Below are 57671 nucleotides of genomic sequence, written 5' to 3'. Positions count from 1 at the left end.
GGGAGGACGTCTCGCTCCACGCCTTCGGCGCCTCTGCCGTACGGGCGCGGATCGTCCGGCACGGCGGGGACACGCTGTCCGTCGACGTGGCCGACCCCACGGGCGAGCCCGTCGCCTCCATCGGGACCCTGGTCCTGCGGGCGGTCTCCGCCGACCAGCTGGAGGGCGGCCCGAGCCCGGTCGGGCGCGACGCACTGTTCCGCGTGCGATGGACGCCCGTGCGCCTGCCCTCGGCAGGGGCCGCTCAGTCCGTGGCGACGCTCGGCTCCCTCACCGGCGTGCCGTCGGAGAGCTATCCGGACCTGGCGGCCCTGGCCGGAGCCGGCCGTATGCCGGGTGCGGTGCTGGTACCGGTGGAAGCCGGTTCCGGCGACGTGGTGGAGTCGACGCACGCCGTCGCCGCCCGCGCGCTGGACCTGGCCCAGACCTGGCTGGCGGACGAGCGGTTCGCCGCCTCGCGCCTGGTGTTCGTCACGCGTGGCGCGGTGGACGGTACGGATCTCACCGGTGCCGCCGTGTGGGGTCTGGTGCGCTCGGCGCAGTCGGAGAACCCGGGCCGGTTCGGCCTGGTGGATCTCGGCGCCGACGCCGATGCGGCGGTGCTGCCACGGGCCTTGGCCTCCGACGAGCCGCAGTTGGTGCTGCGCGGCTGCGAGGTGCTGGCGGCACGGCTGGAGCGGGCACCGGCGCGGACCCGGAGCGTGACTGCCTGGGACGGGCCCGGCACGGTGCTGATCACCGGCGGCACGGGTGGCCTGGGACGTGTGATGGCACGTCACCTGGTGGCCGAGCACGGGGTGCGCAGCCTGCTGCTGGTCAGCCGTCGCGGCCCGGCCGCCGAGGGCGTCGAGGAGCTGGTGGCCGAACTCCGGCAGAGCGGCGCCGAAGCGAGGGTCGAGGCGTGCGATGTCACCGACAGCGCCGCCGTGGCGGAGCTGGTCTCCGGTCACCGGATCAGCGCTGTCGTGCATACGGCGGGAGTCCTGGACGACGGTGTGGTGGGATCGCTGACGGCACAGCGGCTGTCGGCAGTCCTGCGGCCGAAGGTCGATGCGGCCTGGAACCTGCACGAGGCGACCAAGGACCTGGACCTCGGCGCGTTCGTCGTCTTCTCGTCGGCCTCGGGCGTCCTGGGCAGCGCCGGTCAGGGCAACTACGCCGCCGGCAACACCTTCTTGGACGCGCTGGCGCACCACCGCCGGGCACAAGGGCTCCCGGCCACGTCGCTGGCGTGGGGCCCCTGGACCCAGGACGGCGGCATGACCGGCACCCTGTCGGACGCCGACCTCCAACGGATCGCCCGCTCGGGAATGCCGGAACTCACCCAGGCGGAGGGCGCCGCACTCTTCGACGCCGCGCTGGCCACCGACGACGCGCTGGTCCTCCCCATCCGCCTCGACCTGGCCGTACTCCGGGAACAGGGAGACATCCCCCCGCTGCTGCGCGGCCTGATCAGGACCCGCGCCCGGCGCTCGGTGGTCGCCGGCTCGGCCGCGGTCGCCGGTCTGGTGGGGCGCCTGGCCGGACTGGGCACGGTGGAACGGCGCGAGGCGCTGCTGGACTTGGCACGCGCCCAGATCGCGCTGGTCCTGGGCCACGCGAGCCCGGAGACGGTCGACCCGGACCGGGCCTTCCAGGACCTCGGCTTCGACTCCCTGACCGCTGTCGAGCTGCGCAACCGGATCAACAAGGCGACCGGAATGCGCCTTTCCGCCACCGCCGTCTTCGACTACCCCACGGCGGGTACGCTGGTCGACTACCTGCTGGACGAGCTGTTCGGTGCGCAGGAAGCGACGGAAGCGGAGTCGCCGACGCGGATGCCGGTGGCGGCGGCCGACGACCCGGTGGTGATCGTCGGGATGAGCTGCCGCTATCCGGGCGGGGTCGCCTCGCCCGAGGACCTGTGGCGGCTGGTGTCCGAAGGGGTGGATGCCGTCTCGGACTTCCCGGCCGACCGTGGCTGGGACCTGGAGTCGCTCTACAACCCCGACCCCGAAGCGCTCGGCACCTCGTACACCCGCTCCGGTGGGTTCCTGCACGAGGCAGGGGACTTTGACCCCGAGTTCTTCGGGATGAGCCCCCGGGAAGCACTGGCTACGGACTCGCAGCAGCGGCTGCTGCTGGAGACGACCTGGGAGGCGCTGGAGCGGGCGGGCATCGACCCGGCCACGCTGCGGGGCAGCCGGACGGGCGTCTTCGCGGGCGTGATGTACACCGACTACAGCGAAATCATGGTCGGCGACCAGTACGAGGGCTACCGAGGCAACGGCAGCGCGGCCAGCATCGCCTCCGGCCGGGTCTCGTACACCTTCGGTTTCGAGGGGCCGGCGGTCACGGTGGACACCGCGTGTTCGTCGTCGCTGGTGGCCCTGCACCTGGCCGCGCAGGCGCTGCGGTCCGGTGAGTGCTCGCTGGCCATGGCCGGCGGTGTGACGGTGATGTCGACGCCGACGACGTTCGTGGACTTCTCGCGGCAGCGGGGACTGTCGGCGGACGGGCGCTGCAAGGCCTTCGCCGATGCGGCCGACGGCGTCGGCTGGGGCGAGGGCGTCGGCATGCTCGTGCTGGAGCGGCTGTCGGATGCGCGTCGCAACGGACACCGGATCCTGGCGACGGTTCGTGGTTCTGCGGTGAATCAGGATGGTGCGTCGAATGGGTTGACGGCGCCGAATGGTCCGTCGCAGCAGCGGGTGATCCGGCAGGCGCTGGCGAGTGCGGGTCTGTCGGCGGCGGATGTGGATGCGGTGGAGGCGCACGGTACGGGAACCACCTTGGGTGATCCGATCGAGGCGCAGGCGCTGCTGGCCACTTATGGTCGGGAGCGGGCGGAGGACCGGCCGTTGTTGTTGGGTTCGGTGAAGTCCAACATCGGTCACGCGCAGGCGGCTTCGGGCGTCGCGGGCGTCATCAAGATGGTCATGGCGATGCGCCACGGCGTGCTCCCGCGGACGCTGCACGTAGATGAGCCGTCCACGCACGTGGACTGGAGCGCCGGTGCCGTTGAGCTGCTGACCTCCCCGGCCCAGTGGCCGCAGGGGGACGGGCCGCGGCGCGCCGGCGTCTCCTCCTTCGGTGTCAGTGGGACGAACGCGCATGTGATCCTGGAGCAGCCCGAGCCGGTCGCGGCCGACGCCGCACCGGACTCCGTCCAGGACGAGCCCGGCGCGCTGCCGTGGGTGCTCTCCGCCAGGAACCAGGCCGCGCTGCGCGGCCAGGCGGCACGTGTGCTGTCCCTGGTGGCCGGGCACGACGAGCTGCCCGCGCGGGACGTCGGCCACGCGCTGGTGACGGGGCGGTCGCGCTTCACCCACGGCGCGGTGGTGTGGGGCGAGAACCGTGACGCACTGGTGCGGGCCCTGTCCGCCCTCGCGGTGGGTGAGGCCGACGCCGGTCTGGCGGAGGGTTCGGCCGGTGCGGGGAAGACGGCGTTCCTGTTCTCGGGTCAGGGCTCGCAACGCCTTGGTATGGGACGGGAGTTGTACCGCAGCTACCCGGTGTTCACGGAGGCTTTCGACGCCGTGTGCGCGGGGCTGGACGAGCACTTGGACCGCCCCCTGCGGGACGTTGTCTGGGGCGAGGATGCGGATTTGCTGAACCGGACCGCGTACGCCCAGGCCGCACTGTTCGCGGTCGAGGTGGCGCTGTACCGGCTGGCGGATTCGTGGGGCGTGCGCCCGGACTTCGTGGCGGGACATTCGATCGGGGAGATCGCCGCGGCGCATGTGGCGGGTGTCTTCTCCCTCGCGGACGCGTGTGCGTTGGTGGCGGCTCGGGGACGGCTGATGCAGCAACTGCCGTCCGGTGGAGCGATGGTGGCGATCGGGGCGACGGAGGAGGAGGTTCTTCCGCACTTGGTGGAAGGCGTCTCGATCGCGGCCGTCAACGGCCCGTCGTCGGTCGTGGTCTCCGGCGCCGAGGACGCCGTGCTCGCCGTTGCGGCGTACTTCGAGGGGGAGGGGCGCAAGACCAGCAGGCTGCGGGTCTCGCACGCCTTCCACTCGCCGCTGATGGAACCGATGCTGGCCGACTTCCGCGAGGTGGTGGCACGGCTGTCCTTCGGCACGCCGACGATCCCCGTCGTGTCGAACCTGACGGGCCGGCTCGCCGAGCCCGAACAGCTCGCCCACCCCGACTACTGGGTCCGGCACGTCCGCGAGGCGGTGCGTTTCGCGGACGGAATACAGGCTCTGCGGGCGGAAGGGACGACGCGGTACCTCGAACTCGGCCCGGACGGTGTGCTGTCGGCGCTGGCCCGTGAGTCGGCACCCGACGAGGCCGTATTCGCTCCCGTACTGCGCAAGGACCGGCCCGAGGCGGCGACGCTGCTGGGTGCCCTGGCGCAGCTGTACGTCCGGGGCGCGAGCGTGGACTGGGCGGTGCTGTACGCCGGTACGGGTGCGCGGTGGGTGGACCTGCCGACGTACGCGTTCCAGCACGAACGGTTCTGGCCGACGAGTGGTGTGGCGCGTTCCGGTGATGTGCGGTCCGCGGGTCTGGGCTCGGCGGGGCATCCGTTGCTGGGTGCGGCGGTGGAACTGGCGGGCTCGGGTGGCTTGTTGTTCACGGGCCGGTTGTCGGTGTCCTCGCATCCGTGGCTGGCGGATCATGTGGTGCTGGGGTCCGTGCTGGTGCCCGGCACGGCGCTGCTGGAACTGGTACTGCGGGCGGCCGACGAGGTCGGCTGTGACCTGGTGGAGGAGCTGACGCTCACCGCGCCGCTGGTGCTGCCCGCGTCGGGCAGTGGCGTGCAGGTGCAGGTGTGGCTGGGGCAGCCGGATGGTTCGGGCCGACGGCCGGTGTCGGTGCACGCGCGGGAGGGCGAGGAGCCGTGGACGCTGCACGCCGACGGTGCGGTGACCACGGGGGCCGAAACGGCCTCCTTCGACGCCGTCGTATGGCCTCCCAAGGGCGCGGAGCCCGCGGAAGTGGCGGGCTGCTATGACGAACTCGCCGATGCCGGGCTCACGTACGGCCCGGCCTTCCAGGGCCTGCGGGCGGCCTGGCGGCTCGGCGAGGACATCTACGCCGAGGTCGGGCTTCCCGAAGGCACCGACGGCGACGCCTACGGTCTGCACCCCGCGCTCTTCGATGCCGCGCTGCACGCGGCGGCATTGGGCGGCGCGGAAGCGGGCGGAGTCCCGTTCTCGTGGACCGGAGTGTCCCTGCACGCCTCCGGTGCTTCGCACCTCCGCGTCCGCATCCGCGACGCGGGCGGCGCAATGTCGGTGGCGATCGCTGACACGTCCGGTGCGCCGGTCGTCTCCGTGGAGTCGCTGGTGGCACGCCCGCTCTCGGCCGGGCAGCTGGGGACCGCCGGCCGCGACGCCCTCTTCAAGGCCGACTGGGTCCCCGTCCCGCTCACCGACGAGCGCGTCGAACTCGGCACCGGTCCGGGGAGCGAGCCGCTGCGGACCCCCGCGGATCTGGAGTCCCTGACGGGGACCGCCGTGCCCGGGACGGTCCTGGTCGCGCCGCCCGCCGGCACCGCAGGAACGGTGGAGGCCGTGCACGCCACGACTGCCTGGGCGTTGGAGATGGTGCAGTCCTGGCTGGCGGACGAGCGGTTCGCGCACTCGCGCCTGGTGTTCGTGACGCGTGGTGCGGTGGACGGTACGGATCTCGCGGGTGCGGCGGTGTGGGGTCTGGTGCGGTCGGCGCGGTCGGAGAATCCGGGCCGCTTCGGCCTGGTGGACATCGACGATGACGCCGATGTGACGGTGCTGCCGCAGGGGCTCGCGACCGACGAGCCCGAACTGCTGGTGCGCGGTGGTGAGGTGCTGGCGGCGCGGCTGGCCCGGACGCAGTCCGAGCACGCGATGACCTGGGACCCGGCCGGCACGGTTCTGGTCACCGGTGGCACCGGTGGATTGGGTCGTGCTGTCGCCCGCCACTTGGTGACCGAGCACGGCGTGCGGAGTCTGCTGCTGGTCAGCCGGAGCGGTCCGGCTGCCGAGGGCGTCGAGGAACTGGTGGCGGAACTCGGCGAGGGCGGCGCGGAAGCCACTGTCGAGGCGTGTGATGTCACCGACAGCGCCGCTGTGGCGGAGCTGGTCTCCCGGTACTCGATCAGTGCCGTGGTACATACGGCCGGTGTTCTGGACGACGGTGTGGTGGGGTCGCTGACGGCGGAGCGGTTGGCGGCGGTGCTGCGGCCGAAGGTGGATGCGGCCTGGAACCTGCACGAGGCCACCAAGGACCTGGACCTCGACGCGTTCGTGGTGTTCTCGTCCGTGGCAGGCACGATCGGCAGCCCTGGTCAGGCGAATTACGCTGCGGGTAACGCTTTCCTGGATGCGTTGGCGCGCCAACGCAGGGCTCAAGGGCTTGCGGCCACGTCGCTGGCGTGGGGGCCCTGGTCTCAGGACAGTGGCATGACCGGCGCTCTCACCGATGCGGACGTCCAGCGGATGGCCCGTTCGGGTATGCCGCCGCTGACCACCGAGGAGGGGTTGGCCCTCTTCGACGCGGCGCTCGGCAGCGCCGAGCCCATGGTGCTGCCCGTCCGCCTGGACCTCGCGGCGCTCCGTGCCCAAGGCGAGCCCCAGCCGCTGCTACGCGGCCTGATCCGTACGAGGAGCCGCCGATCCGGCGCCGTCGCGGGATCCGGCATCGTGCAGCGCCTGAACGGGTTGTCCACGGCGGAGCGTCGCGAGGCGCTGCTCGACGTCGTACGCGCTCAGATCGCTGCCGTCCTGGGCCATGCGAGCCCGGAGACGGTCGACCCGGACCGGGCCTTCCAGGACCTCGGCTTCGACTCCCTGACCGCGATCGAACTCCGCAACCTGCTGGGCAGGGCCACGGGACTGCGGCTCCCGGCGACGACCGTGTTCGACTACCCGACGGCCGGCGCCCTGGCGGGTCAGCTCCTGGACGAGCTGTTCGGCGCGGACGCGGAGACCACGTCGGTCCTCCCGGTGTCCGCCCTCCCGTCCCTGACGGACGACCCGGTCGTGATCGTCGGCATGAGCTGCCGCTTCCCCGGCGGCGTCGCGTCGCCCGAGGACCTGTGGCAACTGGTGTCCGAAGGCGTGGACGCCGTGTCGGACTTCCCGGCCGACCGCGGCTGGGAGATCGACGACACCTACGACCCCGACCGCGAGGGCGCCATCGCCACCCGCTCCGGCGGATTCCTCCATGACGCGGCGGAGTTCGACCCCGAGTTCTTCGGGATGAGCCCCCGGGAGGCCCTGACCACCGACTCGCAGCAGCGGCTGCTGCTGGAGACGACCTGGGAGGCACTGGAGCGCGCCGGTATGGACCCGGCCACCCTGCGGGGCAGCCGGACGGGCGTCTTCGCCGGCGTGATGTACCACGACTACTCGACGCTGCTCTCCGGGCGCGAGTACGAGGGCTACCAGGGCAGCGGCAGCGCGGGCAGTGTCGCCTCCGGCCGGGTGTCGTACACCTTCGGTTTCGAGGGGCCGGCGGTCACGGTGGACACCGCGTGTTCGTCGTCGCTGGTGGCCCTGCACCTGGCCGCGCAGGCGCTGCGCTCGGGTGAGTGCTCGCTGGCGCTCGCGGGCGGTGTGACGGTGATGTCGACACCGCTGACCTTCGTGGAGTTCTCCCGCCAGGGCGGGCTTTCCCAGGACGGGCGCTGCAAGGCGTTCTCCGATGCCGCGGACGGCGTCGGCTGGGCCGAAGGCGCCGGAATCCTGGTACTGGAGCGGCTGTCGGACGCGCGTCGCCTTGGGCACCGGGTGCTGGCGACGGTTCGTGGTTCTGCGGTGAATCAGGATGGTGCGTCGAATGGGTTGACGGCGCCGAATGGTCCGTCGCAGCAGCGGGTGATCCGGCAGGCGCTGGCGAGTGCGGGTCTGTCGGCGGCGGATGTGGATGCGGTGGAGGCGCACGGTACGGGAACCACCTTGGGTGACCCGATCGAGGCGCAGGCGCTGCTGGCCACTTATGGTCGGGAGCGGGCGGAGGACCGGCCGCTGCTGCTGGGGTCAGTGAAGTCCAACATCGGTCACGCGCAGGCCGCTTCGGGCGTCGCGGGCGTCATCAAGATGGTCATGGCGATGCGCCACGGCGCGCTCCCGCGGACGTTGCATGTCGATGAGCCGTCGAGGCATGTGGACTGGAGTGCCGGCGGGGTCGAGTTGCTGACCTCTGAGGTCGAATGGCCCCACGGTGACGGGCCGCGCCGCGCGGGCGTCTCCTCGTTCGGGATCAGTGGGACGAACGCGCATGTGATCCTGGAGCAGCCCGAGCCGGCCGCGGCAGACGCCGAACGGGACGCCGTCGACGACGACACAACCGGGGCCGGGGCACCGGTGCCGGTGCTGCTCTCGGGCAGGAGCGAGGCGGCGTTGCGGGCCCAGGCGGCACGGCTGCTGTCCCGTCTGGGCGGTGATCCGGGGCCGCGGGTCACGGATGTCGCCTACGCGCTGGCGACGGGCCGCTCGGCGTTCCAGCACCGCGCGGTGATACTGGCTGCGAACCGGGAGGATCTGCTGAGCTCGCTGTCCGCCCTCACCGAGGGCCGGACCGAGGCGGCCGTCGTGGCGCAAGGCCGGGCCGGCGCGGGCAAGCTGGCGTTCTTGTTCTCGGGTCAGGGCTCGCAACGCCTTGGTATGGGGCGGGAGTTGTACCGCAGCTACCCGGTGTTCACGGAGGCCTTCGACGCCGTGTGCGCGGGGCTGGACGAGCACTTGGACCGTCCGCTGCGGGACGTCGTCTGGGGCGAGGACGCGGAGCTGCTGAACCGGACCGCGTACGCCCAGGCCGGATTGTTCGCGGTCGAGGTGGCACTGTTCCGCCTGCTGGAGTCGTGGGGCGTGCGCCCGGACCAGCTGCTGGGGCACTCCGTCGGGGAAATTGCCGCGGCGCACGTCGCCGGCGTCCTTTCCCTCGCGGACGCGTGTGCGTTGGTGGCGGCCCGGGGACGGCTGATGCAGCAACTGCCGTCCGGTGGAGCGATGGTGGCGATCCGGGCGACGGAGGAGGAGGTTCTTCCGCACTTGGTGGAAGGCGTCTCGATCGCGGCCGTCAACGGCCCGTCGTCGGTCGTGGTCTCCGGTGTCGAGGATGCGGTGCTTGCCGTTGCGGCGTACTTCGAGGGGGAGGGGCGTAAGACCAGCAGGCTGCGGGTCTCGCACGCCTTCCACTCGCCGCTGATGGAACCGATGCTGGCCGACTTCCGCGCCGTCGCCGAGGGCATGACCTACGAAGCGCCGCGCATCCCCGTGGTCTCGAACGTCACCGGCGAGCCCGCCACCGCCGAGCAGCTGTGCTCCCCGGAGTACTGGGTCGGTCACGTCCGCGAGGCCGTACGGTTCGCCGACGGGGTCGGCGCGCTGAGGGCGCAGGGCGTCATGGCCTTCCTGGAACTCGGCCCCGATGGCGCCCTCTCCGCGCTCGCCACGGAGTCCGCCGCGGACGAGTCGGTACTGGCCCCCGTACTCCGCAAGGACCGGCCCGAGGCACCGGCACTGCTCACGGCCCTGGCACGACTGCACGCCCACGGCGTGCGGGTCGACTGGTCCGCCGTCTTCGCCGGTACGGGTGCGCGGTGGGTGGACCTGCCGACGTACGCGTTCCAGCGGGAGCGGTTCTGGCCGTCGGGCGGCGCGGTGCGCGCGGGCGATGTGCGATCCGCGGGTCTGGGCCTGGCGGGGCATCCGTTGCTGGGTGCGGCGGTGGAACTGGCGGGCTCGGGTGGCTTGTTGTTCACGGGCCGGTTGTCGGTGTCCTCGCATCCGTGGCTGGCGGATCATGTGGTGCTGGGGTCCGTGCTGGTGCCCGGCACGGCGCTGCTGGAACTGGTACTGCGGGCGGCCGACGAGGTGGACTGCGGTGCGGTGGAGGAACTCACGCTGGCCGCGCCGCTGGTGCTGCCGGCCTCGGGCGCCGCGATCCAGGTGCAGGTGTGGGTGGGCGAGCCCGATGACGGGGGCCGCCGGCCGGTGTCGGTGCATGCGCGTGAGGGAGAGGGCCAGTGGACGCTGCATGCCAGTGGTGCCCTGACCCAGGCCCCCGAGGCGGCGTCGTTCGATGCCGCGGTGTGGCCCCCGCAGGGCGCCGAGCCGCTCGACGCCGCGGGATGCTACGAGCGGTTTGCGGATGCCGGGTTCGAGTACGGCCCGGTGTTCCAGGGCCTGCGGGCGGCCTGGCGGCTCGGCGAGGACATCTACGCCGAGGTCGGGCTTCCCGAAGGCACCGACGGCGACGCCTACGGTCTGCACCCCGCGCTCTTCGACGCGGCGCTGCATGCGGGGCTGCTGGGTGGCGGGGGAGCGGACGAGGCGGTTGTCCCCTTCTCCTGGAACGGAGTGACACTCCACGCCACCGGCGCATCCCGGGTGAGGGTCCGCATCCGTCCCACCGAAAGCGGCACCTCGATCGCCCTCGCGGACACAGCCGGTGGGCCGGTCGCCTCGGTGCGGTCCCTGACCGCGCGTCCGATCACCGCCGGGCAGTTGGGGACCGGCGACCGCGATTCCCTCTTCACGGTCGACTGGACCGGCATCCACCTCACGGGCGAGCCCGCGGACTCCCTCGCGCTGCTCGGCAAGGACACCGCAGGCATCCTCAACGGACTCTCGCTCCCGCCCCACGCGGATCTCCACGACCTCGCGGAGGCCGGCGGCCACGACACCGTGCTCGTCCCGCCGACGACCGAGACCGCCGGCACGGTGGAGTCCGTACACGCCGCGACGGCAGGGGCGCTGGACGCGATCCAGTCGTGGCTGGCGGACGACAGGTTCGCCGCTTCGCGCCTGGTGTTCGTGACGCGAGGCGCGGTGTCCGGCGCGGATCTCGCGGGTGCGGCGGTGTGGGGTCTGGTGCGGTCGGCGCAGTCGGAGAATCCGGGACGCTTCGGCCTGGTGGACATCGACGATGACGTCGAAGCGTCGCTTCTGCGAAGGGCGTTGGCGTCGGACGAGCCGCAGCTGTTGGTGCGTGGTGGTGAGGTGCTGGCGGCGCGGCTGGCCCGGACGCAGTCCGAGCACGCGATGACCTGGGACCCGGCCGGCACGGTTCTGGTCACCGGTGGCACCGGTGGATTGGGTCGTGCTGTCGCCCGCCACTTGGTGACCGAGCACGGCGTGCGGAGTCTGCTGCTGGTCAGCCGGAGTGGCCCGGCCGCCGAGGGCATCGACGACCTCGTGGCCGAACTCCGGTGCGGCGGTGCCGAAGCTGTCGTCGAGGCGTGTGATGTGACCGATGCGACGGCCGTGACGAACCTGATGGCACGGCATGTACCCACGGCCGTGGTGCATACGGCCGGTGTTCTGGATGACGGTGTGGTGGGGTCGCTGACGGCGGAGCGGTTGGCGGCGGTGCTGCGGCCGAAGGTGGATGCGGCTTGGAATCTGCACGAGGCCACCAAGGACCTGGATCTGGACGCGTTCGTGGTGTTCTCGTCCGTGGCTGGCACGATCGGGAGCGCGGGTCAGGCGAATTACGCTGCGGGTAACGCTTTCCTGGATGCGTTGGCGCGCCAACGCAGGGCTCAAGGGCTTGCGGCCACGTCGCTGGCGTGGGGGCCCTGGTCTCAGGACAGTGGCATGACCGGCACTCTCACCGATGCGGACGTCCAGCGGATGGCCCGTTCGGGTATGCCGCCGCTGACCACCGAGGAGGGGTTGGCCCTCTTCGACGCGGCGCTCGGCAGCGCCGAGCCCATGGTGCTGCCCGTCCGCCTGGACCTCGCGGCGCTCCGTGCCCAAGGCGAGCCCCAGCCGCTGCTACGCGGCCTGATCCGTACCCCGGGCCGACGCACGGCGGCGGCCACGACGCTGGGCGACGCCGCGGCCGGCTTCGCCCAGCGCCTGACCGGCCTGTCGGCGGCAGAGGGACGGGAGGTCGTCCTGGACGCCGTGCGCGGCCAGGTCGCGGTGGTCCTCGGACACGCCGGAGCCAGGGAAATCGACCAGGACCGTGCCTTCCTGGACCTCGGTTTCGACTCCCTCACCGCGGTCGAACTCCGCAACCGTCTGAGCGCCCTCACCGGAATCCGGCTGCCGGCGACGCTGCTCTTCGACTACCCGACGCCGGCGGAACTCGTCGACCTCCTCCATGCCCGGATCGCACCCGAGCCGTCCGTCGGCCCGGAGGTACTCCTCGGCGCACTCGAAAGGCTGGAGAGGACCTTCGGCGGCCTCGACATCACGGAGGAGATGCACGAGCAGATAGCCGGCCGACTGGAAGTCCTCAGGGCGAAGTGGCACGGCCTGCGGGACACGGCCGCGGCAGCCGGGCATGACGGCTCCCCGTCCGACGAGGACTTCGACTTCGAGTCCGCCTCCGACGACGAGGTCTTCGACCTCCTCGACAACGAACTCGGCCTGTCCTGACCGGGGAGAGCGACCCGTATCGGTGACTCCCTCACCGGTCCTCGGCTGAGGGGAGCACCAGCATGGTGCGCCGTCGAACAATTCGGCGGCGCACAGTGCTGCGCGGCGACGGCTGCCGGCCCGCCACCGGAAGACCTCATACGGATCCGGTACCGGCCGCCGCGCGGCAGACACACCACGCCCCCTCCCGGCCGTGTGCCAGGAGGGGGCGTGGTTTCGTGCCGACGGGCAGGGCCTTTCGGCCGGTCCGCCGGTCCGCCGGTCGGTCGGGGGTCAGGCGGTGAGGAGCGCCCCCCGCAGCCGCTCCAGTAGCCGCTCGCTCAGGCCCAGCCCGTCCCGCAGATAGGCGTCAAAGGTGCCGAAGCGGGCTGTGACCTCGTCGAAGGCCGTGTTCAGGTACTCGGCCCTGGCGTCCAGGGCAGGCTCGATGCGGGCGGCCCTCTCGGGGGGCTGCTCGGCGAGGGTGGCGGCGTTGCGCGCTGCGAGGTGGTCGTTGGTGGCCAGGTAGTCCCGCATGACCGTGTCGCGGTCCACGCCCAGGGCCGTGAGCAGGGCGGCGCTGGCCCAGCCCGTACGGTCCTTGCCGCCCTCGCAGTGGTAGGCCAGCGGAGAGGAGCCGGGGTCGGCGGCAAGACGGAACAGCGCACGATAGGCGTCGAGCGCAGAGGGCTTGGAGACGAGCCAACGGTAGGAGGCGGCCATCGCCCGCTCGGACGCCTCGGCCGAGGCGGGCGCTTCGGACTTGCCGCGGCCGCCGTGGACGTCGGCGACGACGTAGCGCGCGCCCGCGGGCACGCGGTCCGGCTTCTCGGCGCGCTCGTTCGGCCCGCGCAGGTCGAAGTCCGTACGGATACCCAGTCGCTGGAGCCTGGCCAGGTCGGCGTAGGTGAGCGCGTGCAGGGTGCCGGTGCGGTACAGCACGCCCATCTTCACCCACCGGCCGTCGGCGGTGCGATAGCCGCCCGCGTCGCGGAAGTTGGCGGCGCCCGCCAGGTGCAGCGAGCGGTCGGCGACGGTGAGCGGGTCGCCCTGGTCGGGGACGAGGCGGAACCAGCGGCGGTCGGCGACGGGCAGTCCGCGTACGGTGACGGCGTCCTCGGCCCCGCCGTGCGCCACGGCCTTGTCGCCGGCGTAGACGGTCACCGAACCGACGCCGGGCGCCTTCCAGGACACGTCGAACGAGCCGTCCTTGTGCCGGGTCACCGTGGCGTCGGTGAACGGAATCCCGTGCGCGGCGAGCGGTGCCCGCGGCGTGTGCCGGCCCGCTCCGACGGGCGCGCCGAGGGGTTCGGCCGAGGCGAGGGGCGCGGTGACCCCCACTGCCGATACGGCGGCCATGAACGACACGGCGATGCGGCGGGCGGTCAGCACCGCCGCCGGGGAAGGGGAGTTCATGGCGGGAGCATACGGCCGGAAATGGCACGAAATTACCTAGAGTTGACGAGGGAGGCGCGCCAGGCCGGAAGGCACAGAGCCGGGTCGGGCCGCCGTGCCGTACGGGGACAGATGGTCGGATTCCGGCCGGTCAACGGCGCCGTGTCTCTGGCATTTCCCCCAGTCTTTCCCGGTCAGGCTGGTGGCGCGCGGCGGTTCGGGCCGAGGGAAGCCGAGGGAAGAGGCCCGCAATCCCCACCGGGACAGCGCCGTGGAACAGCCCTGCGGGGAAGAAATCTGTCGGCGAAGGTCGGGTACCACCAGCATGTTCGAGAATCAGCAGAACCAGCATCTGACACGTCGCCGGCTGCTCGGACTGGCCGCCCTCGGCGGTGCCGCCGTCGCCGGAATGACCACGATTTCCGCCGCCCCGCGCGCCGCGGCCGCCGACAAGCGCAGTCCGCAGGCCGGCAGTGGCTCGTTCGTACCAGCCGTGGTGATCGGTACGGGATACGGCGCCGCGGTCTCCGCGCTGCGGCTCGGCGAGGCCGGAATTCCCACGCTGATGCTCGAAATGGGCCAGCTGTGGAACAAGCCCGCCGACGACGGCAACGTCTTCTGCGGAATGCTCGAGCCGGACCGCCGCTCCAGCTGGTTCAAGTCCCGCACCGAGGCCCCGCTCGGCTCGTTCCTGTGGCTGGACGTGATCAACCGGGACATCGAGCCGTACGCGGGCGTGCTGGACAGGGTCCACTTCGACCAGATGTCGGTGTACGTGGGGCGGGGGGTGGGCGGCGGTTCGCTGGTCAACGGCGGCATGGCCGTCGTGCCGAAGCGCTCGTACTTCGAGGAGGTCCTCCCGCGGGTGGACGCCGCCGAGATGTACGACCGGTACTTCCCGCGCGCCAACTCCATGCTCAAGGTGAACCACATCGACAAGGGCTGGTTCGAGGAGGCGGAGTGGTACGGGTTCGCGCGCGTATCGCGCGAACAGGCGGGCAATGCGGGCCTGCGCACCACCTTCGTCCCCAACGTCTACGACTTCGGGCACATGCGGCGCGAGGCGGCCGGTGAGGCACCCAAGTCCGCGCTGGCGGGCGAGGTCATCTACGGCAACAACCACGGCAAACAGAGCCTGGACAAGACCTACTTGGCCACCGCGCTCGGCACCGGCAAGGTCACCATCGAGACCCTGCACCAGGTCAAGGCGATCCGGCAGCAGCCCGACGGCAGCTATGTGCTCTCCGTGGAGCAGCACGACGCGGGCGGCAAGCTCGTCGCGCACAAGGAGATCGCCTGCCGTCACCTGTTCCTCGGCGCCGGCAGCCTCGGCTCGACGGAGCTGCTGGTACGGGCCCGCGACACCGGCGCGCTGCCCGACCTCAACACCGAGGTCGGCGCGGGCTGGGGCCCCAACGGCAACATCATGACCGGCCGGGCCAACCACGTCTGGAACCCCACCGGGGCCCACCAGTCCTCGATCCCCGCCCTGGGCATCGATGACTGGGACAACCCCGCCGCCCCCGTCTTCGCCGAAATCGCCCCGATGCCTGCCGGGTTGGAGACCTGGGTCAGCCTCTATCTGGCGATCACCAAGAACCCCGAGCGCGGCACCTTCGTCTACGACAAGGCCACCGACCGCGCGGCGCTGCGCTGGACCCGGGACCAGAACACGCCCGCGGTCAACGCCGCGAAGTCGCTCTTCGACCGGATCAACAAGGCCAACGCGACGACGTACCGCTACGACCTGTTCGGTCCGCAACTGAAGAACTTCTCCGACGACTTCAGCTACCACCCGCTCGGCGGCTGCGTCCTGGGCAAGGCCACCGACCTCTACGGACGTGTGGCCGGCTACCGGAACCTCTACGTCACCGACGGCGCGCTGATCCCGGGCTCCATCGGCGTCAATCCCTTTGTCACCATCACGGCCCTGGCCGAGCGCAATATCGAGCGGATCATCGCGGAGGACGTCAAGTCCGCGAAGTAGTGCTCCAGTGACGGCTCGCTGTTTCCGCCGCTTCGTTCCTGCCTCGAATGTCATCGCACGGGTTCTAAGGATTTTCCGGTGGATGGCGTGAGATCAATGGAGGGGTGCGGCAAGTCGACCCGCACAGGGTGTGTTTGCCGAACCCCGTCCGTCCTCGCTGAAAGGGAATCCATGGACTCCGCCCGACGGCCGATCCTCTTCGTCAGTCTTCCGGAAAGCGGGCTGGCTAATCCGCTGCTCGTACTCGCCGAGGAACTCTCCCGCCAGAATGTGCCGGATCTCTGGTTCGCCACCGATGAGCCGCGGCGCGAGGATGTGAAGAGGATTTCGGTGGGGTCTCCGGTGGAGTTCGGCTCGCTGGGGGAGGTCGTTTCCGAACTGTCGGCGGTGACCTGGGGCGATGAGGTCTATCGGGAGATCACCCAGTCGTCGCGGTTCAAGGCGCATCGCGCGGTGATCAAGCAGTCGTTCGTGCCCGCTGCGCAGCAGGCGAAGTTCCAGAAGCTCGCGGCCATTGTCGACGAGGTTCGGCCGGCGTTGATGGTTATCGACTGCATCAGCGGGTTTGCGATTGAGCTGGCCATTGCGCGGAGGATTCCGTTCGTGCTGAGCGTGCCGTTCTCGCCGAGCAACGTACTGACGGCGTTCACGCCGTTCGGGAAGCGGTATGTGCCGTGGGACTTCCCGGTACCGCACACCGGACTGCCGCGTCGGATGACGCCGACGCAGCAGGTCATGAACCAGTTGTTCAAATGGCGGACCCTGGCGCTGTTCCTTTCGCCGACGATGAGAAAGGTGGTGGCGGAGGACACGCGGCGGCGTAAGGCGCTCGGGCTGGGGCTGATGAGCCCGATGGCGCGGATCGATAGGGCCGAGCTGGTGCTGTGCAACTCGATTGCCCAGTTGGATTATCCCCTTGAGATTCCGGAGAAGATGCGGCTGGTCGGTGCGATGGTGCCGCCGCTGCCGGAGGCACCGGACGACGAGGAGCTGTCGGCCTGGCTGGATGCCCAGTCGTCGGTGGTCTATGCGGGATTCGGGACGATCACCCGGCTGACGCGGGATCAGGTCGGTTCGATGGTGGAGGTGGCCCGGCGCCTCGAAGGACGGCATCAGGTGTTGTGGAAGCTGCCTTCGGAGCAGCAACAGCTACTGCCGCCGAAGGAGTCGCTGCCGGGAAATCTGCGGATCGAGAGCTGGGTTCCTTCACAGCTGGACGTGCTCGCGCACCCGAATGTGAAGGTGTTCTTCACGCACGCCGGTGGCAATGGCTACAACGAGGGTGTGTATTTCGGAAAGCCGCTGGTGGTGCGGCCGTTGTGGGTGGACTGCTACGACCAGGCCGTGCGCGGCAGGGATTTCGGGATCAGCCTGACGCTCGATCGGCCGCGGACCATCGATGTCGACGATGTGGTCGACAAGCTGAACCGGGTGCTGGAGACCTCCTCTTTCCATGAGAGGGCGGAGCGGCTCGGTGCTCTCCAGCGGGCGGCGGGCGGGCGTGAGGCCGCTGCCGAGCTGATTCTCGGACTGCCGGCTCTGGCAAAGGCGTAGTGGCGGGAGAGTTCGTGAGTACGTATGAGACAGGCGAACGTTTGAGAAGGACGAGGTAGCCGATGCCGATCAAATATCCCGTATCCCGGCCCGCGCTGGGCGGAAAAGAGCTGGAGTATCTGACCGCCACCGTCGAGGACGGCTGGATATCGTCGCAGGGCCCGATGGTCCAGCGATTTGAGCGGGCCTTCGCGGATTACAACCGGGTCGCACACGGAGTGGCCTGTTCGTCCGGGACGGCCGCGCTGACCTTGGCGCTTCGGGCTCTGGGAGTCGGACCGGGGGACGAGGTGATCGTTCCCGAGTTCACGATGGTGGCCACCGCGTGGGCGGTCACGTACACCGGTGCGACCCCGGTGTTCGTCGACTGCGGGGACGACCTCAACATTGACGTCTCCCGTATCGAAGAGAAGATCACGTCGCGGACGAAGGTCATCATGCCCGTCCATATCTACGGGCGGCGTTGCGATATGGACGCGATCATGGATATCGCGTTCCAGTACAACCTGAAGGTCGTGGAGGACAGCGCCGAGGCCCATGGCGTCCGGCCGGTGGGGGACATCGCCTGTTATTCGCTGTTCGCCAACAAGATCATTACGGCGGGCGAGGGAGGCATCTGTCTCACCGATGACCCCAAGCTGGCAGAGCAGATGGCGCACCTTCGGGCCATGGCCTTCACCAAGGATCACAGCTTCCTGCACAAGAAGGTGGCGTACAACTACCGCATGACGGCCATGCAGGCCGCCGTCGCGCTGGCGCAGACCGAGCGGATCGACGAGATTCTCGAAACGCGCCGCCGGATCGAGAAGCGCTACGACGAGGGGCTGGCCGACGTCCCCGGCATCACGCTGATGCCGCCGAGGGATGTGCTGTGGATGTACGACCTCCGGGCCGAGCGCCGGGCGGAGCTGCAGGCGTTCCTGGCCGGGCATTCCGTCGAGACCCGGCTCTTCTTCAAACCGATGAGCCGGCAGCCCATGTATTTCCACCCCGACTGGCCCTCGCTCAAGGCCAGTGAATTCGCCGAGGACGGGCTGTATCTCCCCACGCACAGCGATCTGACCGCAGCCGACCAGGACTTCATCATCGGCAGAATCCGCGCATTCTGCGGTGCCGGCTGAGCGGCGCCGTCCGAGAGAGGAAATCCCCGCATGACGCAATCGGACCCGATGGTGGTCGACTTCCCCGTACGCAAACCCGGCGTGCCCTTCCCGCCGCCCGAATACGCCGACTACCGCGACCACGAGGGACCGGTCCTTTCCCGGCTGCCCAACGGCGCCCGTGCATGGCTGGTCACCCGGTACGAGGACGTACGCGCCGTGCTGACCGACCGGAGGATCAGCTCCAATCCCGCGCACAAGGGATTCCCCAACGTCGGGACGGTGGGCGTACCCACGCAGGAGCAGATCCCGGGCTGGTTCGTGGGACTGGACTCGCCCGAGCACGACCGGTTCCGCAAGGCCCTCATCCCCGAATTCACCGTCCGGCGCATCCGGGGGCTGCGCCCGGCGATCGAGCGCACGGTCGAGGAGCGCCTCGACGCCATGCTGACCGCGGGAAACTCCGCCGACCTCGTCGCGGACTACGCGCTGCCCGTTCCCTCCCTGGTGATCTCGTCGCTGCTCGGTGTGCCGCCCTCCGACCGCGACTTCTTCGAGTCCAGGACCCGTACCCTGGTCTCCCTCCGGGCCTCGACCGACGAGCAGCGCGAGGCCGCCGTCAAGGAGCTGCTGCGCTACATCAAGCGCCTCGTGGACATCAAGGTGAAATGGCCCGGCGACGACCTCATCAGCCGGCTACTGGCCGCCGGGTCGATCGCTCCGCACGAGCTGTCGGGCGTGCTGATGCTCCTGCTCATCGCCGGCCACGAGACCACGGCCAACAACATCGCGCTCGGCGTGGTCACGCTCCTGATGAACCCTCAGTGGATCGGTGACGACCGGGCCGTGGAGGAGACGCTGCGCTTCCACTCGGTCGCCGACATCGTGTCCCTGCGGGTGGCCGTCGAGGACGTGGAAATAGCCGGGCAGCTCATCAAGGCGGGGGAGGGCATCGTGCCCCTCGTCGCCGCGGCCAACCACGACACGAGCGCCTTCGAGTGCCCCCACATGTTCGACCCCTCCAGGAGCGCCCGCCACCACGTCGCCTTCGGCTACGGAATCCATCAGTGCCTGGGCCAGAACCTGGTGCGCGCCGAGATGGAGATCGCCTACCGGAAGCTCTTCGAGCGCATCCCCGACATCCGGCTCGACGTCCCCGCCGACGGTTTGAGCATCAAGTACGACGGCGTGCTCTACGGCCTGGAGCGGCTCCCCGTTCGCTGGTAGGCCCAGCTTCCCGCCCCGGAAAGCCCCGCTCCGCCCGGCGTGCCACCGCCGCCCGGCGGGCCACCATTCCCCGCAGGAGAGAACATCGGCATGCGTATCACCATCGACGTGGAGCGCTGCGTGGGCGCCGGCCAGTGCGCGCTGACCGCACCACAGCTCTTCGACCAGGACGACGACGGAATCGTCACCCAGCTCGCCGAGCCAGGCGCCGACGAAGAGGCCACGGCCCGGATCGCGGGTGCCCTGTGCCCGTCCGGGGCGATCACCGTGCACGAGGGCTGACGCCCGACCCGGACGCTCCACCCACCGGGTTCCCCGCAACCGACGAAACCGCTCGACATCCGGGAGTGATGGTGCCCGTCCACACAGATGACTATCTGCTCGACCTGCCCGCCGGCGCGGCCGAAGCACTGGGAGGCTTCACGCTCCCCGACGTGTTCGCATCCGCTGCGACATCCGCCCCCGACGCGGTGGCCCTCGTCGACGGGGACCGCTCGTGGACGTGGGCGCGGTGGCGGGCGGACGTCGATGCGCTGGCCCGGGGCCTGCAGGAGTCGGGGGTCGCGCCCGGCGACGTCGTCGCGGCGCGGCTGCCGAACTGCTGGGAGTTCGCGACCCTGCACCTGGCCGTCGCGGCCGTCGGAGCGGTCCTGCTGCCCGTCCACCAGGGCACCGCGAGCGGCGACGTCCGCGCGCTGCTGGCCCGCGCCGAACCCGTCCTCCTCGTCCTGCCGGAATCCCCGGGCGGGGACCAGGCGATGGCCCGCTCGCTTCTGGAGAACGTGCCGTCGCTGCGCCGTGTGCTGCTGGCGGGAGCGTCGGACACGCAGCGCGAGGAGCCGGGGGTCGGGTCACTGGACGGGCTGCTGGCAGCCTGGGCGGGCAGCGGACCCCGGCCGGTGGACGTCACCCCCGACATGCCGCTCGTCCTGATCCCCTCGTCCGGGACGACCTCGGCGCGGCCCAAGCTGTGTGTGCACAGCCACGACGGCCTGCTGTCGAACACCGAGGCCGTCACCGCCGAGGCCGCCGGCACCTTTGACGGTACGGTCCTCACCGCCTGCCCGATGAGCCATCTGTTCGGCCTGCAGGGCATGCACGCGGCGTTGTTCGCCGCCTGCGGGCAGGTCCTGCTCACCGGCTGGGACACGGACCGCTTCCTGGAGCTGGCACGGGAGCACGACCCCCGCGTCGTCTTCGCCGTGCCCACCCAACTGCGGGACGTCGTCGAGCGGCTGGCCAGGACGGACGAGCCGGCGGGCTTCGCGCCGCACCAGGTGCGTACGGCGGGGGCGGCCATCGCGCCCGCCCTCACCGCACAGGTACGCGCCGCCCTCGACTGCGACCTGATCGTGGTGTGGGGCATGTCCGAGATCGGCACCGGCACCCGCACCCGGGCCGGCGACCCCGGAGACAGCGTGGGGGAGCCGGTCAGCGGAGTGGAGCTACGGGTCGTCGACGAGCACGGGGTGTGCGCGGCGGGCCGGACGGGCGAACTCCAGTACCGGGGTCCGGGGCTGTTCCGCGGGTATTTCCGCGAGCCGGAGCTGACGCGCTCGGCCCTCACCGAGGACGGCTGGCTGCGGACCGGCGATCTCGCGGCCGTCGGCCCGGACGGCGTGGTGGTGCTGCACGGCCGGGCGGCCGAGCTGATCAATACGGGAGGACGGAAGTTCGCCGCGACCGAGGTCGAGGGGCTGCTCGCCGACCTCACGGGCCTCGGACCGCTGGCCGTGGCAGGCGCGCCGGACGACCGGCTCGGGGAGTACCCGTGCCTGGTCGTCACCGACCACGCGGACCGCACGATCGGCCTGAGCGAGGTGACCGCGTTCCTGCACCGGCGGGGGCTCGCCGACCACAAGATCCCCCTCGAACTGGTCACCGTGCGCGAGCTTCCGCGCTCTCCCGCCGGGAAGCTCGACCGCCGGGCACTCAAGCAGCGGCTCGCCGGCCTCGAGGCGGTGCCCGTCACGGCCCGTCTCGGCTCGGTCCCGCCGTACACGGTCGAGGAGGCGCTGGAACTCGTACGCGACTGCGTCGGCCGGGTGCTCCGCAACGGCGGCACCACCGCCCCTTCGTCGCCCTCCTCCCCTTCCTCCTCTTCCTCATCTTTCTCCTCCGACACGGACTTCCGCGGGCTCGGGCTCGACTCCATCCGCGCGGTGCGGCTGCGGAACCTGCTGCGTGAGGAGACCGGGCTGCCGCTCCCGGTCACGCTGACCTTCGACTTCCCCACCCCGCGGGCCGTCGCGCACGTACTGGCCGAGCAGGACGAGCCGGCCTCGGAGGAGCCGCGGGAGACCCCGGCGGACGGTGCCGACCCGGTGGCGATCATCGGCATGGCCTGCCGGCTGCCGGGCGGCGCCGACTCCCCGGACGCCCTGTGGGACCTGCTCGCCAACGGGACCGACGCGATGTCCGGCTTCCCGGAGGACCGCGGCTGGGACCTCGACCGGCTCTTCGACGAGAACCCTGACCGTCCGGGCACCTCCTACGCGCGCGAAGGCGGCTTCCTGCACGACGCGGGCGACTTCGACGCGGGCTTCTTCGGCCTGTCCGACCAGGAGGCGACGGCGACCGATCCCCAGCAGCGACTGCTCCTGGAAGCGGCCTGGGAGACCTTCGAGCGGGCAGGCCTCGACCCGATGTCCCTGAAGGGAACCCGTACGGGCGTGTTCACGGGCGCGATGGACCGGGGCTACGCCGCCAACGCGTCCGCCGCGCCCCAGGCATGGGAGAGCATGCTCATCACCGGGGCCGCAGGCAGCGCGGTCTCGGGGCGCATCGCGTACACCTACGGGCTCGAAGGCCCCGCCCTGACGGTCGACACCGCCTCCTCGTCCTCCCTCGTCGCGCTGCATCTGGCCTGCCGGTCCCTGCGGTCGGGCGAGAGCGACCTGGCGCTGGCCGGCGGCGTCACCGTCATGGCCACCCCGGCTCCCTTCGCGCAGTTCTCCCGGCTGCGCGCGCTGTCACCCGACTCCCGCTCCATGGCCTACGCGGACGCCGCGAACGGCTCCGCGTGGTCGGAGGGCGCCGGGCTGCTGCTGCTCGAGCGACTGAGCGACGCCCGGCGCAAGGGACACCGTGTCCTCGCGCTCGTACGGGGCTCCGCCGTGAATCAGGACGGCGCCTCCAACGGACTCACCGCGCCGAGCGGGCCGGCCCAGCAGCGGGTCATCCGCCAGGCCCTGGCCGACGCCGGGCTGACGCCGCAGGAGGTCGACGCCGTCGAAGGGCACGGCACCGGCACTCCGCTCGGCGATCCCATCGAGGCCGGCGCGCTGCTGGCGACGTACGGCCAGGACCGGCCCGAGGGGCGGCAGTTGTGGCTCGGGTCGGTCAAGTCGAACATCGGGCACACACAGGCCGCAGCCGGGGTCGCCGGGGTCATCAAGACGGTGCTCGCGCTGCGCCACGGAATCCTGCCGCGGACGCTGCACGTGGACGCTCCCTCGGCCAAGGTGGACTGGTCCGCCGGATCGGTACGGCTGCTGACCGAGGCCCGGCCCTGGCCGAGGCAGAGCGGACGCACGCGACGTGCAGGGGTGTCGTCCTTCGGGCTCACCGGCACCAACGCCCACGTGATCCTGGAGGAGGCGCCGGGCGAGGAAAGGGAAGCGGAAGGTCCGGCGAGCGAGGCCCCGGAGGAGACGCGACGCGTGTCCGGGACGGCGCGGAATCCGGAGCCTGCCGATGCCACGAGCGCGCCGTGGGTGCTGTCCGCCCGGAGCCGGGCGGCGCTGCGCGCGCAGGCGCGGCGCCTGGCCGAGCAGGTGTCCGCCGACCCCGGCCTGCGTGCCCAGGACGTCGCCCATTCCCTGGCCACCACCCGTACCCTGCACCGGTACCGTGCCGTCGTCAGCGCCCCCGACCGCGCACAACTGCTCTCCACCACGGCGGAGTTCGGACGCGGTGAGCGGACCGCCGGCGTCACGCCGCACGAATCCGCGCCGGGCGGCCTGGCCTTCGTCTTCTCCGGGCAGGGCAGCCAGCGCAACGGCATGGGGCGTGCGGCGGCCGAGGCGTTCCCCGTCTTCGGGCAGGCGCTGCGCGAGGTGTGCGCCGCGCTGGATCCGCTGCTGGCGCGGCCGCTGACCTCGGTGATGTGGGCGGCCCCCGGCTCCGAGGAGGCGGCCCTCCTCGACGACACCACCTACACACAGCCCGCGGTGTTCGCCGTCCAGGTCGCCCTGTACCGGCTGTTCGAGTCCTGGGGCCTGGCCCCCGACCACCTGGTGGGGCACTCGATCGGCGAGATCTCCGCCGCCCATGTGGCGGGCGTGCTCGGCCTCCGGGACGCGTGCACCCTGGTGGCGACCCGGAGCAGGCTGATGGGCGCGCTGCGGCCCGGCGGCGCGATGCTGGCGGTGCGCATCACGGAGGCAGAAGTGGCCCCGTGGCTGGCGGAGCGGACGGACGCGGTGTCGGTCGCCGCCGTGAACGGCCCGCACTCTCTCGTACTCGCGGGCGCCGAGTCCCCGCTCGCCGCGCTCGCGGACGAGCTGGCCGCCGCCGGTCACAAGACCCGGCGGATCGCGATGAGCGTCGCGGCCCACTCGCCGCTGATGGACCCCATGCTGGAGGAGTTCCGCGCGGTCGTCCGTACGCTGTCCTACGCCGCGCCCGCCGTCCCGATCCTGTCGACCGTCACCGGCCGCCCCTTGACCGGCGAGGACGCGCGCGACCCGGACCACTGGGTGCGGCACGTGCGGCAGTCCGTACGCTTCAAGGACGCGATCGGCCGCCTCCGGGACCAGCGCGTCACCGGTTTCCTGGAACTGGGTGCCGAACCGGCACTCACGCCGATGATCGACGAGTGCCTGGAGTCGGCCGACCCACCGCTCGGGACCGCCGTGGTCCCGAGTCTGCGCGCCGGAGTAGCGGAGCGGCAGGCCCTGCTCACCGCGGCCGCCCAGATGCATGCCCATGGCGCCCCCGTCGACTGGGACGCGGTGCTTCCCGGGGCCCGGCCCGTCGCCCTGCCGACGTACGCGTTCCAGCGTCGGCGGTTCTGGCTGGCGTCGGCTCCGGCGGGTCCGGCTGCCGACGGGGGATCCGCGGGCAACGCGGTTGCCGCGGGCACGGTGACGGCCGGTGAAGAGCCGCCGGGGCTGGAAGCCCGCCTGTCCGGCCTCGATGACCACGAACAGGACGCGCACGTACTGGCCCTGGTCCTTGCGGAGACCTCGGCCGTGCTGGGCGGTCAGGCCCCGCACGACGACGGGGGCAACCGCCCGTTCAAGGAGATGGGCATCAACTCGTTGAACGCCGTCGAACTGCGCAACCGCCTCATCGCGGCCACGGACCTACGGCTGCCCGCCACGCTCGTGTACGACCACCCCACGCCGAACGCCGTCGTCCGCCTCGTACGGGAACGACTCGCACGGCCGGCCACCCCCGCACGCGATGTGGCCTCCGTCGTGGCCGAGTTGGAATCCCTGCTCACGGCCGGCGCGGAGGTTTCGGAGGAGACGGCGGCACGGCTGAAGGCGGTGACGGCGGAGGGAGCCGTCGCCACGGTCACCGGCCCCGGCGGGACTCTCGACCTGACATCGGCCAGCGACGAGGAACTGTTCCGGCTGATGGACGCGGAGAGCTGACGACGGGTGCCCGGGTACGCTCCCGGCGCCCGCACCGGTGCCCCGTCGATACACGCACCGTGCCCGCCGGCGATTTCACCGGAATTTGATCGGCCATGGTTAGCGTCAGCGCCGTCCGAGGGTTCCCGCTGCAGTGCGCCACGCATTGCGACCCACCACTACAGAGGAAGGACGCTCAACTTCATGAGCAACACGTCCCGCATTGAGACCCGTGAGATAGCTGACGACGACCTCGACAGCGTCGCGGGTGGTCTCTCCGTCAGTGGCTCCGTGGACGGCCTGACCGCCACGTTCGCCCCGGGCCCCAATGGCATCCCGATCCTGACCGGCGGCTCCGTGAAGTCCGTCAGCCTCACGGTCTCCGACATCCCCCTGGGCCCGATCCACGGCTGAGACACAGCTGTAGCACGGTGCTCATCCACCGGGCCGCGGCACCACCCCCGGCCGTCCTGGGGTAATTCAGGGTCCTGTGTGACGTCGGCCTTCAAGACCAGGTTGTGGTCGTGGAGGCCGACATTGCCGTATGCGGCGGCTGACGATGCCGGTGCGGTGAAGGGGAGCCCGGCGATACGGGGACGCGATTGCGCTGCGCATCGCGCGGCAGTCGCCGACGAGTCGTGGCATCACCATGACCTGGCGCATGGCTTCTGCACCTGCTCCTCCTTCGAGCAGTGCCTGCACGGCGTGGTGCGCGCGCGGCGCCTGGGGACCGCCCTGGCCTTCGACGGGGGAGAGGCTCTCGCCGAAGGCCTTCGGCAGGGGTCAGGACGGTGACCTGGTACCCAGTCCGTGGCAGGTGCTGACCATGGCCATGCCGCTGGAGGCGCGTTCCTGCAGCACGTTGTTGAAGCTCTCCTCGTCGCCGGAGCGGTAGGCATTGAGGGCCTGGGTGGCGCCGGTCAGGTCCTTCTGGAGCCCAGCTTTGACCGCCGGTTTTTTCGCCTTGGCGATGTTTGCCCTATCCAGATCCTGTATCTCCCGGAGCAGGTCCTCGATCGGTGCCTGGCCGTTGCCGTAGCGGTTGGACGTGACGATCCTGTCCCACTTCTTCATGATCTCGGACTGGTTCTCGCAACCGGCCTCGGTGGTGATGCCGCCGCTGCCGCCAGGTGAGGATCCCGTCTCGTCACCCCCTCCGGCCCGGTCCGGGGCTGAGGAGCTCGATGGGGTGTGGCTCGCGCCGGTGTCGGGAGCGTCGCCGTTGCCGCTTGCCGTGATGGCGATGATGCCCCCGATGACGGCCGCGACGGCGACAGCGGCGCCCGCGATGGCGAGCGCGCGAGGGCGGGGAGGGCGGCGCGGGGTCGGCTCCGGCGGCGGGGAGAGCGGGAGGGTGGGTGCCGCTGGGGGGACGGGGCGAGTGGGTGCTTCGGAGGCCGCCGGAGAAATCGGTGGCTCCTGGGGCTCCTCGGACCGCCCGGAATCCGCCGCCTCGCCCCGCTCAGCGGGTTCCCCGGGGCGCTCCCGAGGAGACGGGGCCCCGTCGATCAAGGCCCGGGCCTGCGGCACGGTTGGCCGCTTGGAGGGGTTCTTGTCCAGCAGCCGCGTGATCAACGGCTCCAGGCGGCCCGCGCGTTGAGGGGCGGGCGCCTGTCCGAGTACCACGGCGGTCAGGGTCTCTGTGGGGGTGTCACGGTGGAACGGGGACACCCCCTCCAGCGCCTGGTACAGCGTCACCCCCAGGGAGTACAGGTCTCCCGCGCCACCTGAGTCCACGCCGTCGAACCGCTCCGGCGCCATGTATTCCAGCGAGCCGATCAGCCCTCCGGTCGTGGTGACGGCCGTATCGCCCTTGTGGACGGCGATACCGAAGTCGGCGAGCAGGGCCCGGCCGTCGCGGGTGAGCATCACATTGGTCGGCTTCACATCCCTGTGGACGATTCCCGCCTTGTGTGCGGCCCCGAGGCCTTCCAGCAGTTCGCCGGCGATCCGCGCGACGTCCGCCACCGGCATCGGCCCGTTCTCGGCGAGTCTGTCGGCCAGGTTGGCGCCTTCGACGAGTTCCATGACGATCCACGGCGCTCCCTCCTCGATGACCACGTCATGGACGGCGACGACATGGGGGTGGGAACGCAGCTTGGCGGCGTTGCGGGCCTCCCGCTCCGCACGTACCAGTCGTTGCGCGTGCTCCGTCTCGGACGCCGCCGGGGGGAGCCAGACTTCCTTGACGGCGACATCGACCTCGAGGGTCTGGTCATGGGCCCTCCAGACACGGCCGAACCCTCCGCCGCCCAGGGCCTCCTCCAGGCGGTAGCGCCCGCCGACCAAGCGGCCCGGTCGTGTCTGCTCGGCCACTGCTCCCCCTATTTGTGTGTGATGTTCTTCAACTGCTCTTGTTCATAGGCGAATTGGCTTCTGTGGACTACCCGTTTCCGGGTGACCCCGCACGTCCCTTCCCACCCCACGGGCACACGCACCACTATGACGTACGGCACTCGCCCTCGCGGGCAGACCAGCGGAAGACGCCCGCGATGCGGAGGTGCCGGGCCAGGAGACGGACCTCGCCGCGATCGAGGACGACGAGACCGGCGGGGCGCTGCAGCTGCTGTGGGACAGCTCGGCGGCGAACACCCGGAACGGCCGCCGCGGCGCGGTGCTGGCCTGGACGAGCTGGTGCGCCGAGCGCGGCTACGACGGGCCGGCGGTCCCGGCCTGGGCGAAGCGCCTGGCCGCGCCGGACTCCGATACCCCGGTGCGCTCGCAGATGGCGATCGACCGGCCGATCGCCCGCCGCGACGTCCACCTCCGCGAGAAGACCTGGACCTGGCCGACCGCCGCTGCCCGGTGAAGGCCACGGGCGCCCAGCCGAAGGTGCGCCGCCGCGGCGCCTCCCGCGCCGACTATGTGCTGGAGGGGATGTTCACACCACCGCCCCGGCCCCGGCAAGGTGCTCTCCGCCCGGGACGTCTGCCCGGACACCGGCCTGGCCCGGCTCTCGTACGGCCAGGCCTGCGCGCTGCTCGACCGGCACACTGCGCCGGCCGGGCCGGGCAGCGGCTGGGACCGGTCTACTTCGTCGGCGCGTCGAGCTGATGGGGCGCGGCGCCTGCGCGCCGCTCGCTCAGGTCCGGGATGTGGTGGTGCGGGGCGCCCGGGGCCTGCGCGAGTCCGGTGGCCCACAGCTGGTCGACACGCGAGCGCTCGGTGGCGTTCGGGTAGCGGCTGGTGCAGGACGGGCCGGCGCCGCCGCCCGACATCAGCTCGCTGCACGGCCCGCTGTAGTCGTCCAGCAGGCCCAGCACGTGCCCGGTCTCGTGGGTGGCGACGCGGACCGAGTCGTTCTGCCGGGTCTGGGTGTAGTCGAGGAAGACGGAGCCGTCTCCGTGGCCGTTGGTGGTGGTGTAGGACCCGCGCCGGTAGTTGCCCTCGTAGTAGGAGAAGTCGGCACCGCTCGACGCCGGCTGGAGCTTGACGTTGGACTCGGAGCTGTTCCAGATCGAGGCCGCGCTCGATATCTGCGAACGGAAGCTCGGTGCCTGGGAGGCGTTGTAGTAGATGGTCACCGCCTGCGCGTTGGGCTGCGCGGCACGCTTCTCGGCGACCGACTCGCGCACGGCCTCGAAGAACGCCTTGTTGTTCGCGGCCTCCTCAACCGACCCGGCGTACCGCGCCACGGAGGTACCGGCGGCACCGGACGGGGTGGCGGCCGCCTGGGCGCTCGCCGGGACCGCCGCGCACAGCGCGCTGGAGGCCAGACCCAGGCCGAGAGTGAGGGCGAGGAGTCTCGCGGACCTTCGGGACGACTTCATGTGGGGCTCCTACTCACTCGATGACGCCGAGCGCCTGGTGGGCGGTCGACTCTGCGTGAACACCGGTTCCGAACTGTGGCGACGTCCTGTGGGTCGCCATTCTTAGAACGGCTCGACAGGGGAGCGCAAAGGGTCCCGCCACTACGTTGCCTCGTAGGTCTCGGGACCTCGCCAGGGCCGTGCGCGGGTCTCTGGTGCGCACTTGGCGGCAGTCCGGGAAGCTGTCGCGGCGTCAGAAGCCTTACGCCACGGGGCAGTCTGCGTGCGGGCCGGCCGGGCGGAATCTCGGGGCGCGCGGCGGGGTCCACATCCGGGGCAAAATGGACAAATCCCTAGATGTCTGCCATGTAGTGTCTACTAAGCGTGCCGGTTGGTTGCCGGAGTGCTGTGACCGACGTCATAGAACATGCGCTTCTGTTCCTTTTTTGCGCTACGCCCTGCTCAGGCTCGCTCCCAGGGAGTCACCCTTGACGCTGGACGACACCCCGCACCGCTGAGCCGCCGCCGCTCAGTCCTGAGCAGGGTGGAGGCCGGGCCCGCCGCGCGAACCGGCGGGTGGCGTGGGGGAGGGATCGGCGGGTTCTTCTAGGTGCACCGATCCAGCGGGCTGCGCATGGCCTCGATCCGGCCGCGCCGTTTGTCGTTGCTCTTCAACGGTTCACGGCGGTTCACGGCGGTTCACGGCGGTTCACGGCGGTCCACGGCGGTCCACGGCGCGTGCCCGGTGCCCGTGGCCCGGGCGCCAAGATCAATCTCAGCGGCACTTTCTGTACTTTCTGTACCTATCACTGGAACGCCGCGACACACGCCGACGAAGCCGAGGGCGAGCCGGAACGACGGGCCTTTACCCGGCCCGAGCGGGAAGCGTTCTTCGGCCACGCCGACGAGGAAGTGCTGCGCGTTCGCGACAAGGCTCGCAAGGGCTGGCTGCCGGCCTTCCGGGACGCCACCTTGTTCAAGGTCGCGTACGCCTACGGCCTGCGACGCAACGAGACGAGGATGTCGTCACGCGACGGGGCACCACTGGCCACGAACGTCCAGGGCTTCCGCCTCTCTGTCATCCGCTCGGCATCAGCCTTGAACAGCACGGTTATGCCCTGTTCGGCCAGCGCCTCCATGATCGCGACAATGTCCACCGGTGGCCCCTCCAGGTGTGGCTCGAACACACCACGGTGAACCTATCCGTCCGAGGGCTGTCCAAGCTGGAATACGCGACAGGGCTCGGTGGTTCTGTGGAACGCATAGTTTTCCAGGGGGATCAGCTTCAGATCTTCGGTCGCGTACAGCAGCATCCACCGGTCCGCAGAAGGCCGCGCTGACATGACGAAGCCCCCGCCTCTCTGTTGCCAGAGGCGGGGGCTTCGTCGTACGTGAGATCAGGTCTGGCACTGCGACGTCGCGGCGCTGCTCCAGTTTGACCAGGCGCCTCCGGCCGGCCGGACGTGGACGCGGATGGTGATTTTTGCGTTGACCGGGCCGCAGATGCGGGTTGCGGAGCCGATCTCGACGGGGCCGGTCGTGGAACGGCGCTGAACGACCGTGCGGCCGTTGCCGAGTTTCGTCCAGCTACTGGAGCCCTGGACGTTCATGAACGCCTCGTAGTCGACGTAGGAGGCGTGGGCGCGGGAGTTGGTGATGACGGCGTGCGCCTTGATATCGCGCCACCAGATCTTCCCGTCCTTGAACCGCTCGGCGCTGATGCAGCCTTGTGCGCCGATGTTCTGGGTGGAGACGGCGCCGCCGCAGGCGATGGCGGCGGCGTGGGCGTCGGCGGGTACGGCGAGGGTGGTCAGCAGGGCGGCTCCTGCCGCTGCGGCGAGGCGTTTCATGTGCATCGTGCGGTCCTCTCGGTCAGGTGTGTGCCGGCAGCCATCATGCCGAAATACCGGCGGCTGAGGTTCAGTTCGCGGATGCCCGTCACCAGCCGGTGACGTCTTCACCGAGGAGTCGCTGGCACACCTGCCACAGCATCCCCGCGCGAGACGCCTTGACCAGAACCTTGTCGCCGGGGCGCAGGAGCTTTTCCAGGAACTGCGCGGCGGTTTCGTTGTCGGCGACGATCGCGGTGTCCACCCCGGCTCCGGCGGCGGCGAGGGCGAGCTGTTTCGCGAGATCGCCACCGACCGCGACGACCAGGTCCACGCCACCCAGAGTGACCAACCAGGGCTGTCCAAGCTGGAATACGCGACAGCTCAACATGCGGGCCTACCAGTCTCAACTACTCACACCCGGTGCCGGACCAGGTGGTGGAGTTCGTGCGCCGGGTCCGGCTCGGCGAAGTGGCGCCAGGGCTCTGTGAACGTCCCGGTGCGGCCTCGCTCCCAGCCCGTCGATCATCACTGTTGTTTCCCCAAAGGCTTGTTACCCCAGAGGGCTTTGCGATACAAAGTACCCGCGACGCTGCGGGGGAGGAGCACATGGACGGCAAGCAAAAGGGCGAATCTGCCCCGGATCAGGCTCTGAATCTCGACGAGACGCTGGCCCTGATCTCCGCCGAAGACCAGTACGTCAGGCGGCGCGTTCACGCCGATCCCACTGTGCTGTTCACGGTATGGGGAGCCGCCTGGCTCATCGGATTCGGTGCGGCGTATCTGGCGCACGGCCCGAAGCCGGTGATCCCCGGCTGGCTCGGTGCGGCGGTGCCCGCCGTGCTGCTCGCCGCGGCATGGATCTTGTCGATCGGTTACGCGCTCCGGGTCGGCCGGGGAGTCAGCGGGCCGTCCCGCACCGTTGCCGCCATGTACGGATGGAGTTGGACCCTGGGGTTCGGCTGCCTGGCCGTGGTCAACACCACGCTGATCCGCCACGGGCTGACCTCGGACAACGCGGCCATGCTGTGGTCAGCCTCGGCGCTGCTGCTGGTCGGTGTGCTGTATCTGGCCGGAGGCATGGTGTGGCAGGACAAGGTGCAGTACGGCTTGGGGGCGTGGAGCATGGTCTGCGCGGCCGGTGCGGTATTCGCCGGAGTCCCCGGAAACTTCCTGGTCCAGTCCCTGGCGGGCGGGGGCGGCTTCCTCGCTCTGGCCGGCTACCACCGTTTCCGCAGGACCGCCTACTCCGGGCCCCCCGCATGATTCCCGAGCTCGATCCGGTCATCCACGCCCAGGCCCGACTACGGGTCACCATCGCGCTGGCTGCCCTGGCCCCCGACGACCGGATCACCTTCCCCCGGCTGCAGAAACTGCTGGGCATGACCCCCGGAAACCTCTCCACCCATCTGCGCAAGCTTGAGGACGCCAGCTACGTGGAGATCGACAAGACCTTCACCCGGCGCTCCCCCGTCACCCACGTCGCGCTGACCCCTTCCGGCCGCGCCGCCTTCGAGACGTACACCGCCACGCTGCGCTCGCTGCTCGGCCCCTGAACATCGGTGCACACCGGCTTCCCCACCAGCAGCTCGCAGGCATCAGCCCATGCGCGCCCACCGGCCAAGGCCGGTTCTACCTCAAGGAGTACGCGACCATGACCTCCATCGCCGCCGACCGGCCCGCCACCGTACGCACCCGCGCCGAACTGAGAGGACGCGCGACCGGCAGCGGCATCCTCGCTTTCTTCGCCGTCGGCTGGACCGGCTGCGGCATATCGGCCCTCCCCTCCACGGTCGGCCTTGCCCTCCTCGCCGTCGCCGGCCTGACCTCGGTCACCGTCGCGGCTCTCGCGATCCGGAACGCCCGCCGAGCGGCAACCGCCCCCGAGGGAGGCGAATCGGCCCGGGGCAAGGCCACCGGGCGCCGTTTCGGGCTCGTCGTCACCGCCGAGTGGATCGGCATCTTCGTCGCGGTCCGCATCCTGGGGGCCTTCGGATACACCGAGCTGATCCCCGCCGCCATCGCCCTCGCAGTCGGTGTTCACTTCTTTCCCCTGGCCCGCCTGTTCGGCGTGCCCGCCTACCACCTCACCGGTACCGCGCTCTGCCTGATCGCTCTTGCCACCGCCCTGCTGGTGCCCCTGACCGGGACCGACGCCCTCGGGACGACGCTGCCCGGCTTCGGCTCGGCCCTCGTCCTTTACGCAACCTGCGCCCACCTCCTGCGCACCCACACCACCCGCTGACCTGGATAGGCACACCTCACCCGGCGAAGCCCAAGAGGCAACCAACGCTCCAGACACACCCCGGGCCGCCGGCGCGCGGGGTGCTGGTCCGCGAATGGTCCGGACGAAGTCGCCCGCCACCGGAGACAGCATCACCGTGGTACCGAAACCCGTCGTGGTGGTCAGCCCCGGTACCGTCCGGGACAGGCCCAAGTCCGGCTTGGCGACAGTGGTTGCGGTGTGACGGTCCGGCTGTTTCAGCACTGCGTTCTCACCACTGACCTCCGAGGATCCCCGGCGGCACTGGCCCGGAACCCTCAGTCGGTCCAGCCCGGCTCCCAGTTCCCGGGGCCCCGGAAGTTGGCGAGAAGGGGGAAAGCGGCTCCCACGGATCGTCGCACTTGTAGTTTCTCGGCACTACCGAAAGCCTACTCATCAGTCGGCTCTGGGCAGCCCTGATTTCCGGCCGCATCATGTGATGCGGCCACATGAGAGCGGGCCGGCGGCGAGCCGGCACCGCCACGCCGACGCGTCTGGAGGGGCCACGATGTCCGCCATGACGACCGGGTCGGCCGCTCGCGCTCCACGGGCTGCGGCCTTCGCAGCCGTGTGCGTGACGACGACGGCGCTGGGGCACGCGCTGATGGCCGGCAGGGTGCCGTGGTGGGCGCTCGGCGCCGCATTCCTCGGAACGAGCGCGGCGGCGTACTGCCTGACCGGACGGGAACGCGGGGCGCTGGTCGTCATGGGCGCCACCGTCGCCGCGCAACTCGGATTGCACTCGCTGTTCGGGCTGGCTCAGGCAACGACGTCGGCATCGTTAACGGCGTCGGCGCCCGGGACCCCGGCGGTCGCACCCATGGTGCCCTCGACACCGATGGACGCCATGGCCGGTATGGACATGAGTCCTATGGGCCATACAGGTCAGATGAGCGGTGCCGGGCAGGGGGCGCCGGGAATGTTCCTCGCCCATCTGCTGGCCGCCCTCGTATGCGGTCTGTGGTTGTGGCGCGGCGAGGCCGCCGTCTTCCGGCTTGCCCGCAGCCTGGCCGGTCTGCTGTTCGCGCCCCTGCTGTTGGCGCTGGCGACGCAGGGCCGGGCCGGACTGCGGCTGCCCGCACGCCCGTTGGCCGACGCGCCTGTGCTGAGGCTGCGTGCGGAGCTGCTGCACGACATCGTTTCCCGCAGGGGTCCACCGGGGACTTCTCCCCTCCGTTTCTGACCGCTCGTCGCCACCGTTCGACGCTCCTTTCCGATCTCGCCGGCCAACTTCCGGCTGCGGTTCCGGGATCGTCGATCCGGTGACGAGCGGAGGACCGGCGCGCCAACGCCCCCTGCCGCAGTAAGCGGGCCATAGGCGCGACCCCCACGCCGGTTCCTTGCCTCCGCGGCATTCGGCCTGGCCACCATTCCTCGGCCGGGCACGTCCGAAACGCCGCTCACCGACGGGGGTTCCGCCACGTCAGGCACGGTCGGACCCTCGCAGGCTCCTAAGGACACTTTGCGATGACCCCTGCCCTTGAAGAGGCGGCCCGCGCGCCGCGGACCGCGGAAAACGACGCGGAAGTAACGGAGTTGGCGCTGGCCGCCCGCAGTGGGGAACCCGATGCGGTCGAGCGCTTCATACGGGCCACCCACCACGACGTATGGCGCTTCGTGGCCCACCAGAGCCACGATGTGCACGGCGCCGACGACCTCGCCCAGGAGACCTATCTGCGGGCACTGACCAGCCTCCCCCGATTCGCCGGGCGCTCGTGCGCGCGCACCTGGCTCCTGTCGATCGCCCGCCGGGTGGTGATCGACCGCTACCGCTCGGCCGCGGCCCGTCCCCGTATCGCCGCCGTCGACGACTGGCAGGCGGTGGCGGAGCGAATCCAGCCGAGCGGGCTGCCGGGCTTCACCGAAGGCGTCGCGCTCCGCGAGCTGCTCGACGCTCTGGACGCCACCCGCCGCGAGGCGTTCATCCTCACCCAGCTGCTCGGCCTCCCCTATGCGGACGCCGCGGCCGTAGTGGGCTGCCCCGTCGGCACGGTCCGTTCCCGCGTGGCCCGCGCCCGCGCCGAACTCGCCTGTTGGCTGAGCGCGGCGGAGAAGGGCGTGGGGCGTGCACAGATAGTTGCGGCGTAACCGGTTCCGGTTTCCTGTCCGTGAGGCCGGCACCTCACTGGGCCGGGCGGCGGAATTCTGCCGCCCGGCTATCTGTCGCCTGCCCCATCTCCCTTTGCGCGCAGCCCTGTCGGATGTCAGTGGCGGTTTCTATGGTGGAGAGATGGCAAATGCGGTATGGCACACCGGATATGGCATAGAGATCAATCTGTCACTGCCTGACCTCGGTCATCCGGGGCGTCCCGATCTGCTGCGGGAGATCGTCGCGAGCATCGCCGACCGCGACCCCCAGCTGCTCGAATGCCTCGCACACCACGACGGGCGCGAGTGTTTGTCGGAATCGGGCGGGAAGTCGCCGTGGATGTTCATCCGTCGAGGCCGTTTCGGGGGCCGCCGGCCGCTTGTCGCCTCGCACCTACCGATCACGCACAAGGCGACCCCGGCCGAGAGCGCGCAGCACAAGGCCACAAAGGAGCGGGTCGTCGAGACCGCCTCGCGGTACGGCCTGGAGGCCGAGGCCGAGGCGCCCATGGCCAACCGGCGGAGCATCTCGGATGCTCTCGTCACCGGCCCGGGAGGTATACGCGTCGGGTGGGAGGTCCAGTACCACCATCTCGGCCCCAGCAGCGTGCACCGCAGGTCCGTCAATGCCGTGGCGCACGGCATCACGCCCCTGTGGGTGGCGAAGGACCGTACGGCTTCGCTGATCGACCGGGCACCCTGGGCTCGCGTGGACGACATGCCCTGGAAGGACATCGCCGGCGGCAAGGAGATGGTGATCCGCGGCGGGTACCGGCACCTTCAGGTCTGGAAGTGCGTGCCCAGCAGCCACCGCCACTGCCCGGACACGGAAGGCGCCGGCCACTGTGGCGCTATGCACGCCGAGTGGTTCCTGCCCGCGCTGTGTCATCCGGAGAAGAAGGCGGTGCATCTGGAAGACCTCGTGCTGCAGAGCGCGACGGGCGACAGCGTGCCCGTCTACGTACCCAACCGCGGCGGCGGCCGGGCCGGACGGCACATGTGGGTGCCGGTGGCTGACTGCGAGCTCTGGGAGGAGCTGGTAGGAGAGGCGGAGCCCCTCCCCGACGCTCCGGCCCAGGAGGGCGCCGACGAAATCACCTTCGCCGAGGATGAGATCGACAGGCAGTGCCGGGCCGGAGAGGAAGGCCGGTTCGTCAGCGATGCCCGGCCCGTTCGTGATCTGGACCGGCCGACCGGTGGCCTCACCCTCCCTCGGATGCCGCTGCGGCGGGCGCGCAACCCGGTGCTGATCACCTCCGTCGAGCGGGCCGCGGCCTCCGCCGCCCTGGGCTGCCCGCCCTGGGAACTGGGGCCGTGCGCCGAGTGCGGGCAGCTGATGCGCCGGTACGGGAGGAACGCGGCCATGTTCTGTGGTGTGTGCCGCGCTGCGCTCAACGGCCGGTGACCGGCGACGGCCCACCGCGGGAGGGCGGCCCGCCGTGCGCACGACGCGAAGGTCACCCGCACTGTCGCCCTGATCATGCTGATCCTGGGCGTCGCCATGCCGCTCGCCGGGCTGTCCGTGCTGCTCATCCTGCTGCTGGACCGGCTCGTCATTCGCCGGAGCGCCCGGCTGCGCCGCTTCTTCGGCTGAGCGGCGGCCACCCGGGCTTCCAGTCGGAGCGCGTGCGATGCATGCCCCGGCCGGAAGCCCGGATCCGGGCTCCGTCCCCGAAGCGGGCTATGACATCGACGGTCATGACGCGCCCTGACCTGATCTCTCCGCCCATCACACACGACCGACGACGGCACCGTCACGGACGCCATCTCGGAGATCACCGGGACCAAGGGCAAGATTGCGCCCGGCCAGTACAAGGACTTCTCCGTAGCTTTCGGCGCGCTGCCGGACGACACCGATCACTTGGTGTTCAAGGCCCCCGTCGGCTACCAAGTCGGCCACCCTGTCCACCAGCGACTCGACCGCGCGCGGCATCGGCGCCGCCGGTCTCGCCGCCGGGGCCCTGGATCTGATCACGGCCGGTGTCGCGATCGTCCACAGCCGCACCCCCTGCCGCTGACCGCACACCGCCGGGCGTGCATCACCCTCCTCGTCAACAAAGTCGGGAACTGGGGGACCGGGCCGCCCGACTAATGAGGCGTGGATTCCGGCACGAGGCACAAGAGGCATCTGGAAGTGGCCACCGGTACGGCCCTGGGTATGCGGCTGCGGGGTGTGGTGTGCCGGCATGGGCGGGTGGAGGCGGTGGGGGGTGTCGATCTCGATGTCGCGGCCGGTGAACGGATCGCGTTGACGGGGACGAACGGGTCGGGGAAGACGACCTTGCTGCGGGCAGTGCTCGGGCTGCACCGGCAGACGTCGGGGGAGATCCTGGTCGGTGGGCGGGGCAGCCGTACCGCTGCCGAGTGGGCGTGGCGGCGGCGGGCGTGTGCGTGGATTCCGCAGCGTCCGGCTGCCGGGCGCTTTCCTCTGCTGGCACGTGAGTTGCTGGCGAGCAGTGGTGCTCCGGCAGAGGCCGCTGGTGCCGCTGAACGGCTCGGGGTGGGGGGCCTGGCGGAACGGCCGCTGGGGAGTTTGTCGGGTGGGCAGTTGCAGCGGATGCATCTGGCGCGGGCGGTGGGCTGTGTCGCGGCGGGCGGCGGGGTGGTGCTCGCCGACGAGCCGACCGCCGCATTGGATTTCGACGGCCAGGAGGAGGCCGCTCAGGTGCTCACCGGGCTGCCGGTGACGTTGCTGGTGGTGACCCACGACCGGGCGATGGCCGCGCGGTGCGACCGTGTTCTGGAGATGGCGGCGGGCCGGCTGCGGGAGGTGCGGTGAGTGTGTTCGGGCAGGTGGGGGACCTGCTGCAACTAGTGCCCGTACAGCGGGCGGCGGCCGGGCTGGTGCTTGCCGCGCTGGGACTGCCGGTCGTCGGTGTGGTGATCGTCGGGCTGGACATCATGCCGGTCCGGTTCGCGATGATGCATGTCGCACTGCTGGGGATCGCGGTCGGCCAGCTTGCCGGCCTGGACCCCGTGTTGTGTGCGCTGCTGGCCTGTGCGCTGGCGGGTGCGGGGGTGGCGCCGCTGGCCCGTACGGCCGATGGACTGTCGGGGGCGATGGGCCTGCTGATGAGCCTGGCGATCGCGGCGGCGCTGCTGATGCTGGCGCTGTCCGGGGTGAACGCCAACGGGGCCTTCGCCCTGTTGTGGGGATCCATCCTGGCCGTGCGGCCGGTCGACCTCGTGGTGCTCGGGGTGCTGGCTGTGGCGGTGCCGGCGTTGTTCATCTGGCGGCGCCGGGATCTGGCGCTGCTGCTGCACGACCGGGAGTTGGCGCTGTGCTCGGGCGTTGCGGTGCCGCGGCTGACGGTGCTGCTGCTGGTCATCGTCGCGGTGGCGGTGGCGGGTGCCATCCGCCTGACCGGTGCGTTGTTGGTGGACGCGCTGACCTTGCTGCCCGCGCTCGCCGCCCGCCGCCTCGGCCACTCGCTGGTGTCGATCACCGCATGGGCGATCGGTATCGGTGCGGTGGTCAACATCGTTGGCTTTCTGATCTCGCTGGCCTGGGACCTGCCGCCCGGCCCCATTCTCGTCCTCGCGGCGGGCGCGGTCGCCCTCGCCGCCCATCTGATACCCGAACGGAGAACCACGTCATGGCGCCTGCCCGCCTCCTCGTCCGCTCCCTCGCCGCACTGAGTGCGGGGCTGCTTGTGCTCACCGCCTGCGGCGGCTCCGGTGATTCCGACGGCTCGGGCGACTCCGGTGGCAAGCCCCGGTCGGGTGGCCCGGTCGTCGTGGCCACCTCCTCCTGGGAGGCGGCGCTGGCGAAGGCCGCCGGGGCCAAGAACGTGCAGTACATCGTCCCGGCCTCGATCCGCCACGCACCCGACTACGACCTCAAGCCATCCGACCTGACGAAGGTCGCGGACGCCGACTACGTGCTCTACGCGTCCTTCGAGCCCTTCGCCGGCCGGATCAAGGAGGCGGCCGGTTCGAAGGCGAAGCTGGTCGAGGTGCAACTCGACAACGACCCGGCGGCGACCGAGGCCGGAGTCACCAAGCTGGGCAAGCTGTTCGGCACCGAGCGGGTGGCGACCAAGTGGAACGCGACATTCGCCGCCCAGCGGAAGAAGCTTGCGCAGCAGGTGAAGTCCGCCTGGCCCGGTGGCAAGCGGCCGGTCGTGGTGGCGCAGGCGTTCACCACCTGGGCGGCCGAACTCGCCGGGGCGCAGCTGGCCGGGACCTATGGCCCGGACCAGGTCACCCCGGCTCAGCTGTCGAAGTTGTCGGCGAAGAAGCCGAAGTTCGTCCTCGACAACGAGAACATGTCCACCGGCACCGTGCTGCCGGGCTCCGGGGCCAAGCAGCTCAACATCGTCAACTACCCGGGCGCGGACCTCGATGTGATCGCGGTCTACCGCAAGGCGGCGGAGCAGATGGAGAAGGCGTTCGGCGGTTCCTGAGCGAACAGGGGAGTCGGGGAGGTGGGGTCGCGGTGAGCGGCCCCACCGCCCGTTTGCGCGTCAGCCGGCTTGCTGCAGGACAAGCCCGGCCACCAGCCGCCCGCGCAGCGCGGCACGGTCGGGCTTGCCGGCTGGGGTCAGCGGGAGATCGTCCGCCAACAGCAGAAGTCGTTCCGGGTTCTTGCGCTTCTCCAGACCGCGGGTGTCCAGGTGGGCACACAGGCTCTCAAGGGTGAGTGCGCGCCCTGCCTTTGGTACGACGCAGGCCGCGAGCCGTTCGCCCATGAGCGGGTCAGGAACGCCGATGCACATCACGTCCCGTATGTCCGGGTGCGAGGACAGCTCGCTTTCGACCTCGGCGGGGCTGATGTTGGCTCCGCCGCGTATGACGATGTCCTTCAGCCGGCCGATGACGCGCAGCGTGCCGTCGGCGTCGAGTGTGCCGAGGTCGCCGGTGCGCACCCAGCCGTCGGGCGTGCGGTAGCGACTGTTCAGGTCGGGGTCGCCGACGTAGCACAGCGGGGTCATGGGGCCGCGGGCGATGATTTCGCCTGTGCCGGCGCTCGGGTCGCCGCCGTGGCCGGTATCGATACGGATCTCGCAGACGGCCGGGTCCGGACGGCCGACCGCGATGCCTGGGCCGCGGTCCGCGGGGCTGCCGTCGGCGAGGCCCCAGTGGCAGTGGACGCCGTCCGCGGATCCGTAGAGGTTCACCACGGCGCAGTCGAACGCTCGGGTGGCCTCCGCGCGGGTGGCGTCGTCGAGCGGTGAGCCGCCGAGGACGAGGGCGGTCATGCCGTGCAGCGGGTCCCTTTGGTCCAGCCGTTCCAGCATCATGCGCACCATCGTCGGCACCCCCAGTACGTGGGTCGGCCGATGGCGGCGGATCGCCGTCAGTGCGGCGTCGGGCGAGAAGTGGTCGAGCAGGACGAGGGTGCCGCCGTGCCGGGCGAGGGTGACCGCGGTGCCGCTGCTGCCGAAGGCCGAGGCGAGCGGGACCAGGAACAGGCTGCGGGGCGGCGTGCCGTCCCGCAGCAGAGGAGCCAGGGAGTTGCCGCGGCCGCCCGCGAGAGCATTGTGCGAGTAGGCCACCATTTTCGGTTCGGTCTCGGACCCCGAGGAGACCAGGATGCGGGCGGCGGTGTCGGGGTCGGGGCGCGTGGGGGTGAACGAGGAGGACGTGTCGGCGTCGAGCAGTTCGGCCATCGGCAAGCAGCCCGTGGGAACGGGACCGGGACCCGCCGCGATCACGTTCCGCAGGTCGGGGAGTTCGTCCGCGAGCCCGGCCAGCTCACGCGCGTGCGGCACGCCCCGGTACTCGATGACGGCGATCACCGCACGCGCCCCGGAACGCCCGAGCAGCGACAGCGCCTCCCGCCCGCCCCGCCCGACCGGGAAGGGGAGCGCGACCGCCCCGAGCGCCGCCAGGGCCAGCTCGGCGGTCACCGCGTCGCGGCCATTGGGGAGTTGGATGCCCACCACGTCCCCGGGGCGTACGCCGGTCTCGGCGAGACCGACGGCCAGACATTGGGCCCTGTGGTCCAACTGGGCGTAGGAGAGGGGGCCTTCGCGGTCGATCAGCGCGGTCCGTTCCGGATCGGCGCACCGGTGCGCCCGGAAGAGCGCGTACAGGTCGAGGTCGGGGTAGTGGCCTTCGGCGGCCCAGGCACGCCGCAGCGAGGACGGGACCAGGTCGGGGTACCGGGGGATCGTCACGAAAACCTCCAGGGAGAGGGGACGGTGACGCAGCTGTGGGAGTCGCGGCCGAGCGCACCGTTCAGCCGGGGGTCGGTGAGCAGAGAGGCCAGGTCGGTGGTGACCGGTGTGGCCGCGAGCCCTTGTTTCCGGAGTGCTGCCAGCGCTTGCTGATTCGTCAGCTTCGCGAGCGCGGTTCGTTGATCGCGTGCGGCGGCTGCCGAGTCGTCCGTCGCGGCGATCCATCCGTCGGCGGTCGGCAGGGGACGTCGAAAGCCTGCGGGGCGTCGCCGGTGTCCGGCGGCCGCGATGAGCGTTTCGGCGGCGCCGAGCAGGGAGGACTCCACCCGTACGCCGTGGCCGGAGCGTTCGCGCAGCAGCAGTCCGGCCAGGATCGCCTCGGCCCCGAGCAGGCCGCCGAGCACGTCGATGAGGGTCATGAGGGAGGGAGCGGCGGGTTCGTCGAGGGGACGTACCGCCTCGCCGATGCCCGTGCGGGCCTGCACCATGAAGTCGGTGCCGATGGGAGCGCCGGGGAGCCGGCCCGCCCAGCCGCTGGTGTAGGCGTGGACCAGTCCGGGGTTCGCGGCCTGGAAGGCGGCGGCGTCCAGGCCGAGCTGCTCGGCCTTGCCCGGAGCCCAGTTGTGCAGAAAGACGTCCGCGCCTGAGGCCAGCTCCCGCAGCTCCGCCTGCCCGGCCGCCGACTTGATGTCGATGTCGACGGCCCGCTTGTGCCGGTTCAGGGCGAGCCAGCGGGCCGAGATGTCCGAGCAGCACGGCGGCATGCCGCGCAACGGGTCGCCGCCCGGTGGCTCGATCCGTACGACGTTGGCGCCGAGGAGGCCGAGCAGATGGGCGGCGAGCGGGGCCTGGATGCGGCGGCCCGCCTCCAGAACGGTGAGACCGGCCAACGGGCGGGCCGGGTCCTCCGGAGCGGGGGATACGGGGGGCCGTGTGGTCCAGGGCTTGCCCGTCTCCATGGTCCACGGCGCCGCGGATCCGGGCGTGGCCGTCATGGGGTGCAGCGGGCACACCGCCGCACCCGCAACGGCGGCGGCCTGCCGGATCCGCTCCCACGGGACGCCCCGCGTGGTGGCGTGCAGGGCCTCGGGCAGCGGCGCGCAGGCGGTGGCGTAGCGGAACTGGAAGGGGCGCCACCCGGAACGTATCGCCTCCGGGGGAGCACCCAGTTCACGCCAGAACCCGGCCCACGTGCCGGGCTCCAGCGCCTCCAGCTCGAAGCGTGTGCCGTCGGACGCGGTGAACGGCGGGCCACCCGGTGCCATGGGTACGGCCTCGGCCTCCGGCGCGCAGGCGGCGGCGAGGTACTGGGAGACGGACAGCAGCGCGGCCCGGTCGGCTCCGGTGGTCACCCGCTCGGTGCCGCCGCCGCGCGCCTGGCCGACCAGCGCGGCGAGCATGCCCTGGACGGTGAGGACGGAGGCGCAGGTCGCCGCGTAGTCGACGGCGATACCGCGCGGCGCGCCGCCGCGTCTGCCGTGCACGGCCATGACGCCCGTGGCCGCCTGGACGGTCGCCTCGTCGTCGGTGTCGTCCGCATCAGGCAGTACGTCCGCCCATGCAGTCTCGGCGTTGACGGTACCCAGGCCGGGGACAGTGAGGGAGATCCGGGCGGGGCCGGCCTGGGCCTCCCCCTGTTTCATCGTCGCGCCAAGCGCACGGAGGTGGCCGGCCGCGGGTCCCGTGAGCGGGAGAGGGCCCGAGACGTGCACCGTCGCTTCCTCCAAGGGCTGGGTTGCATGGAGCGTGGTGAGGGGTCCCATGGCTCTCCTCTCCTGCGGCGGCCGGGGCTGCCGTCCGGTCCGTACGGAAGTGCGGGAACTGGAAGTCGTTCGGCGCCGACCAACTTCCATGGCGAGTAAGTCGGACCGTGGCTCCCTCGGGTTCCCGGTGAATGTGGAGGAAAGCCGTGAACATCATCAATTCCGCGCCGGAAGGCCGGTCTGCAGTGCCTGGGCTGCCCGGCTGCCCGCCCGACGTAGTCGAACTGCGTGCTCGGGTCGACGCGTTCGTACGGGAGCGGGTCGTGCCCAGCGAGCCGCTGTTCGACGCGGGCGGGCCCGAAGCGACGGCGCGGATGCGAGAGCTTCAACGGGAAGCGAAGGAAGCCGGGTTGTGGGCGCTGCCGTTGCCCGTCGAGCTCGGCGGCCAAGGACTGCGGCTCTCGCACTACGCACACCTGGCGGAGGCGGAGGGCGCGAGCGACCACGGCCCGCTCGCGCTCGGCTCGGCCTCGCTCCTGGACGTGCTGATGCTCAGCCGGCACGCCACCGCGTCCGTCCAGGAGCGGTATCTGGCGCGGATCGCGGCCGGGGAACTGCGCGCCTGCTACGCGATGACCGAGCCGGACACCCCCGGCACCGACCCCAAGCTGACCGCGACCCGCGCCGACGAAGACCCGGACGGCGGGACGTGGCACCTACACGGCAGAAAGTGGTTCACCACCGGCGCCGGCGACGCCGATCTCGTGACCGTCATGGCACGTACGGACGGCGAGGCGCCAGGGGCCGACGGACTGTCGCTCCTGCTCGTCCCCACCACGGCGCCCGGATTCCGGGTGGTACGCGAACTGCCCGTCCTCGGCGTGGGCGGTCAGTGGGAGATCGAACTGGACGGTGTGGCCGTGGACCCGGATCACCTGGTGGGGGCGAGGGGCCACGCACTGCGGATCGCCGGTGAACGGATCGGACTCGGCCGCGCTCTGCGCTGCCTTCGCTGGCTCGGCCAGGCCACCCGCGCCTTCGACCTGATGTGCGCCCGCGCCCGCTCCCGCACCCAGTCGTCCGGCCCGCTGGCGGACCGTCAACTCGTCCAGCAGCTGGTCTTCGACGCGCTGCTCGCCATCCGCGGCACCCGACCGCTGGTCTACGAGGCGGTGGCCCGTCTGGAGGCGGGCGAGGACGCACGGGTGGAGACGGGGCTGGCCAAGGTCGCGGCCGCCCGGATGCTCCAGCAGGTCGCCGACGCGGCGATCCAGGTCCACGGGGCGGCCGGACTCGGGCCCGATACTCCGCTGCCCGCCCTGTTCCGGGCGGGTCGCGCGGCCCGGCTTCTCGACGGACCCGACGAGCTGCACATCTCATCGGTCGCGCGCCGGGTCCTGCGGGACTGACATCGGGCGCGCCGCGACGCTCAGGTGACGAACGGCCCGACCAGCCCGGTGAGCATCGCAAGCCCCAACGCCAGGAAGAAGTCGCCCCATACGAGTTCATGGCGCACGGCGATGCCGCGTGCCGCGTCATAGCAGCCGTCGAGCAACCCGCCCGAGGGCGACAGGTGGTGCGCACACAGCCGACGGAGCACCGCCTCGGCCCGGCCCGCCAACCGATCGGCTCCGCTGTGCCATCCCTCGGCACGGGCGAGGGAAGCCAGCTTCAGCGCGGCCACCGCCTCGATCGCGGCCGCCGAGGTGTCCACCGGGCCGGAGCGGTCCCCGTCATGCGGGACGAGCGGGGCCGGCCCGTCGAACCGCAGGGCCATCAGCCGCCGCGCCGCATCCCAAAGACCGCTCGCCGTCATGTCACCTGCTGGACCGCTCATCGGGCGCACTTCCGGTACGCAGTGCAGCCCGTCCGCCACCCCCAGCAGCAGCCACGCCACCGTACGGCTCCACCCCGGCGCGGGTTCCGCGCAGCCCGTCCACCCCCCACCGCTCGACGCCTTCCAGACGGGACGCGGCAGTTCCTCGGAAAGACACAGTGCGAGGTGTTGTGTCAGATGTCCGCGCGCCGCTGCCGCGCCGCCGCCGGACGCACATGCCAGCAGCGGCACCAGCCCCGGCACCCCGTCCGCCCTCGCCAGCAGCCGGGGCCCGCCGAAGGCGTCTCCCCAAGGGACCACTCGCAGTTCCGGGTCGTAGGCGTCCAGGCAGGCGCGTGCCGCCCGGTCACGGAGTTCGGCCGCTGCCCGATCGTGCCCGGGCCCGGCCGCCAGCGCGGTTCCGTACCACAGCACCAGCCCCCGGGCCGCGGTGTCCTGGTCGGCCCAGGGCGCCAGACGTCCGGTACACGCGACAGCCTCCGCCCGATCGCGGGCGGAGCCGTAGGCCAACGCGCGCAGCCACAGCAGCCCGGCCCAGGAGCCACCCGTCCAGGAGCCGCGCGACGTCGTGGTCCACCGACCGGTGTCGGGGTCCGCGTAGAGCGGGAAGCGCAGGCCCACCTCGGCCGCCGTCATACGGACCCGCTCAAGGAGGCCAGTCAACGCCGCTGCGGCCCAACCCCCGTCATCTGCAACCGTGTTCGTCGTCCCGTCCACCGTCATCATCCCTGTCCTCGGCGCAGCAGACGCGGCAGGGCGACCATCGCCGCGCCCGCGAATTCCCCTGCCACCAGCAGCCAGCCCTGCCCATAACCGGTGGCCGATACGAGCACCCCGAACAGCGGTGCGCCGAGCGCGAACCCGGCGAAGAAGCCGGCCGACACCAGCGCCGAGTCGGCGCCCGCCTTGCCCGGTGCGGCCCGCTGCATCACCAGCACCATCGACACCGCATTCGCGGATACGGCGCATACGCCCACGGCCACCACGGCCGGCCACACCACCATGTGCACCGGCAGCGAGGCCGCGAGCAGCAGCGCCGCACCCACCGCCCCGGCTGCCAGCGGCGCGGGTAGAGCCTCGGCCCGGCGCTGACGTCCCGCCGCACGGGACCACGCCACCCGTCCGCCCATGCCCGCCACCCCCAGCGTGGCCAGCAACGCGGCGGCGGCGGTCGGCGCCAGACCCAGCCGCTGCGTACCGAACAGCGCCAGATAGGTATTGACCGAAGCGATGCCGCACCCCAGCAACAGCGAGAACGCGGCCAGCCGCCACACCACCCCACGCGACGCCGGGCGCGGACCGGTGGCCGCCGCAGCTGCCGCGTCTGCGGGCAGCGCACACGCAGCCCATACCGCCGCCACCGCAGCCGTCCCCGCCGCCGCCCATACCGCCCCGCGCCAGCCCACGCCCGCCGCCAGCAGCGAGAGCGGCAGCCCTGCCGCAAAGGCCCCGAGCTGCACCCCGGACTGTTTGAACCCGGTGACCGCCCCACGCCGTTCGGACGGGAACACGGCAAGAATGATCTTGTTCGTGGCCGGGTTGGCGAGCGCCTGCGGCAGCCCGCCGATGGCTACCGCGATCAACAACCCCGCGGTCCCCGAAGCGGCACCGATCAGCGCCAGCGCGACCGCGGCAATCAGCAGCAACGCCACCAGGCAACGTCGCGGCCCCACCCGGTCCACCAGTCGCCCCGCCACCGGTGACAGCGCCGCGGCGATGCCGAAGCCCGCTGTGCTGGTCAGCCCCAGCACCGTCCGGGAGATGCCCAACTCGCCCACCAGAAGCGGGCCGAGCGCGCCCAGGAGGAACAACTGCATCATCGAGAACGCCATCGCGCAGGTCAGCAGCACGACCACGGACGGCCCCGAGCGAGGCGGTCGGCGACTACCGCATCCCGGTGTGGCGACATGAACTTCGGCGCGACCTGTTGTTTGCTTCACCACTGCGTTCTCACCACTGACCTCCGAGGTTCCCCGGCCCCGGACCGGGCCCGGAACAGTCAGTCGGCCCAGCCTGGCGCCCAGTTCCCGGACCGTCGGAAAGTCGGTGAGGAAGGGGAGTGCGGCTGCTACGGGATCGCCACGCTGGAAGCTTCTCGGCAACGCCGAAGTCGAAAGACCTGCTTGTTGGTCGGCTCTGGGTAGGCGCAAATCGTCACCGAGGTCTTCGCGCACGAATTCCGTGCCTCGTGCGAGGGACCGGTCGCCGCGCGGACCGCGCTCAAGCCCGTCGAGGCACCGGATGCCGGTTCGGCGCCCGAGCATGGATGACGAGGACGAGTCAGCGCTGGATGGCTCGCACCCGTTGGCAGACGTGCCGGTTCCGGACGGGCCCCGGCTCGTGAGCGCAGGTGTCGTGGCGAGCTGATGGTTCACTCCAAGGCCGATCTGAGTCCCTTGAGTGCTCGCCGGGGTGCGTTCCACGCTGAGCAAGCCCTTGAGCTTCGAGCACCGCGCTCCTGACGCCGGTGGTGCGGCACCTGGAGGCGTCCGCGATCGACGACGCGGCGGTGGCAATTCCGCGTCATCCGCCGACCGGTTGTGAGCGGAGCAGCAGCAGGGCGATGTCGTCGCTGCGGGGATCGGGTTGCACGTCGCGGCGAACGAGGGTTTCGGCGAGGACATCCAAGGGCTGGTGTGGAGCGCGTGCGAGGCGATCGGCCAGGTCGGCGGTGGCGTCATCCAGGTCGACACCGGGAGCTTCGACGAGCCCGTCGGTGTACAGGGCCAGCACAGCGCCCGGTGGCAGCGGAATCTCGGTGGCCGGGTACTCGGCGGTGGGGTCGATGCCGAGCAGGAGCCCGGGCCGGACGCGAAGCACCTCCGTGTGTCCGCCGGGGTGGCGCAGGAGCGGCGGCGGGTGGCCGGCGGTGCTCAATTGGACGTGGTGGCGGGCGAGGTCGAGGTGGGCGTAGAGGCAGCTGGTGAACAGCCCGGTGTCGAGGTCGTTGAGCAGGCGGTTGGTACGGGCGAGGACTTCGCCCGGGGGTGCGCCGGCGGTGGCGTGGACGGCGGTGCGCACTTGGCCCATGAGCGCGGCGGCATTCACATTGTGGCCCTGGACGTCGCCGATGGCGGCGGCGACGGTGGTGTCGTCGAGACGGATGAGGTCGTAGAAGTCGCCGCCGATGTCCATGCCGCGTGCCGCGGGCAGGTAGCGGGCAGCCACTTCCAGGCCGGGCACGACCGGCAGCCCGGCGGGGAGCAGGCCGGTCTGCAGGCCATGCGCGAGCTGGTGTTTGGCGTCGTACAGGCGAGCGCGGTCCAGGGCCTGGGCGATCAGACCGGCAAGAGAGGTCAGAACGGCGCGCTCGTCGGGCGTGAAGGGGCGGGGCCGGTCGAAGGTGACCACGCAGCAGCCGACCGGTCGCCCGGAGACGATCAGCGGCAGGAACGCCCAGGCCGCCCTGTTGGTCAGCTGCGGGATATCGGGGTTGAGCCGGGCCATTTCGGGGGGCGAGGCGAAGAAGAGAGGGACTCCGGTGGTCAGCGCGCGCACGGTGGGCGCTGCGGCGTCCCTGAAGGGCGGCAGGTCGAGGCGGTTGAGGACCTCGGGCCGGTAGCCGCGGGACCCGACGATACGCAGTCGCCCACCTTCGGCCACGGACACCACGAAGCCCTGGGCGTCGAAGGCGGGCATGATCTGGTCGGCGGCCAGCTCGACCACGTCCCGCACGCTGACCGCCTCGGTGAGCGTGGCGGCCAGGTGCATCAGGTCGTACAGCGAGCCTGCCCGGGACGCCATGTCGTTGTTTCCGCTTCGCCCTGGACCCCGCCCCTCCGCCCCGGGGGAGTCGTCGGTGGGGGTGATACGGACGCTGATGCCCGAGGCGTCCGGGTAAAGCCGGAAGGCCAGCCGCCGGTCCGGTGGGCGCAGGGCGATGAAGGATGTGGGCTGGCGGCTGATCACCGCGGCCCGGTAGCGGTCTTGGAAGACCGGCTCGTCCAGCCACGGCAGTGCCTCCCACAGGGGTGCTCCGAGCAGGTCCGGGGCGTTGCAACCGAGCAGGTCGGCAGCGGCGGCGCTGAGGAAAGCGATGCGGCCCGCCAGGTCCAGCGCGCAGCAGCCCTCCGGGAGGCGGTCGAGGAATCTCACCGCGGCCAGCGCCTCGACGGGCTCGGTCGTGGTAGCGCGCGGCGCGGCCGGCACGTGCGGCTCGCGTCCCGGCGGTACCGGGCTGCCGCTGTCGGCGGCACGCTGCAACAGCGCACCCATACGGTCGCAGGCGGCGCCGATCGCGTCGCGGTCGTGCGCGCTCAGCTGCGGCGGGCGCGAACCGGGCCACAACAGCACCAGTGCGCCCCACGCTGTGGCGCCGGTGGTGACCGGTGCGGCCGCCAGCGCCAAGTGGTACGGCGACACGAGGGCGGCCCTCGGGTAGCGGTGTGCCAGCTCTGCCTGGCTGCCGACCCACACCAGGCGCCGCTCACGCACTGCCTCGGCCACCGGGATCGGGTCTCCCAGCGGCACCCGCGCCCAGGGTGCCGCGATCTGCGGGGGAACACCGGTCAGAACCGTCAGCCGCAATACCCGCTCGCCCGGCGACAGCAGGTACACCAAGCCAACAGAGGCGCCCGTCTCCCGCACGGCCTGCACCAAGCCGGGGTCCAGCAGCTCCGGGCCGGAGCCCGCAGCAGGCCCGAAGGCGGCGGTGTCATGCACGCTCCCACCCTCCCCCGGCGGCACCGGACGACGGTCCCCGTGCGCAGCCGAAACGGTTCCAGGGCCCCGCCAAAGCCCGCGGCGGGAGCGGGGAGGGGCACCGCTGAGCCAGCACCTGAGCCCCGAAGGGCAGGTCCGTTCCGGCGAGCACCAGCCCCTGCGGCGCCTCCGTCGCAGCCCGTCGCCGCCAGGCTGCCAGCCGGAGCCCCGGACGGCCGTACCGCCGGTTGCGGCGAGCTTCATCCGGTGGCGGAGCCTTGAGCCGGCCGCCCCGAGCATCACCCATATCGGCACAATACGCCCGCTCGGATGGCATCACTTCCGTTGTGGGCAAGGGGCAGGACAAGTCCGCGCTGACGGACCTGCGCCACAGCATGATCGAGGAGCACGCGCAGACCCCGTACCGTGTCGTGGAGGTCGACCCCGGCATCAGCAGCGTCTCGACGCTGGCCGCGCGGCATCGCATTCCCCTGAATCAGGTCGGCCGGCCGGTGCACATCCCTGCGCGCCGCCTGCCCGAAGTGGGCCAGAACGACGGCGGGGACACCGTCGTCATGCTTGATGCGAACGAGTGGTTCGCCCACGCCGACGGCGACGACATCTGGATCTACTGGGGCGCCTACCTCCGCCCCCGCAGAGGACACACCACTCCATCGGCTGCCCACCGGTATGGTGCGCGAAGCTCCGGGCTTGAGGCTGCAGGCCTGCGTCTCTCGGTTGTTCCGACCACCAGGGCCATCCAGCCGGGCCCGAGCCATCCAGCCCAAGCCGAGGAGAGAACGGTGCCGCAGGAGCCGATGACCGCAACGCTCGGTCGCACCGCCGCCGTGGGACCGTTCTTCTCCGTCCGGACCGACCTCGGATCGCCCCGCGACCAGGGCTTTCTCCCCCTGGCGGAGTTGTACCGAGGGGGACACCCGGCGGCACTGCGCCACCGTCTGAAAACGGTCGCCACACGGCTCGGCACGGCGGAGCGCCGGGTCGCGGCCTCCCTTGCCTACCAGGGACTCGCCGGGCGACTGTGGTCGATCGCTCTGGCACCCGCGGCGGTGGCCGGAGACACCCCCGATCTCGACAGCGACGCGTTGTGGTGGCATCCGGACCGGAGCACACCCGACGAACTCTGGCTGCCCGCGCCGACTTCCCTGCCGCCGGCCTCCGAGCAGAGCCTCGCGAGCCGACTGCAAGCGGCGGTCCTGCACGATCACTTGGTGCCGTTGCACCACGCCATCAGCGCCGAGTCCCCGATCTCCCCCAAGGTGTTGTGGGGCAACGCCGCTTCGGCGCTGGTCGGCACCCTCCGTGTGCTGCACGACTGGTGTCGCAGGTCGGGCCGGCCGGAAGCGGCGGATCGCGCCGTGGCGCTCACCGCCTGCCTGCTCGAAGACCCGCATCTGCGCGACACCGGAACGCCGACTCCCGCCCTTCCGGCATTCTCACGACGCAGCTGCTGCCTGTACTACCGCGTGCCCGGCGGGGGGCTGTGCGGAGACTGCGTGCTGCGGCGGGCTCGGCGATAGAGCGGGGCCCAGCCACTGAGCGCGGCGGGCAGTGGAGAGGAACGTGAATCGGCGACTGTGGTCACGTGCCGAGGCCGGCGCTACGGACGCCAACGCTGCCGAAACCGGCCGACGTTCGTAGGGCGAGAGGGGTTCCTGGAACCCCGTTTGAATCGGCCGCAGCAGATCACCGGCGCGCACCGGTGAGGGGGCTCCACGCATCAGGCCCTCTTGGAATCGATCATCCAGGGAGCCGGGAGGCGCTCTACCGGCGGACCGCCGAGATCAGTCCGCCGGGCCGCTCCTCGCGCTGCGGCGGGGTGCCGGTCGGGCGGCCGTAGGCGGCAGCCCGCTCGCGCAGGGTGTGGCTGTCGGCCTCCCAGCCGTGCCCGGCCAGCCATCCCACCGGGTCGTCGGGCATCTCCGAGACCCACATGGACGCCGCCGTTCCCGGCGCGACGTCCGCGCCGAAGCGCTCGATCACGCCGCGCGAGCCCAACGTCAGCCCCATCCGACTGCCCGCCGCCGACTGCGCGCTGATCCGGGCCAGCAGCAGCTCCACCGCATCCTCGGGCAGATAGATCAGCAGTCCTTCGGCGATCCACGCGGTCGGCACGGCCGGGTCGTGCCCCGCGGCGGCCAGCGCGCCTGGCCAGTCCTCACGCAGATCCACCGGGACGGTGATCCGCTCGCAGCGTGCGACGGCCCGCTCCTGGCGCAGCACCGAAGCCTTGAAGTCCAGTGGGGCGGCGGTGTCGACCTCGAACAGCCGGGTGCCCTCGGGCCAGTCCATCCGGAAGGCCCGGCTGTCCATGCCGGCGCCGAGCAGCACGACCTGCCGGACCCCGGACGCGGAGGCCTGCTGCAACAGGTCGTCGAGGAACTTCGTCCTGATGACGATGGAGAACGACACGGCCAGCCGGCGGCGTCGCGCGGCCTCGTCATCGGGCCGCGGCGGAGAGGAGGGCCACAGGCCGCCGGCGGCGGCGAAGGCCTGTGCCAGTGGGTCGCGGAACAGCGCGTTCTCCCGCTCGGTCTCCAGCGCCCGCACCCTGGCCACCCCTACCGCCGTGGCCCACACTCCCGACGGCTGCACCTGCTCCTGCTCATCAGTCACCTCGCCAGCCTAGATGACCGATTCCAGGGGTCTGATGAGTGGAGTAGCTTCAGGCGCGGCCAGCCGGTCATGCGCGCACTGACCGCCTACGACCACTAAACCCTCGGAATCGATCACCTGGATCCGTCACACCATCAATCATGTTGGCTCAACGAGTCGTCCACCAGACCAGCTCGTCACCAGTCCCAGATCAGAAGCAGGTACTGACGGAAGGAGTCTGCTGTGGCCAGCGCAGGAGGGGCCGAGCTACTGCTGGGCGGCATAGTCGTTTTGGCTGCTTCGGTGCAGTGGCTCACCGGCATGGGCTTTGCGCTCATCGCGGTCCCCGTGCTCGTTCTGATGCTCGGGCCGGCGCAGGGAGTGGTGCTCGCAAATTGTGCAGCCGGAGTCATCAGCATCGTCGGACTCGCCGCGGGCTGGCGACGGGTACGCATCGGTGCCATGGTCCCCTTGGTCATCGCTGCCGCATGCACAGTGCCTGCGGGCTCATGGGCGGCGGCCCGGCTTCCCGAACCGGTCCTGCTGGTCGGCGTCGGGACTCTTGTGACGCTTGCTGTGGCTCTCGTGATGGGTGGCGCGCGCATGCCGGCTCTGACCGGAATGAGGGGCGCCGTAACCGCGGGTGCCGTGGGTGGATTCATGAACTCCGCCGCCGGTGTCGGCGGGCCACCGTACTCGCTGTACGCCTTGAATGCGGGGTGGTCGATCCACGAATTCGTGCCGAACGCACAGTTTTACGGCATCGCGGTGAACGTCTTCTCCGTGGCCGTGAACGGTGTACCACGGCTGAGTGGGTCAGCCTGGGCGGTGACCGTGGCTGCCATGCTGGCGGGCGCCCTCATCGGCAGGGCGCTTGCCCCGAGAGTCCGGGAGCGGGGAGCGCGTCGGCTCATCTTCGCCTTGGCCCTGGCCGGTGGCTTCTCCGTGCTGATCAAAGGACTGTTGGAGCTGGCATGACCGCCCACTGATCCTGGAGGCGGTCCGGTATCGGGCGGGCAGGACCAGGACGCCCCGCCTTCACAGTGGGTACTGAATGCTGCTGAGACCGGTCGGCAGGCCGGGCTCAGGCGCAGCCTCTGAGGAATTCGATGAGCGCCGCGTTCACCTCGTCCGGGCGTTCCTGCTGAGTCCAGTGCCCGCAACCGGCCAGCTTGAGGGGCTCGCGCCAGAGGTTGGGCATGAGGTCGGGGAGACGCTCGATGAGTTCGGGTGTGCCGGGGAAGGCGGGGACGAGGTCGCGGTCCCCGTAGATGTACAGGGCGGGCCGGGTGACGACGGCGCCGTGCCATGGAGCGGTCAGTTCCCAGTTGCGGTCGAGGTTGCGGTACCAGTTGAGTGCCCCGGTGAAGCCCTTGGAGAAGCTCTCGGTGAGTGCGTCGAGGTCGTCCTCGGTGAACCACTCCGGCAGTACCTCGGGGTCCGGCATGGTCGCGAGCCAGCCCTGCCCGGGTTCGATCAGAGGCTGCTTGACCTCGTCGGCGTGAGGAGCGGAGCCGGAGGCCGAGTAGAAGAACTTGCGGAGGGTGGTGCGTACGTCCCTCGCGAACTCGGCGTCTGCGACACCGGGGCGGTTGAAGTAGTTCCAGTAGAAGCGGCCGCCGAACCTCTTGTCCATGGCAGCCAGCGGAGGTTGTGTGCCCCGGAAAGGGGGTGGCACGCTCAGGCCGGCCACCCCGAGCACCATGTCCGGTCGCAGCAGCGCGGTGTGCCAGGCGACCGGCGCGCCCCAGTCGTGCCCGACGACGTACGCCTTCTCCTCGCCCAGAGCCTGGATCAGTCCGACGACATCGCCGACCAGGTGAAAGATGCTGTACGCCTCGACGTCGTCGGGATGGTCGCTGCGTCCGTATCCACGCTGATCGGGGGCGACCACCCGGAAGCCCGCCTCGGTCAGAGGGCCGAACTGGTGATGCCAGGAGTGCCAAGACTCGGGGAAGCCGTGCAGAAGCACCACCAGGGGGCCGTCGCCTTGCTCGGCGACGTGCAGCCGAACGCCGTTCACGTCAACCATTCGATGCTCAACCATGTCCATGAGCGTACGCGCCGTGATGTGCGGCGGCGGTGCCGGTCCCGGGCATACCGGAGCCCGCCTCGCCCGTCCCGCAGGGGGCCGGCGGGGCGGGGCTCGGCTGGGGGAGAGGACACCGCGCGGTGATCCGAACCCGGCCCGGTCCGCACGGGGACGGAGGTCGGGCGGCGTGAGGCGGGGGCGCGCCGTCGGTAGACGTCGCAGACGTCGTGTGCGTCCGCAGCCAGGCGTCTGACGCAGGCGGCGACTTCGTCGCGGTCCATGCTGCCGTGGGTGAACAGCGACGCGAAGCGGTCGCAGTCGTGCATCCTCCCCGCGTCGGTGAACTCCCCACGCAAACGCTCGATCTCGACGCGATCCGCGATGGCCCGGACGTCGGTCATGGTGACGATGAGACCTCCTGTTGGGGGGCCGGGTGTTCCGGACGGTAGTCACCGCCCGGAACACCCACCGACCACCGAGTCGCAACCGGCCTACGTGGCGAGTTCGGTTGGCTGGTCCAGCTGCGTCAGCATCTGCGGGTTTCTCACCACGGAGAGCTGCAACCGCCCCGTGCGCAGCGCGAAGAGGAACCGCTCCACCACGGCCCGCTGCTCCGACCGGCTCACCCGCAAGGCGGTTGAGCGTCTGCCGCGTCACGATCCGGATGAGGTACGCCCGCGGGTCGTGCACCTGCGAGTGGTCGATGTCGGCCACCGCAGCCAGGGCTCCTGCAGCACGTCCTACGCGTCGGTGGTCGACCCGAGCATCTCGTAGGCGGCGGTGAAAGGCAGGCTGCGATGGGCGACGAACGGGCCTTCGGTCATGCCGTCGATGCCACGTCGGACCTCTCCGGGCGCTCGGCCAGCGGAATCTCGCAGGCTTCGGAGTAGCCCTGCGACGTGACCCCGTTCGCAACGTTGTTCCTGGTCGCCATGTTGACGAAGGCGATGTATGCGGTGAGTTCCACCATCGCCGCCGACCCGAGCCGCTCCAGCAGGCTCGCGTACGACTCATCGGTGACGGTCGGCGGCGTGCTCGACATGGCCTCGGCGTACTCGAGGACGTCCCGCTCCAGAGGGGTGAACACGTCCGACTCCCTCCAGCGCGGCACCTGGCTCGCCTTGGTCAGGTCCAGGTCCTGGTTCTGCGCCTGGAAGTAGCCGACGTCGAGGCACCAGCTGCAGCCGACCTGTGCCGCGACGGCCATGTGCGCGAACGACTTGAGGCTCGCGTCGGCCGCATCCCACTCGCTCAGCTTGGCTGAGAATTCCAGATTGGAGGTGGCGACCTTGGGGCTGTGCCACACCACCTCGACGGGCTCGGGCACGGCACCGAGCTGCTTGATCATGTTCTCGCTCATCTCGGTGGGAAGCTCAGCCTTGGGAATACGCAGTGTCATGATCTTCCTTATCCGTTGGATTGGTTGGCATGAAGACACCGCGGCCCCCTCGGATGTGACAACGGAGGTTGGGCAGCGAGCTGGTTGCCGGTACGCGGGTTGTCCACGGAACGCCGGCGGCGGGCGGCCGTGGGAAGGCTCGAGGGCGGCGAATCAACCGGCCAGGTGTGCGGTGGCCGGCGTCAGCCTGGGGTGTGCACATCAATCGCGCGGTCTGCATCCGCGACGCTGCCCTGAAGAGGGGCCGACCGACAGGCGGCCGAGCGTGAGACTCGTGCCGGTGCCTTGGTGCGGACTGGGGTGGAGAGGCCGCGGCCGAACAGCGCGACGGCCGTTCGGTCCGTCAGTGGTGCCGGAACCCGGCGGCGTGGAAGGTCTTTCTGTGCCGGCGACCTGGGTGCGCGAGCGACGTGCGGCGGATCGCGATGAGCGCGGCGTCGTCGGCGAGGCGTCCGCCGGCGTGGGCGAGGAGGTCGCGCCGAATGTGGTGCAGGAGATTCTCGGGGCTGTGGTCGCTCCACTGGGCGGCCCGTTGGGTGAACGGGTAGAAGGCACCGTGGGAGTCGCGGGCTTCGATGACGCCGTCGGTGTAGAGCAGGAGGGTGTCGCCGGGCTCGAAGGAGAACACGTCCAGCGTGTAGTCCTCCGGCCTGGTGGGGCCGACGCCCAGTGGAGGCGCGGGGTGGACGGGAACGGGGTCGGCGTCGCCGGGGTGGAGCAGCAGAGGCGGAGGGTGGCCGCAGCTGGTCATTTGGATGAGGGGATCGGCGTCGGGGATCTCCAGTAGCAAGGCGGTCACGAAGCGTTCCCCGGCCTCTTCCTCCGCCTCGAAGTCGGGAAGGTAGTGGGCCACGCTCTGCTCCAGGCCGACGGCCAGTTCGGGAAGGGCCGTGTGCTTGTGGGCGGCCTCGCGGAAGGCGCCGAGCAGGAGGGCGGCCTCCCCGATGGCGTCCAGGCCCTTGCCCCGTACGTCGCCGATCATCACGCGGGCCCCGCCGTCGATGCGGGTGGCCGCGTACAGGTCCCCGCCGATCTGCGCCTCGTCCTCAGCCGCCAGGTACAGGCAGGCGACCTGCAGCGGGCCGAGCTGCTCGGGCAGGGGCCACAGCAGGACGTGCTGGGCGGCCTCGGCGACCGACCGCACCTGGTCCAGCTCCTTACGGCGCCGCTCGCGGACCACGCAGAAGCACACGGTCAGGATGGACAGCACCGTCAGGGCGAGGACCTGCACCATCACGTTCCGGGAGAACAGCACGCCGAAGTGCCATCCGATGAACGCCTGGGCCGCCACCGCCAGGACTCCGATTGCCCCGGTCAGGAGGGGGCCGGCGAAGGAAGCGGTGATCGCGGGCGCGATGACCAGGAGTGGACCGAGGTGGATATCGGCCGGAACCAGCAGGTCAACAATTGTGATCACCACGATGAGCACAACCGGGATCAACAACAGCGCATGGCTCGACTGCCACGGCTGCCGCAGTCCGGCGAAACGCTGCCGGGCGACCACCCTTTCACCCTGCACCATCCGGCCGCGCCTGACGAGCGGGCTTCAGGAGAACTGGCCGGATCTCTGATCATCCAGCCGGTCATATGGGGCGTCGCCAGCGGCGGTGGGGCGGGTGTGGAGGCGGCAGCCGCCACGACTGCGCGCTCCAGGCAGCCGGAGCGTTCACTGCGCGTGCAGGGGCGTCCGAGGCGTGTCGCCGCACCCAGGGTCGCCGGGAGTGTCGAGCGCGAAGACGGGCCGGTCGGCGCTGAGCGCGGTGATGTTCGGATTCCACATGGCGGAACAGCTGCCCGCACCGTGCACCAGCACGATCGGGCTGCGGGACCGGGCCGCGGGGTCTGCGGGGCCGTATCGGTAGACGTGCGTCGCCCCGAAGCCGGTCTCCACGCCGAGTTCCGCGCGCAGGGGCGCGCCCATCGCGCCCATCGCGTACAGCGCGCCGCAGGCCGTGACGTACCGGTCGCGCACGGCGTCGTTGACGTAGCCAGCTCCCAGGGATCCCCCGGTTGTCCGCCGGATGCCGTCGGTCGAATGCCGTCGGTCGGATGGCCGCGGCAGTATTGATAATTGATCCGCCAGTCAATGATGTGACGTGACGGATCAGGTCGCGCAGGCGGGGAAGGCAGGGGAGCGGGGACGTCGGCCGCAGGAGCTCAGGGCGCCATGGCCAGGCCGTCGATGAACGCCTGGCAGGTGGCGCGCATGCGGGTGAGCGTCATGGCGTGCGAGCCGACGAGGACCTGCAGGGCGAGCCCGTCGAGC

Annotated in this window: 38 protein-coding genes and 2 pseudogenes (1 of these 40 running past the window's edge); 23 read left to right on the top strand and 17 right to left on the bottom strand. The window is 71.0% G+C overall.

Going from position 1 to position 57671, the window contains the following annotated elements; all coding sequences use genetic code 11:
• On the top strand, nucleotides 1-12302 hold the 3' portion of the coding sequence (locus ACIRPT_RS27610; RefSeq protein ID WP_403832011.1) for a type I polyketide synthase. 8047 nt of this gene lie to the left of the window's left edge; 12302 of the gene's 20349 nt are visible here — the last part of the coding sequence; its start codon lies off the left edge, out of view; its stop codon occupies nucleotides 12300-12302.
• A 273-nt stretch (nucleotides 12303-12575) separates the two neighbouring features.
• On the opposite strand, the gene ACIRPT_RS27605 is transcribed toward ACIRPT_RS27610, so the two are convergent.
• On the bottom strand, nucleotides 12576-13697 hold the full coding sequence (locus tag ACIRPT_RS27605; RefSeq protein ID WP_403831769.1) for a tyrosine-protein phosphatase: 1122 nt from the start codon (nucleotides 13695-13697) through the stop codon (nucleotides 12576-12578).
• Between the two features lie 304 nt (nucleotides 13698-14001).
• Here ACIRPT_RS27605 and ACIRPT_RS27600 point away from each other — a divergent pair, with 304 nt between their 5' ends.
• The 7 genes from ACIRPT_RS27600 (at nucleotide 14002) to ACIRPT_RS27570 (ending at nucleotide 25540) form a co-directional block, all read left to right on the top strand.
• Nucleotides 14002-15663 carry a GMC oxidoreductase gene (locus ACIRPT_RS27600; protein WP_403831767.1) on the top strand — a complete coding sequence of 554 codons (1662 nt, stop codon included), beginning with the start codon at nucleotides 14002-14004 and terminating at the stop codon, nucleotides 15661-15663.
• Between the two features lie 171 nt (nucleotides 15664-15834).
• Entirely contained in the window at nucleotides 15835-17217 is a 1383-nt protein-coding gene (locus ACIRPT_RS27595) for a glycosyltransferase (RefSeq protein WP_403831765.1), read from the top strand.
• A gap of 62 nt (nucleotides 17218-17279) precedes the next feature.
• The gene (locus ACIRPT_RS27590; protein ID WP_403831762.1) at nucleotides 17280-18338 is read left to right on the top strand and encodes a DegT/DnrJ/EryC1/StrS family aminotransferase; all 1059 of its coding nucleotides are present in this window, start codon (nucleotides 17280-17282) and stop codon (nucleotides 18336-18338) included.
• A 30-nt stretch (nucleotides 18339-18368) separates the two neighbouring features.
• Nucleotides 18369-19544 (top strand): cytochrome P450, encoded by a 1176-nt coding sequence (locus ACIRPT_RS27585; RefSeq protein WP_403831759.1) that lies wholly within the window; start codon nucleotides 18369-18371, stop codon nucleotides 19542-19544.
• Between the two features lie 90 nt (nucleotides 19545-19634).
• The gene (locus tag ACIRPT_RS27580; RefSeq protein WP_403831757.1) at nucleotides 19635-19826 is read left to right on the top strand and encodes a ferredoxin; all 192 of its coding nucleotides are present in this window, start codon (nucleotides 19635-19637) and stop codon (nucleotides 19824-19826) included.
• Between the two features lie 68 nt (nucleotides 19827-19894).
• The gene (locus ACIRPT_RS27575; RefSeq protein WP_403831754.1) at nucleotides 19895-25147 is read left to right on the top strand and encodes a beta-ketoacyl synthase N-terminal-like domain-containing protein; all 5253 of its coding nucleotides are present in this window, start codon (nucleotides 19895-19897) and stop codon (nucleotides 25145-25147) included.
• Nucleotides 25148-25330: 183 nt separating this feature from the next.
• A complete protein-coding gene (locus ACIRPT_RS27570) occupies nucleotides 25331-25540 on the top strand; it encodes a hypothetical protein (protein WP_046930081.1) in 210 nt (69 codons plus the stop codon).
• A 369-nt stretch (nucleotides 25541-25909) separates the two neighbouring features.
• Here ACIRPT_RS27570 and ACIRPT_RS27565 read toward each other — a convergent pair whose 3' ends face one another.
• On the bottom strand, nucleotides 25910-27442 hold the full coding sequence (locus ACIRPT_RS27565; protein ID WP_403831750.1) for a protein kinase: 1533 nt from the start codon (nucleotides 27440-27442) through the stop codon (nucleotides 25910-25912).
• 184 nt (nucleotides 27443-27626) lie between these two features.
• Between ACIRPT_RS27565 and ACIRPT_RS27560 the strand changes: the two genes are divergently transcribed.
• Nucleotides 27627-27935, top strand: a complete 309-nt coding sequence (locus tag ACIRPT_RS27560; protein ID WP_403831747.1) for a hypothetical protein — start codon at nucleotides 27627-27629, stop codon at nucleotides 27933-27935.
• A gap of 220 nt (nucleotides 27936-28155) precedes the next feature.
• Here the strand turns inward: ACIRPT_RS27560 and snpA are convergent, their stop codons facing one another.
• The gene (gene snpA, locus ACIRPT_RS27555) at nucleotides 28156-28896 is read right to left on the bottom strand and encodes a snapalysin (RefSeq protein ID WP_403831744.1); all 741 of its coding nucleotides are present in this window, start codon (nucleotides 28894-28896) and stop codon (nucleotides 28156-28158) included.
• A 717-nt stretch (nucleotides 28897-29613) separates the two neighbouring features.
• Between snpA and ACIRPT_RS27550 the strand changes: the two genes are divergently transcribed.
• Complete coding sequence (locus ACIRPT_RS27550) at nucleotides 29614-30072, top strand: hypothetical protein (protein ID WP_403831742.1); 459 nt, start codon at nucleotides 29614-29616, stop codon at nucleotides 30070-30072.
• 200 nt (nucleotides 30073-30272) lie between these two features.
• Here the strand turns inward: ACIRPT_RS27550 and ACIRPT_RS27545 are convergent, their stop codons facing one another.
• Entirely contained in the window at nucleotides 30273-30731 is a 459-nt protein-coding gene (locus ACIRPT_RS27545; RefSeq protein WP_403831737.1) for a hypothetical protein, read from the bottom strand.
• 82 nt (nucleotides 30732-30813) lie between these two features.
• Nucleotides 30814-31038 carry a UDP-N-acetylmuramoylalanyl-D-glutamate--2,6-diaminopimelate ligase gene (locus ACIRPT_RS27540; RefSeq protein ID WP_399320578.1) on the bottom strand — a complete coding sequence of 75 codons (225 nt, stop codon included), beginning with the start codon at nucleotides 31036-31038 and terminating at the stop codon, nucleotides 30814-30816.
• Between the two features lie 275 nt (nucleotides 31039-31313).
• On the opposite strand from ACIRPT_RS27540, the gene ACIRPT_RS27535 reads away from it, so the two are divergent.
• The 10 genes from ACIRPT_RS27535 (at nucleotide 31314) to ACIRPT_RS27490 (ending at nucleotide 39461) form a co-directional block, all read left to right on the top strand.
• The gene (locus tag ACIRPT_RS27535; protein ID WP_403831733.1) at nucleotides 31314-31970 is read left to right on the top strand and encodes a hypothetical protein; all 657 of its coding nucleotides are present in this window, start codon (nucleotides 31314-31316) and stop codon (nucleotides 31968-31970) included.
• Nucleotides 31967-32260, top strand: coding sequence for a transcriptional regulator (locus ACIRPT_RS27530; protein WP_403831731.1), 294 nt, complete (start codon nucleotides 31967-31969; stop codon nucleotides 32258-32260). The genes ACIRPT_RS27535 and ACIRPT_RS27530 overlap by 4 nt, the downstream gene beginning before the upstream one ends.
• Before the next feature lie 98 nt (nucleotides 32261-32358).
• Nucleotides 32359-32949 (top strand): hypothetical protein, encoded by a 591-nt coding sequence (locus tag ACIRPT_RS27525; RefSeq protein ID WP_403831729.1) that lies wholly within the window; start codon nucleotides 32359-32361, stop codon nucleotides 32947-32949.
• A gap of 535 nt (nucleotides 32950-33484) precedes the next feature.
• A complete protein-coding gene (locus ACIRPT_RS27520) occupies nucleotides 33485-34150 on the top strand; it encodes a hypothetical protein (protein ID WP_403831726.1) in 666 nt (221 codons plus the stop codon).
• Between the two features lie 284 nt (nucleotides 34151-34434).
• A complete protein-coding gene (locus ACIRPT_RS27515; RefSeq protein ID WP_403831723.1) occupies nucleotides 34435-35055 on the top strand; it encodes a sigma-70 family RNA polymerase sigma factor in 621 nt (206 codons plus the stop codon).
• Between the two features lie 142 nt (nucleotides 35056-35197).
• Complete coding sequence (locus ACIRPT_RS27510) at nucleotides 35198-36460, top strand: hypothetical protein (protein ID WP_403831721.1); 1263 nt, start codon at nucleotides 35198-35200, stop codon at nucleotides 36458-36460.
• A gap of 360 nt (nucleotides 36461-36820) precedes the next feature.
• Entirely contained in the window at nucleotides 36821-37147 is a 327-nt protein-coding gene (locus tag ACIRPT_RS27505) for a hypothetical protein (RefSeq protein WP_403832009.1), read from the top strand.
• Nucleotides 37148-37213: 66 nt separating this feature from the next.
• Nucleotides 37214-37834 (top strand): ATP-binding cassette domain-containing protein, encoded by a 621-nt coding sequence (locus tag ACIRPT_RS27500; protein ID WP_403509980.1) that lies wholly within the window; start codon nucleotides 37214-37216, stop codon nucleotides 37832-37834.
• Nucleotides 37831-38694: a metal ABC transporter permease gene (locus ACIRPT_RS27495; RefSeq protein WP_403831719.1), complete on the top strand. Its 864-nt coding sequence runs from the start codon at nucleotides 37831-37833 to the stop codon at nucleotides 38692-38694. The genes ACIRPT_RS27500 and ACIRPT_RS27495 overlap by 4 nt, the downstream gene beginning before the upstream one ends.
• Nucleotides 38652-39461, top strand: coding sequence for an ABC transporter substrate-binding protein (locus tag ACIRPT_RS27490; RefSeq protein WP_403831716.1), 810 nt, complete (start codon nucleotides 38652-38654; stop codon nucleotides 39459-39461). Before ACIRPT_RS27495 ends, ACIRPT_RS27490 begins: the two co-directional genes overlap by 43 nt.
• 60 nt (nucleotides 39462-39521) lie before the next feature.
• On the opposite strand, the gene ACIRPT_RS27485 is transcribed toward ACIRPT_RS27490, so the two are convergent.
• Complete coding sequence (locus ACIRPT_RS27485) at nucleotides 39522-41177, bottom strand: class I adenylate-forming enzyme family protein (RefSeq protein ID WP_403831714.1); 1656 nt, start codon at nucleotides 41175-41177, stop codon at nucleotides 39522-39524.
• A complete protein-coding gene (locus ACIRPT_RS27480; RefSeq protein ID WP_403831711.1) occupies nucleotides 41174-42940 on the bottom strand; it encodes a CoA transferase in 1767 nt (588 codons plus the stop codon). Before ACIRPT_RS27480 ends, ACIRPT_RS27485 begins: the two co-directional genes overlap by 4 nt.
• A 146-nt stretch (nucleotides 42941-43086) precedes the next feature.
• On the opposite strand from ACIRPT_RS27480, the gene ACIRPT_RS27475 reads away from it, so the two are divergent.
• Nucleotides 43087-44289, top strand: a complete 1203-nt coding sequence (locus ACIRPT_RS27475; RefSeq protein ID WP_403831708.1) for an acyl-CoA dehydrogenase family protein — start codon at nucleotides 43087-43089, stop codon at nucleotides 44287-44289.
• Between the two features lie 20 nt (nucleotides 44290-44309).
• Here ACIRPT_RS27475 and ACIRPT_RS27470 read toward each other — a convergent pair whose 3' ends face one another.
• The 3 genes from ACIRPT_RS27470 to ACIRPT_RS27460 all read right to left on the bottom strand — a co-directional run bounded on the left by ACIRPT_RS27470 (nucleotide 44310) and on the right by ACIRPT_RS27460 (nucleotide 49379).
• On the bottom strand, nucleotides 44310-45353 hold the full coding sequence (locus tag ACIRPT_RS27470) for a sugar ABC transporter permease (protein ID WP_403831705.1): 1044 nt from the start codon (nucleotides 45351-45353) through the stop codon (nucleotides 44310-44312).
• 86 nt (nucleotides 45354-45439) lie between these two features.
• Complete coding sequence (locus ACIRPT_RS27465; protein ID WP_403831702.1) at nucleotides 45440-46573, bottom strand: MFS transporter; 1134 nt, start codon at nucleotides 46571-46573, stop codon at nucleotides 45440-45442.
• A 667-nt stretch (nucleotides 46574-47240) separates the two neighbouring features.
• Complete coding sequence (locus ACIRPT_RS27460; RefSeq protein ID WP_403831699.1) at nucleotides 47241-49379, bottom strand: SpoIIE family protein phosphatase; 2139 nt, start codon at nucleotides 49377-49379, stop codon at nucleotides 47241-47243.
• A gap of 326 nt (nucleotides 49380-49705) precedes the next feature.
• Between ACIRPT_RS27460 and ACIRPT_RS27455 the strand changes: the two genes are divergently transcribed.
• The gene (locus ACIRPT_RS27455) at nucleotides 49706-50899 is read left to right on the top strand and encodes a (2Fe-2S)-binding protein (protein WP_403831697.1); all 1194 of its coding nucleotides are present in this window, start codon (nucleotides 49706-49708) and stop codon (nucleotides 50897-50899) included.
• Nucleotides 50900-51143: 244 nt separating this feature from the next.
• Here ACIRPT_RS27455 and ACIRPT_RS27450 read toward each other — a convergent pair whose 3' ends face one another.
• Nucleotides 51144-51959, bottom strand: a complete 816-nt coding sequence (locus ACIRPT_RS27450) for a class I SAM-dependent methyltransferase (RefSeq protein ID WP_403832006.1) — start codon at nucleotides 51957-51959, stop codon at nucleotides 51144-51146.
• A 258-nt stretch (nucleotides 51960-52217) separates the two neighbouring features.
• Between ACIRPT_RS27450 and ACIRPT_RS27445 the strand changes: the two genes are divergently transcribed.
• Nucleotides 52218-52952, top strand: a complete 735-nt coding sequence (locus ACIRPT_RS27445; RefSeq protein WP_403831694.1) for a sulfite exporter TauE/SafE family protein — start codon at nucleotides 52218-52220, stop codon at nucleotides 52950-52952.
• Between the two features lie 106 nt (nucleotides 52953-53058).
• Here the strand turns inward: ACIRPT_RS27445 and ACIRPT_RS27440 are convergent, their stop codons facing one another.
• The 6 genes and pseudogenes from ACIRPT_RS27440 to ACIRPT_RS27415 form a co-directional block, all read right to left on the bottom strand.
• Complete coding sequence (locus ACIRPT_RS27440; RefSeq protein ID WP_403832004.1) at nucleotides 53059-54021, bottom strand: alpha/beta fold hydrolase; 963 nt, start codon at nucleotides 54019-54021, stop codon at nucleotides 53059-53061.
• A gap of 476 nt (nucleotides 54022-54497) precedes the next feature.
• Entirely contained in the window at nucleotides 54498-54632 is a 135-nt protein-coding gene (locus ACIRPT_RS27435) for a hypothetical protein (RefSeq protein ID WP_403832032.1), read from the bottom strand.
• A gap of 4 nt (nucleotides 54633-54636) precedes the next feature.
• Nucleotides 54637-54830 (bottom strand): annotated as a pseudogene (locus tag ACIRPT_RS27430) (sigma factor); the annotation flags it as partial.
• Nucleotides 54827-55405, bottom strand: coding sequence for a carboxymuconolactone decarboxylase family protein (locus ACIRPT_RS27425; RefSeq protein WP_403509956.1), 579 nt, complete (start codon nucleotides 55403-55405; stop codon nucleotides 54827-54829). The pseudogene ACIRPT_RS27430 and the gene ACIRPT_RS27425, both read right to left, overlap by 4 nt.
• Before the next feature lie 343 nt (nucleotides 55406-55748).
• Entirely contained in the window at nucleotides 55749-56927 is a 1179-nt protein-coding gene (locus tag ACIRPT_RS27420) for a PP2C family protein-serine/threonine phosphatase (protein ID WP_403831692.1), read from the bottom strand.
• Nucleotides 56928-57080: 153 nt separating this feature from the next.
• A pseudogene (locus tag ACIRPT_RS27415) lies at nucleotides 57081-57428 on the bottom strand (alpha/beta fold hydrolase); the annotation flags it as partial.
• Nucleotides 57429-57671: the final 243 nt, after the last annotated feature.

The sequence above is a fragment of the Streptomyces sp. NPDC101227 genome (assembly GCF_044767545.1).
Taxonomy (GTDB): Bacteria; Actinomycetota; Actinomycetes; order Streptomycetales; family Streptomycetaceae; genus Streptomyces.
Note: the sequence above shows the minus strand (reverse complement) of the source record. Positions and strands in the feature narration are given on the sequence as shown.

Coding starts and splice junctions, on each gene's coding strand:
- ACIRPT_RS27605 (WP_403831769.1), bottom strand. CDS start 13,697: ATGAACTCCCCTTCCCCGGCGGCGGTGCTGACCGCCCGCCGCATCGCC.
- ACIRPT_RS27600 (WP_403831767.1), top strand. CDS start 14,002: ATGTTCGAGAATCAGCAGAACCAGCATCTGACACGTCGCCGGCTGCTC.
- ACIRPT_RS27595 (WP_403831765.1), top strand. CDS start 15,835: ATGGACTCCGCCCGACGGCCGATCCTCTTCGTCAGTCTTCCGGAAAGC.
- ACIRPT_RS27590 (WP_403831762.1), top strand. CDS start 17,280: ATGCCGATCAAATATCCCGTATCCCGGCCCGCGCTGGGCGGAAAAGAG.
- ACIRPT_RS27585 (WP_403831759.1), top strand. CDS start 18,369: ATGACGCAATCGGACCCGATGGTGGTCGACTTCCCCGTACGCAAACCC.
- ACIRPT_RS27580 (WP_403831757.1), top strand. CDS start 19,635: ATGCGTATCACCATCGACGTGGAGCGCTGCGTGGGCGCCGGCCAGTGC.
- ACIRPT_RS27575 (WP_403831754.1), top strand. CDS start 19,895: ATGGTGCCCGTCCACACAGATGACTATCTGCTCGACCTGCCCGCCGGC.
- ACIRPT_RS27570 (WP_046930081.1), top strand. CDS start 25,331: ATGAGCAACACGTCCCGCATTGAGACCCGTGAGATAGCTGACGACGAC.
- snpA (WP_403831744.1), bottom strand. CDS start 28,896: ATGAAGTCGTCCCGAAGGTCCGCGAGACTCCTCGCCCTCACTCTCGGC.
- ACIRPT_RS27545 (WP_403831737.1), bottom strand. CDS start 30,731: ATGCACATGAAACGCCTCGCCGCAGCGGCAGGAGCCGCCCTGCTGACC.
- ACIRPT_RS27535 (WP_403831733.1), top strand. CDS start 31,314: ATGGACGGCAAGCAAAAGGGCGAATCTGCCCCGGATCAGGCTCTGAAT.
- ACIRPT_RS27530 (WP_403831731.1), top strand. CDS start 31,967: ATGATTCCCGAGCTCGATCCGGTCATCCACGCCCAGGCCCGACTACGG.
- ACIRPT_RS27525 (WP_403831729.1), top strand. CDS start 32,359: ATGACCTCCATCGCCGCCGACCGGCCCGCCACCGTACGCACCCGCGCC.
- ACIRPT_RS27520 (WP_403831726.1), top strand. CDS start 33,485: ATGACGACCGGGTCGGCCGCTCGCGCTCCACGGGCTGCGGCCTTCGCA.
- ACIRPT_RS27515 (WP_403831723.1), top strand. CDS start 34,435: ATGACCCCTGCCCTTGAAGAGGCGGCCCGCGCGCCGCGGACCGCGGAA.
- ACIRPT_RS27510 (WP_403831721.1), top strand. CDS start 35,198: ATGGCAAATGCGGTATGGCACACCGGATATGGCATAGAGATCAATCTG.
- ACIRPT_RS27500 (WP_403509980.1), top strand. CDS start 37,214: ATGCGGCTGCGGGGTGTGGTGTGCCGGCATGGGCGGGTGGAGGCGGTG.
- ACIRPT_RS27490 (WP_403831716.1), top strand. CDS start 38,652: ATGGCGCCTGCCCGCCTCCTCGTCCGCTCCCTCGCCGCACTGAGTGCG.
- ACIRPT_RS27480 (WP_403831711.1), bottom strand. CDS start 42,940: ATGGGACCCCTCACCACGCTCCATGCAACCCAGCCCTTGGAGGAAGCG.
- ACIRPT_RS27470 (WP_403831705.1), bottom strand. CDS start 45,353: ATGACGGCGGCCGAGGTGGGCCTGCGCTTCCCGCTCTACGCGGACCCC.
- ACIRPT_RS27440 (WP_403832004.1), bottom strand. CDS start 54,021: ATGGTTGAGCATCGAATGGTTGACGTGAACGGCGTTCGGCTGCACGTC.
- ACIRPT_RS27425 (WP_403509956.1), bottom strand. CDS start 55,405: ATGACACTGCGTATTCCCAAGGCTGAGCTTCCCACCGAGATGAGCGAG.
- ACIRPT_RS27420 (WP_403831692.1), bottom strand. CDS start 56,927: ATGGTGCAGGGTGAAAGGGTGGTCGCCCGGCAGCGTTTCGCCGGACTG.